42 protein-coding genes, 5 tRNA genes and 1 pseudogene are annotated in these 43,818 nt (G+C 72.0%); 38 read left to right on the forward strand and 10 right to left on the reverse strand.

Translation table 11 applies throughout. The annotated features are described in order from the left end of the window. Together ABT118_RS31855 and ABT118_RS31860 are read right to left on the reverse strand one after the other, a co-directional pair. Positions 1–70: pseudogene (locus ABT118_RS31855) on the reverse strand (roadblock/LC7 domain-containing protein); the annotation flags it as partial. A 10-nt stretch (positions 71–80) separates the two neighbouring features. Then, positions 81–3,782 carry a sensor histidine kinase gene (locus tag ABT118_RS31860; protein WP_350677778.1) on the reverse strand — a complete coding sequence of 1,234 codons (3,702 nt, stop codon included), beginning with the start codon at positions 3,780–3,782 and terminating at the stop codon, positions 81–83. Between the two features lie 559 nt (positions 3,783–4,341). On the opposite strand from ABT118_RS31860, the gene ABT118_RS31865 reads away from it, so the two are divergent. The 8 genes from ABT118_RS31865 to ABT118_RS31900 all read left to right on the forward strand — a co-directional run bounded on the left by ABT118_RS31865 (position 4,342) and on the right by ABT118_RS31900 (position 7,710). Next, a complete protein-coding gene (locus ABT118_RS31865; protein WP_350677782.1) occupies positions 4,342–4,539 on the forward strand; it encodes a hypothetical protein in 198 nt (65 codons plus the stop codon). Between the two features lie 139 nt (positions 4,540–4,678). Beyond that, positions 4,679–5,479: a fumarylacetoacetate hydrolase family protein gene (locus tag ABT118_RS31870; RefSeq protein WP_350677788.1), complete on the forward strand. Its 801-nt coding sequence runs from the start codon at positions 4,679–4,681 to the stop codon at positions 5,477–5,479. Continuing rightward, a complete protein-coding gene (gene gltX, locus ABT118_RS31875; protein ID WP_350677791.1) occupies positions 5,472–6,977 on the forward strand; it encodes a glutamate--tRNA ligase in 1,506 nt (501 codons plus the stop codon). Before ABT118_RS31870 ends, gltX begins: the two co-directional genes overlap by 8 nt. A gap of 206 nt (positions 6,978–7,183) precedes the next feature. Continuing rightward, positions 7,184–7,255: transfer RNA gene (locus ABT118_RS31880), tRNA-Gln, on the forward strand. A gap of 19 nt (positions 7,256–7,274) precedes the next feature. Further along, positions 7,275–7,347, forward strand: a tRNA-Glu gene (locus ABT118_RS31885). Between the two features lie 17 nt (positions 7,348–7,364). Continuing rightward, positions 7,365–7,440, forward strand: a tRNA-Glu gene (locus tag ABT118_RS31890). A gap of 71 nt (positions 7,441–7,511) precedes the next feature. After that, positions 7,512–7,587: transfer RNA gene (locus ABT118_RS31895), tRNA-Glu, on the forward strand. Between the two features lie 48 nt (positions 7,588–7,635). Continuing rightward, positions 7,636–7,710 (forward strand) — tRNA-Gln (locus ABT118_RS31900). A gap of 117 nt (positions 7,711–7,827) precedes the next feature. On the opposite strand, the gene ndgR is transcribed toward ABT118_RS31900, so the two are convergent. Continuing rightward, on the reverse strand, positions 7,828–8,541 hold the full coding sequence (ndgR, locus tag ABT118_RS31905) for an IclR family transcriptional regulator NdgR (protein WP_057232382.1): 714 nt from the start codon (positions 8,539–8,541) through the stop codon (positions 7,828–7,830). A gap of 232 nt (positions 8,542–8,773) precedes the next feature. Between ndgR and leuC the strand changes: the two genes are divergently transcribed. From leuC to ABT118_RS31925, 4 genes are all read left to right on the forward strand, one after another. Next, the gene (gene leuC, locus ABT118_RS31910) at positions 8,774–10,195 is read left to right on the forward strand and encodes a 3-isopropylmalate dehydratase large subunit (RefSeq protein WP_350677799.1); all 1,422 of its coding nucleotides are present in this window, start codon (positions 8,774–8,776) and stop codon (positions 10,193–10,195) included. A gap of 6 nt (positions 10,196–10,201) precedes the next feature. After that, complete coding sequence (gene leuD / locus ABT118_RS31915; RefSeq protein WP_350677803.1) at positions 10,202–10,798, forward strand: 3-isopropylmalate dehydratase small subunit; 597 nt, start codon at positions 10,202–10,204, stop codon at positions 10,796–10,798. Between the two features lie 134 nt (positions 10,799–10,932). Next, positions 10,933–11,214 (forward strand): SCO5555 family protein, encoded by a 282-nt coding sequence (locus ABT118_RS31920; protein ID WP_502884753.1) that lies wholly within the window; start codon positions 10,933–10,935, stop codon positions 11,212–11,214. Between the two features lie 133 nt (positions 11,215–11,347). Further along, the gene (locus ABT118_RS31925; RefSeq protein WP_350677812.1) at positions 11,348–12,082 is read left to right on the forward strand and encodes an HU family DNA-binding protein; all 735 of its coding nucleotides are present in this window, start codon (positions 11,348–11,350) and stop codon (positions 12,080–12,082) included. Positions 12,083–12,184: 102 nt separating this feature from the next. Here ABT118_RS31925 and ABT118_RS31930 read toward each other — a convergent pair whose 3' ends face one another. Next, positions 12,185–12,952, reverse strand: a complete 768-nt coding sequence (locus ABT118_RS31930; protein ID WP_350677818.1) for a GntR family transcriptional regulator — start codon at positions 12,950–12,952, stop codon at positions 12,185–12,187. A gap of 232 nt (positions 12,953–13,184) precedes the next feature. Here ABT118_RS31930 and ABT118_RS31935 point away from each other — a divergent pair, with 232 nt between their 5' ends. After that, positions 13,185–13,337, forward strand: a complete 153-nt coding sequence (locus tag ABT118_RS31935; protein ID WP_350677821.1) for a hypothetical protein — start codon at positions 13,185–13,187, stop codon at positions 13,335–13,337. Further along, positions 13,334–13,591 carry a hypothetical protein gene (locus ABT118_RS31940; RefSeq protein WP_350677825.1) on the forward strand — a complete coding sequence of 86 codons (258 nt, stop codon included), beginning with the start codon at positions 13,334–13,336 and terminating at the stop codon, positions 13,589–13,591. The genes ABT118_RS31935 and ABT118_RS31940 overlap by 4 nt, the downstream gene beginning before the upstream one ends. Before the next feature lie 142 nt (positions 13,592–13,733). Here the strand turns inward: ABT118_RS31940 and ABT118_RS31945 are convergent, their stop codons facing one another. Further along, complete coding sequence (locus ABT118_RS31945) at positions 13,734–13,955, reverse strand: hypothetical protein (protein WP_350677828.1); 222 nt, start codon at positions 13,953–13,955, stop codon at positions 13,734–13,736. Positions 13,956–13,992: 37 nt separating this feature from the next. Then, a complete protein-coding gene (gene cofC / locus ABT118_RS31950) occupies positions 13,993–14,670 on the reverse strand; it encodes a 2-phospho-L-lactate guanylyltransferase (RefSeq protein ID WP_350677832.1) in 678 nt (225 codons plus the stop codon). Positions 14,671–14,865: 195 nt separating this feature from the next. Here cofC and ABT118_RS31955 point away from each other — a divergent pair, with 195 nt between their 5' ends. From ABT118_RS31955 to ABT118_RS31965, 3 genes are all read left to right on the forward strand, one after another. Continuing rightward, positions 14,866–15,684 carry a lysophospholipid acyltransferase family protein gene (locus ABT118_RS31955; protein WP_350677836.1) on the forward strand — a complete coding sequence of 273 codons (819 nt, stop codon included), beginning with the start codon at positions 14,866–14,868 and terminating at the stop codon, positions 15,682–15,684. Then, positions 15,681–16,682, forward strand: a complete 1,002-nt coding sequence (locus ABT118_RS31960; protein WP_350677841.1) for an NAD(P)H-dependent glycerol-3-phosphate dehydrogenase — start codon at positions 15,681–15,683, stop codon at positions 16,680–16,682. Before ABT118_RS31955 ends, ABT118_RS31960 begins: the two co-directional genes overlap by 4 nt. Positions 16,683–16,750: 68 nt before the next feature. Then, positions 16,751–17,890, forward strand: coding sequence for a D-alanine--D-alanine ligase family protein (locus tag ABT118_RS31965; RefSeq protein WP_350677846.1), 1,140 nt, complete (start codon positions 16,751–16,753; stop codon positions 17,888–17,890). Positions 17,891–17,909: 19 nt separating this feature from the next. On the opposite strand, the gene ABT118_RS31970 is transcribed toward ABT118_RS31965, so the two are convergent. Both ABT118_RS31970 and ABT118_RS31975 read right to left on the reverse strand, forming a co-directional pair. After that, on the reverse strand, positions 17,910–18,407 hold the full coding sequence (locus ABT118_RS31970; RefSeq protein ID WP_350677849.1) for a DUF3515 domain-containing protein: 498 nt from the start codon (positions 18,405–18,407) through the stop codon (positions 17,910–17,912). Between the two features lie 20 nt (positions 18,408–18,427). Continuing rightward, positions 18,428–18,661: an Lrp/AsnC family transcriptional regulator gene (locus tag ABT118_RS31975; protein WP_350677854.1), complete on the reverse strand. Its 234-nt coding sequence runs from the start codon at positions 18,659–18,661 to the stop codon at positions 18,428–18,430. 169 nt (positions 18,662–18,830) lie between these two features. Between ABT118_RS31975 and ABT118_RS31980 the strand changes: the two genes are divergently transcribed. The 3 genes from ABT118_RS31980 (at position 18,831) to thiD (ending at position 21,817) form a co-directional block, all read left to right on the forward strand. Further along, positions 18,831–19,799: a thiamine-phosphate kinase gene (locus ABT118_RS31980; protein ID WP_350677859.1), complete on the forward strand. Its 969-nt coding sequence runs from the start codon at positions 18,831–18,833 to the stop codon at positions 19,797–19,799. Positions 19,800–19,975: 176 nt separating this feature from the next. Next, positions 19,976–21,001: a 6-phosphofructokinase gene (locus tag ABT118_RS31985; RefSeq protein ID WP_350677863.1), complete on the forward strand. Its 1,026-nt coding sequence runs from the start codon at positions 19,976–19,978 to the stop codon at positions 20,999–21,001. Between the two features lie 24 nt (positions 21,002–21,025). Next, the gene (thiD, locus tag ABT118_RS31990) at positions 21,026–21,817 is read left to right on the forward strand and encodes a bifunctional hydroxymethylpyrimidine kinase/phosphomethylpyrimidine kinase (protein WP_350677868.1); all 792 of its coding nucleotides are present in this window, start codon (positions 21,026–21,028) and stop codon (positions 21,815–21,817) included. A gap of 145 nt (positions 21,818–21,962) precedes the next feature. On the opposite strand, the gene rpmB is transcribed toward thiD, so the two are convergent. Beyond that, positions 21,963–22,148: a 50S ribosomal protein L28 gene (gene rpmB, locus ABT118_RS31995; protein WP_082598345.1), complete on the reverse strand. Its 186-nt coding sequence runs from the start codon at positions 22,146–22,148 to the stop codon at positions 21,963–21,965. A 306-nt stretch (positions 22,149–22,454) separates the two neighbouring features. Between rpmB and ABT118_RS32000 the strand changes: the two genes are divergently transcribed. The 10 genes from ABT118_RS32000 to mutM all read left to right on the forward strand — a co-directional run bounded on the left by ABT118_RS32000 (position 22,455) and on the right by mutM (position 33,215). After that, positions 22,455–24,080, forward strand: coding sequence for a DAK2 domain-containing protein (locus ABT118_RS32000; RefSeq protein ID WP_350677875.1), 1,626 nt, complete (start codon positions 22,455–22,457; stop codon positions 24,078–24,080). Positions 24,081–24,118: 38 nt separating this feature from the next. Then, entirely contained in the window at positions 24,119–27,346 is a 3,228-nt protein-coding gene (locus ABT118_RS32005) for a helicase-related protein (RefSeq protein ID WP_350677878.1), read from the forward strand. A 118-nt stretch (positions 27,347–27,464) separates the two neighbouring features. After that, positions 27,465–27,968 (forward strand): hypothetical protein, encoded by a 504-nt coding sequence (locus ABT118_RS32010; RefSeq protein WP_350677881.1) that lies wholly within the window; start codon positions 27,465–27,467, stop codon positions 27,966–27,968. Positions 27,969–28,085: 117 nt separating this feature from the next. Beyond that, positions 28,086–28,670: a 16S rRNA (guanine(966)-N(2))-methyltransferase RsmD gene (gene rsmD, locus ABT118_RS32015; RefSeq protein ID WP_350677885.1), complete on the forward strand. Its 585-nt coding sequence runs from the start codon at positions 28,086–28,088 to the stop codon at positions 28,668–28,670. Positions 28,671–28,707: 37 nt separating this feature from the next. Then, on the forward strand, positions 28,708–29,196 hold the full coding sequence (gene coaD / locus ABT118_RS32020; RefSeq protein WP_350677889.1) for a pantetheine-phosphate adenylyltransferase: 489 nt from the start codon (positions 28,708–28,710) through the stop codon (positions 29,194–29,196). A 215-nt stretch (positions 29,197–29,411) separates the two neighbouring features. Continuing rightward, complete coding sequence (locus ABT118_RS32025) at positions 29,412–30,581, forward strand: ATP synthase subunit B family protein (RefSeq protein WP_350677893.1); 1,170 nt, start codon at positions 29,412–29,414, stop codon at positions 30,579–30,581. 103 nt (positions 30,582–30,684) lie between these two features. Then, positions 30,685–31,368 (forward strand): YceD family protein, encoded by a 684-nt coding sequence (locus ABT118_RS32030; RefSeq protein ID WP_502884754.1) that lies wholly within the window; start codon positions 30,685–30,687, stop codon positions 31,366–31,368. A gap of 2 nt (positions 31,369–31,370) precedes the next feature. Further along, on the forward strand, positions 31,371–31,544 hold the full coding sequence (gene rpmF, locus ABT118_RS32035; protein WP_030056747.1) for a 50S ribosomal protein L32: 174 nt from the start codon (positions 31,371–31,373) through the stop codon (positions 31,542–31,544). 17 nt (positions 31,545–31,561) lie between these two features. Then, the gene (gene rnc / locus ABT118_RS32040; protein ID WP_350677904.1) at positions 31,562–32,338 is read left to right on the forward strand and encodes a ribonuclease III; all 777 of its coding nucleotides are present in this window, start codon (positions 31,562–31,564) and stop codon (positions 32,336–32,338) included. Between the two features lie 22 nt (positions 32,339–32,360). Beyond that, positions 32,361–33,215 (forward strand): bifunctional DNA-formamidopyrimidine glycosylase/DNA-(apurinic or apyrimidinic site) lyase, encoded by an 855-nt coding sequence (gene mutM / locus ABT118_RS32045; protein ID WP_350677910.1) that lies wholly within the window; start codon positions 32,361–32,363, stop codon positions 33,213–33,215. A gap of 136 nt (positions 33,216–33,351) precedes the next feature. Here the strand turns inward: mutM and ABT118_RS32050 are convergent, their stop codons facing one another. Continuing rightward, positions 33,352–34,260, reverse strand: a complete 909-nt coding sequence (locus tag ABT118_RS32050) for a DMT family protein (RefSeq protein WP_350677913.1) — start codon at positions 34,258–34,260, stop codon at positions 33,352–33,354. A 169-nt stretch (positions 34,261–34,429) separates the two neighbouring features. Here ABT118_RS32050 and ABT118_RS32055 point away from each other — a divergent pair, with 169 nt between their 5' ends. The 8 genes from ABT118_RS32055 (at position 34,430) to ftsY (ending at position 43,771) form a co-directional block, all read left to right on the forward strand. Continuing rightward, entirely contained in the window at positions 34,430–35,761 is a 1,332-nt protein-coding gene (locus ABT118_RS32055) for a hypothetical protein (protein ID WP_350677916.1), read from the forward strand. 88 nt (positions 35,762–35,849) lie between these two features. After that, positions 35,850–36,164, forward strand: coding sequence for a DUF2563 family protein (locus ABT118_RS32060; RefSeq protein WP_350677924.1), 315 nt, complete (start codon positions 35,850–35,852; stop codon positions 36,162–36,164). Continuing rightward, entirely contained in the window at positions 36,161–37,183 is a 1,023-nt protein-coding gene (locus tag ABT118_RS32065) for a WXG100 family type VII secretion target (protein WP_350677929.1), read from the forward strand. Before ABT118_RS32060 ends, ABT118_RS32065 begins: the two co-directional genes overlap by 4 nt. Beyond that, positions 37,180–37,773 (forward strand): hypothetical protein, encoded by a 594-nt coding sequence (locus ABT118_RS32070; protein ID WP_350677933.1) that lies wholly within the window; start codon positions 37,180–37,182, stop codon positions 37,771–37,773. The genes ABT118_RS32065 and ABT118_RS32070 overlap by 4 nt, the downstream gene beginning before the upstream one ends. 43 nt (positions 37,774–37,816) lie before the next feature. Continuing rightward, positions 37,817–38,101, forward strand: a complete 285-nt coding sequence (locus ABT118_RS32075; protein ID WP_350677939.1) for an acylphosphatase — start codon at positions 37,817–37,819, stop codon at positions 38,099–38,101. Positions 38,102–38,492: 391 nt separating this feature from the next. Further along, on the forward strand, positions 38,493–38,696 hold the full coding sequence (locus ABT118_RS32080) for a hypothetical protein (protein WP_350677942.1): 204 nt from the start codon (positions 38,493–38,495) through the stop codon (positions 38,694–38,696). A gap of 225 nt (positions 38,697–38,921) precedes the next feature. Then, complete coding sequence (gene smc, locus ABT118_RS32085) at positions 38,922–42,521, forward strand: chromosome segregation protein SMC (protein WP_350677947.1); 3,600 nt, start codon at positions 38,922–38,924, stop codon at positions 42,519–42,521. 74 nt (positions 42,522–42,595) lie between these two features. Then, on the forward strand, positions 42,596–43,771 hold the full coding sequence (ftsY, locus tag ABT118_RS32090) for a signal recognition particle-docking protein FtsY (RefSeq protein WP_350677952.1): 1,176 nt from the start codon (positions 42,596–42,598) through the stop codon (positions 43,769–43,771). The last annotated feature ends 47 nt before the right edge of the window (positions 43,772–43,818 follow it).

A 43,818-nucleotide genomic window follows, 5' to 3' on the forward strand; every position in this document is an offset into this window, starting at 1 on the left:
GGGACACCCCGGGGGTGTTGTCCACGAAATTGGTGATCAGCCAGTTCAGGTTCTGTGCGGCCTGGCTCATCTGACTCAACTCAACGCTCCTGGTGATCGGGGCCGAACTCGCCGGAAGCCGGGTTGCCCTGCGCACCGTTGTGCCGGCCACCGCCGTTGCGGTTGCCTCCCCCGAAACCGTCGAAGCCCTGCGGCCCGCGGCTCTGCTGCTGCCCCTGCCCCTGCTGCCCCTGGCCCGGCTGCTGGCCCTGGGACTGCTCCACGCCCGCCTGGCGGCCCTGCTGGATGCCGCGCCGCAGGTTGGTGAGCCGGCCGCGCACCTCCTCGGGTGCCCGGGAGACCTGCGGACCGGTCAGCGGCGCCGCCTCGGCGGTGCCGGAGACCAGGTTGGCCTGCGGGGTCCGCCGGGGCAGACCCGACATGGTCAGACCGTCGGAGGAGGGCTCGCGCACCTGCTCCGCCCGGCGCCAGCGCTCGTCGTTCGCGGACGGGCGCCACGGCGCGTCGCCGAAGCCCGGGGCCCGCTGCTCCTGCTGCGGAGCCTGGGCCGGGCTGCCCTGCTGCTGCGGACGCGGGGCCGCCGGCTCGGTGAAGCCGGGGGCCGAGGTGCCGGGACGCCGCGGCTGGTACGGCCGGGAGTTCTCCTCCGGGGCACCGGGCTGCTGCTGCTGGGGCTGCGGAGCCTGCCGCGCCTCGGTCCTGGCCCGGCCGGGCAGCGGCTGGCCGCCCTGACCCGCCGGACCGGGGCCCTGCGGACGCTGGCCCTGCTGCGGAGCCTGCCGGGGCAGACCCGCCTGGCTGTCCTGCGGCCGGGCCCACTGCTGGGTGTCCTCCGCACCGGGGCCGGTCGGCAGCGCCATCGGCTGCTGCTGGGCCGGCTGGGGGAGGGGCTGCGGCTGCTGGTGCTGCGGTGCGTGCTGCTGCGGTGCCGGGGACGGCACGGTGGGCAGCACCGGCTCGACCAGCCCGAGACCCAGCGGGTCGCGCGGGTCGATCTCGCTGGCCTCGAACCGCGGCCGGGCGAACTGCACGGTGCTGTCCGGCACGGCCTGGTCCAGCGGAGCCGGTACCTGGGCCTGCCGCTGCGGGGCGGGCGCCTGCGGGCGGCCCTGGTCGAACGGGCGGCCCTCCTGCGGACGGCCTTCCTGCGGACGGCGGCGGGCGGGGTCGGGCTGACCGGCCCGGCCGTGCTGCGGGCGCTCGGGCCACGCCTCGGCGCCGTTCCCGGTCGGCTCGCCGGCCGGACGCGGACGCTGCTGCTGACCGGGGCCGGGACGGCCCTGGCCCTGGCCGAAGCCCTGCTCCTGCGGGGCCCGGCGCTGCTGCTGACCGGCACCGGGGCCGGCCGGGCCGCCCTGGACGCCGGGGGCGCCGGAGGCACCGGGGACGCGGCGCGGCGGCAGGCCGCCGCCGTCGGCCGGGTTCTCGCGCAGCGACTGACCGGCCTCGCGGCTGGGCAGTGCACCGGCGGGGGCGCCGAACGGGCCACCGGTGGGAGCACCGGGACCGCCCGGGCGACCGCCCTGGCCGAGCTGCGGACGGTTGCCGGGCGCGGTGGCCGGGCCGGCCTGGCCGAGCGCGGCCGCGCCGCGTCCCGCCAGCGCCTCGGCGACGTTCGGACGGCCCTGCTGACGGGGCGTCGGACCGACGCCGCGCTGCTGCTTGCCCTGGGCGGAGCCGGGACGGCCGGGGCCGCGCCGGTCGCCGGAGGTGGTGACGTCGAGCGGGAGCATGACCAGCGCGGTGGTGCCGCCGGAGTCGCTCGGGCGGAGCTGGATCCGGATGCCGTGTCGCAGGGACAGGCGGCCGACCACGAACAGGCCCATCCGGCGGGAGACCGAGACGTCCACCACGGGCGGGTTGGCCAGGCGCTCGTTGATGTCGGCCAGGTCGTCGGGGGAGAGGCCGATGCCGGTGTCGTGGATCTCGACCAGCACCCGGCCGTCCGGCAGCGCGTGGCCGGTGACCCGGACCCGGGTCTGCGGGCTGGAGAACGAGGTGGCGTTCTCCAGCAGCTCGGCGAGCAGGTGGACGAGGTCGTTGACGACGCGTCCGGCGACCTCGGCCGACGGGACCGAGGCGAGCTCGATCCGCTCGTACTGCTCCACCTCGGAGGCGGCGGCGCGGAGCACGTCGACCAGCGGCACGGGGCGGGTCCAGCGGCGGCCCGGGTCCTCGCCCGCGAGGACGAGGAGGTTTTCGCCGTTGCGGCGCATGCGGGTCGCGAGGTGGTCCAGCTTGAACAGGTTGGCCAGCTGGTCCGGGTCGGCCTCGCGGCTCTCCAGCTCGGAGATCAGCGACAGCTGACGCTGGATCAGGCCCTGGCTGCGGCGCGAGAGGTTGGTGAACATCGCGTTGATGTTGCCTCGGAGCAGTGCCTGCTCGGCGGCCAGCGAGACCGCCTGCTTGTGCACCATGTCGAAGGCGTGCGCCACGTGGCCGATCTCGTCCGCCGAGTCGACACCGACGGGTTCGACGGTGACGTCGACGTCGTGCGGGTCGCTCTCGGAGAGGGTCTTGACCAGCTCGGGCAGCCGCCGCTCGGCGACGTCCTCGGCCGCGACCTGGAGCCGGGTCAGCGAGCGCACCATGCCGCGGGCCACCAGGGCGGCGCCGGCGATGGCGACGATGAGCACCAGGGCGATCAGCGCACCGTTGACCAGGGCCTCGGTGTCGGCGTCCTCCTGGAGCGAGCCGGCCTTGCCGTCGAGCGCCTCCAGCAGCTTGGTCTCGCTCTTCTGCTGGGCGGAGATCTTCACGCTGGCCTGGTCGTACCAGAGCTTGTACGAGAGCGGGTCGGTCTGCTTGATGCCGTTCGCGCTCAGGACCTTCTTGGTGTAGCGGTCCGAGTCGGCGATCTGCTGGTTGCGGGCCATCCCGGCGTTGAGCGCCTGGGCCTCGCTGTCGCCGTAGATCGCGGTGAAGTTGGTGAGCGCGTTGCCCTCGGAGATCTGCAGCCGGATGCCGAAGGTCTCGTCGGAGGAGCTCAGGTCCGGGCCGCTCGGGTTGGCCAGTGCGGCGCTGATCAGCGCGCGCTGCATGGAGGTGTTCTCCTTGGCCAGCGAGAACTGCTGCAGCGCGCGGGTGATCTTGACCAGCTCGGTCGAGTTCGAGGCGATCGCGATGTCCTGCGTGATGGAGAGCAGGTTCTTGATGATCACGTCGTAGTTGGTGATCGTCGCCTGGATGTTCTTGGGGTCCGTGTAGGCGTTGCTACGGGCCTCCGAGAGCTGGTTCAGGTCACGGCGGACCTGGAGCAGCAGTGCCTTGCCACCGGCGAGGTCGAGCTCGTCGAAGTTGTCGGAGCTGGCCGCGAAGGCCTTGCTCAGCGCGTCCGAGTTCTTCCGGGCGGCGACGATGTCGTCGTCCTTGGCCTTCTCGGCACCGCCGCTGGTGAGCGGGCCCGCGCTGATGTCGCGCTCGGCCTGCAGGGCGCTCGCCAGGTCGGTGGCCTTCTTCGCCAGGTCGGCGAGGTTGGCCATCTGGGAGAGCTGCTTGGAGTTCTGCAGCGAGGACTCGACCCGGAGGCCCCCCAGGACCAGCGCGACCACCACGGGGAGCAGCAGCAGCGCGATCAGGCGGGTACGGATGCGCCAGTTGCGCATCGCGAACCGGCGCAGACCGGTGGCCCGGCGCCGGGTCAGCGTGTTGCGCAGCCTTGAGCGGCCGCGCTGGTCGGCCTGATCGCCGCCCTCCGCGCCGTCCTGCTGCTCGGGCTCGCCGCCGCCGACTATCTGCTCACCGGGGCCGGTGAGCGGCGCTGCCTGGTGGGGGCCTGCCACGGGCTCACGCGACTCCGGGTCTCCCGCGGCGCCGCTGCCCCTCTTGAAACGTCCCTGCACTGGCGTCGCAACCTCTGGACCGGGCGCCCCTCCCCGCTTGCGCGGATGGGGCGGTGTCGAGTTTTTCCGTCGCATTCCAGCACAGCGGGAGAAGTCCAACAAGGGGCGTTACCTGTCGGTGTCCTGGGCTACCCAGTGCGCGCACCGTCTCACTGACTGTGCGGCAACGGGCATGGAATACCACCCTTTTCGGACACTCGTCGGATACATGCCAAGTGGACCGTAGATCACCTGGAGTCGCAGACCTTCCTGAATGTCCGAGATATCGGAATTGTCGCACTGCGCGCTCTGCGCAAAATGCCCGGCATGACGGCATTGTCCATGAATTTGTGAGCAAAATCACAGCAGAATTTGTAGCCGTGATCACGGCGCCTATGGAATGAGTCCCCGGTGTTCGACTCCCGGAACGTCTACTCTTGAACGCTGTGCCAGGCGTCAGCCTGCCCGGAATCACCGTCGCCGACTCCTCCGAGCGGCCCCGAACTCAAGGTGTGACGCAATGTCCCAGCCCATGAGCAGCTCGACCGCGAACCCGCGCCGGACGTCGCTGGCCTCGATCGAGGAGTTCAGCCAGCTGCCCGGCGCGCAGGCCGCGCGACAGCCGCGGGAGTACGCCACCGAGCTGCCGGCGAACACCGCCAACCCGCGCCGCACCGTCCTGATGGTGGCCCCGGCCCCGCGCCTGCCGCAGGACTGACCCGGACTCAGCCGGAAGCATTCGCCCGAGGGGCGCCGACCCGCCGTCAGCGGGTCGGCACCCCTCTCGCGATAGCCTGGGGACCGTTCGAGCAGGGCCCGGTAAGGCCGGAGCCCGACAGACCGAGAGGCTCCCCACCGTGCGCATTGCCAGGTTCTCAGTCCGGGAAGGGAGCCCTGCCGCCGGCAGCGTCTCCTTCGGTGTGGTGGAGGGTGACCCCGCCCAGCCCGAGTCCCTGGTGGTGCACGGCCTGGCCGGCCACCCGATCGTGTCGATGCAGCTCAGCGGCGAGAGCTACCGGATGCAGGACATCCGGCTGCTGTCGCCGATCCTGCCGAACAAGGTGGTCGCGGTCGGCCGCAACTACGCGGCGCACGCCAAGGAGCTCGGCAACGAGGTCCCGGACGTCCCGCTGACCTTCTTCAAGCCCTCGACCGCCGTGATCGGCCCGACCGAGGCGATCGCGTACCCGCCGTTCTCCTCGGACGTCCAGCACGAGGCCGAACTCGCCGTGGTGATCGGCCGGATGGGCCGCGAGGTGCCGCTGGAGCGGGTCCCCGAGATCATCTTCGGCTACACCTGCGCGAACGACGTGACCGCCCGCGACGTCCAGCAGCGCGAGGGCCAGTGGGCCCGCGCCAAGGGCTTCGACACCTCCTGCCCGCTCGGTCCCTGGATCGAGACCGAGCTGGACCCGAGCGACCTGGCGATCACCTGCACCGTCAACGGTGAGCTCAAGCAGACCGGCCGGACCTCCCTGATGGTCCGTTCGATCGCCGAGCTGATCGTGCACATCTCGGAGGCCATGACCCTGCTGCCCGGTGACGTCATCCTCACCGGCACCCCGGCCGGGGTCGGCCCGCTCAACGTCGGCGACGAGGTCGCCGTCTCCATCGAAGGCATCGGCACTCTCGCCAATAAGGTGATCAAGCGTGGCTAACACTGAGCTGGACCCGACCGTCCGGGTCCGCTTCTGTCCCTCCCCGACCGGCAACCCGCACGTGGGCCTGGTCCGGACCGCCCTCTTCAACTGGGCCTTCGCCCGCCACCACGGCGGCAAGCTGGTGTTCCGGATCGAGGACACCGACGCGGCCCGGGACTCCGAGGACTCGTACCACCAGCTGCTGGGCGCGATGCGCTGGCTCGGCTTCGACTGGGACGAGGGCCCCGAGGTCGGCGGCCCGCACGCGCCGTACCGGCAGTCGGAGCGGATGGACATCTACGCGGACGTCGCCCGCAAGCTGCAGGAGGGCGGCCACGCCTACCACTGCTACTGCTCCACCGAGGAGCTGGACGCCCGCCGCGACGCCGCCCGCGCGGCCGGCAAGCCCTCCGGCTACGACGGCCACTGCCGCGAGCTGACCGACGGCCAGGTCGAGGCCTACCGCGAGGAGGGGCGGCAGCCGATCCTGCGGTTCAAGATGCCCGACTCGACCATCGTCTTCGACGACCTGGTCCGCGGGAAGCTCAGCTTCGAGCCGGAGAACGTGCCGGACTACGGCATCGTCCGGGCCAACGGCGCGCCGCTCTACACCCTGGTCAACCCGGTGGACGACGCCCTGATGGGTATCACCCACGTGCTCCGCGGCGAGGACCTGCTGTCCTCGACGCCCCGTCAGATCGCCCTCTACGCCGCCCTGGCCGAGATCGGCGTCGGCGACGGCTCCACCCCGCGCTTCGGCCACCTGCCGTACGTGATGGGCGAGGGCAACAAGAAGCTCTCCAAGCGCGACCCGCAGGCCAGCCTCAACCTCTACCGCGAGCGCGGCTTCCTGCCCGAGGGCCTGCTCAACTACCTGGCGCTGCTGGGCTGGTCGCTCTCCGAGGACCAGGACCGCTTCTCCATGGAGGAGTTCGTCGCGGCCTTCGACATCGCCAAGGTGAACGCCAACCCGGCCCGCTTCGACCTGAAGAAGTGCGAGTCGATCAACGGCGACCACCTGCGCCTGCTGGCGCCGGACGAGTTCGTCCGCCGCCTGGTGCCGTACCTGCAGGCCCCCGGCCTGCTGCCGGCCGAGCCGACCGCCGAGCAGCTCGCGCTGCTGGCCGCGGTGGCGCCGCTCACCCAGGAACGGATGGTCGTGCTCAGCGAGATCGTCAACATGGCGGGCTTCCTGTTCGTCGACCCGGCCGACTTCGCGGTCGACCCGGACGACGCCGCCAAGGTGCTCACCGTCGACGCCCGCCCGGTGCTGACCGCCAGCATCACGGCGCTGACCGAGCTGGCCGACTTCACCCCGGAGCCGATCCAGGCGGCCCTGCGCGAGGCCCTGGTGGACGGCCTGGGCATCAAGCCCAAGTTCGCCTTCACGCCGCTGCGGGTGGCCGTCACCGGCCGCCGGGTCTCCCCGCCGCTCTTCGAGTCGATGGAGCTGCTCGGCCGCGCCGAGACGCTGCGCCGGCTGACGGCGGCCCTGGAGCTCACTCCGGAGGCCTGATCCGGCCGCTCCGGGGGGCTGCGTTGACCAGCGACGCAGCCCTCCGGGGCACTGCCTGCGGTTATGGATTTTGGAGCGGGGCCGGGTGTCGGGTAATGTTCTTTCTGCGCCGCCCGGGAGGGACACGGCGAGGGACCAGAAACCTCGTCAGGGACAGACCGGCGGTCGCAACGCCGAGCAAGACCCCGTCAGGGGTTGAACTCTGGTGGGGTATGGTGTAATTGGCAGCACGAGTGATTCTGGTTCATTTAGTCTAGGTTCGAGTCCTGGTACCCCAGCGCAGTACATGTTTGACAAGCCCCCGTTGTGTAGCGGCCTAGCACGCTGCCCTCTCACGGCAGTAGCGCCGGTTCGAATCCGGTCGGGGGTACGCACCACCAGCAACAAGCCCCCGTTGTGTAGCGGCCTAGCACGCTGCCCTCTCACGGCAGTAGCGCCGGTTCGAATCCGGTCGGGGGTACCAGATCCTTTCCACTGTCACCTCCGGACGAGTTCGCAACCCCGGTCCTGACGAAGTATGGGATCACCAAGTTTGCCCCCGTTGTGTAGCGGCCTAGCACGCTGCCCTCTCACGGCAGTAGCGCCGGTTCGAATCCGGTCGGGGGTACCAGAGCAGAACGGCCGGTGGGCTTCGCAGCCCACTGGCCCGATGCTTTGTTGGGGTATGGTGTAATTGGCAGCACGAGTGATTCTGGTTCATTTAGTCTAGGTTCGAGTCCTGGTACCCCAGCCAGTAGTAAGCCCCGATGATTCGGGGCTTTTTTGTTTTCCCGGAACGGACCCGGAGTGGATCCGGACCGGAAAAAGGGGCCCGTACCGGAATTCCGGTACGGGCCCCTGGCGTGCCGGGTCAGCCGCGGCGCAGGGCCTCGGTGAGACGGTTGGCGGACTCGATGATGGCCTGGGCGTGCATGCGGCCGGGGTGGCGGGTCAGGCGCTCGATCGGGCCCGAGACCGAGACGGCGGCCACCACGCGGTTGGAGGGGCCGCGGACGGGCGCGGAGACGGACGCCACGCCCGGCTCGCGCTCGCCGATCGACTGGGCCCAGCCGCGCCGCCGTACGCCGCTCAGGGCGGTCGCGGTGAAGCGGGCGCCCTGGAGGCCGCGGTGGAGCCGCTCGGGCTCCTCCCAGGCCAGCAGGACCTGGGCGGCGGAGCCGGCCTTCATCGGCAGCGTGGAGCCGACCGGTACGGTGTCGCGCAGGCCGGAGAGCCGCTCGGCGGCGGCCACGCAGATCCGCATCTCGCCCTGCCGGCGGTAGAGCTGGGCGCTCTCGCCGGTGACGTCGCGCAGGTGCGTGAGCACCGGCCCGGCGGTGGCGAGGAGCCGGTCCTCGCCCGCGGCGGCGGAGAGCTCGGAGAGTCGGGGGCCGAGGATGAACCGGCCCTGCATGTCCCTGGTGACCAGGCGGTGGTGTTCGAGTGCGACGGCGAGTCGGTGGGCGGTGGGCCGCGCCAAGCCGGTGGCGGCGACCAGCCCCGCCAACGTGGCGGGGCCCGACTCCAGTGCGCTGAGCACCAGAGCGGCCTTGTCGAGAACGCCGACGCCGCTAGAGTTGTCCATGCCCTGATACTGCAGTCTCATTCCGCGAGACGCAAGTTCAATTCCCCGAGAAAAGCGCCACTCTTGGTGGAGCAGCCCGGGAGACACCCAGCCACGGACCATCATCCAACGTCCGCATGCTGGACACGATCCGGAGTGCAGGTCGTCCGGAACAGTGCCTCACCAGGCCTGCGGGACACACGACCTCGATCACACGAGAAGGCCGGCAGAGCGGCCGGCTGGAGGGAAAGCGATGGGACGGACACTCGCAGAGAAGGTCTGGGACGACCACGTCGTCCGGCGCGCCGAGGGCGAGCCCGACCTGCTCTACATCGACCTGCACCTGCTGCACGAGGTGACCAGCCCGCAGGCCTTCGACGGCCTCCGGCTGGCCGGCCGCAAGGTCCGCCGGACCGATCTGACGATCGCGACCGAGGACCACAACACCCCGACCCTGGACATCGACAAGCCGATCGCGGACCCGGTCTCCCGGGTCCAGCTGGAGACGCTGCGGGCCAACGCCGCCGAGTTCGGGGTCCGGATCCACTCGCTGGGCGACGTCGAGCAGGGCGTCGTGCACGTGGTCGGCCCGCAGCTCGGTCTGACCCAGCCCGGCACCACCGTGGTCTGCGGCGACTCGCACACCTCCACCCACGGCGCCTTCGGCGCGCTGGCGTTCGGCATCGGCACCAGCCAGGTCGAGCACGTGCTGGCCACCCAGACGCTGCCGCTGGCCCCGTTCAAGACCATGGCGATCACGGTCGAGGGCGAGCTGCCCGACGGCGTCACCGCCAAGGACCTGATCCTGGCGATCATCACCCGGATCGGCACCGGCGGCGGCCAGGGCTACGTCCTGGAGTACCGCGGTTCGGCGATCCGGGGCCTCTCGATGGAGGCCCGGATGACGATCTGCAACATGTCGATCGAGGCGGGCGCCCGGGCCGGCATGATCGCCCCGGACCGGACCACCTTCGACTACCTGGAGGGGCGTCCGCACGCCCCCAAGGGCGCCGACTGGGACGCCGCGGTGGAGTACTGGTCCACCCTGGCCACCGACGAGGACGCGGTCTTCGACGCCGAGGTGTTCATCGACGCCACCGAGCTGACCCCGTTCGTCACCTGGGGCACCAACCCGGGCCAGGGCGCCCCGCTGGGCGCCAACGTGCCGGACCCGGCCTCGTTCGAGGACCCCTCGGAGCGGGTCGCGGCCGAGAACGCGCTCAAGTACATGGGCCTGGAGGCCGGTACGCCGCTGCGCGAGGTCAAGGTCGACGCGGTCTTCGTCGGCTCCTGCACCAACGGCCGGATCGAGGACCTGCGGGCCGCCGCGGCCATCGTCGAGGGCCGCACCATCGCCGAGGGTGTCCGGATGCTGGTCGTCCCCGGCTCCGTCCGGGTCGCGCTGCAGGCGATCGAGGAGGGCCTGGACAAGGTCTTCACCGCCGCCGGCGCCGAATGGCGGCACGCGGGCTGCTCGATGTGCCTGGGCATGAACCCGGACCAGCTGGCCCCGGGCGAGCGCTGCGCCTCGACCTCCAACCGCAACTTCGAGGGACGCCAGGGCAAGGGCGGCCGCACCCACCTGGTGTCCCCTCAGGTCGCCGCCGCCACCGCCCTGCTGGGCCGGCTGGCCGCGCCCGCCGATCTGTCGTCCGACGTCGCTGTGGAGGTCTGAGCAGCCATGGAGAAGTTCACCACGCACACCGGCCGGGGCGTTCCGCTGCGCCGCAGCAATGTCGACACCGACCAGATCATCCCGGCGCACTGGCTGAAGAAGGTCACCCGGACCGGATTCGAGGACGGGCTGTTCGAGGCCTGGCGCAAGGATTCCGAGTTCATCCTCAACCAGCCCGAGCGGGAGGGTGCCTCGGTTCTGGTGGCCGGCCCCGACTTCGGTACCGGATCCTCCCGCGAACATGCGGTCTGGGCCCTGCAGAACTACGGTTTCCAGGCCGTGATCTCCTCGCGTTTCGCCGACATCTTCCGCGGCAACTCGCTGAAGAACGGTCTGCTCACCGTGCTGCTGCCGCAGGAGACGGTGGATCAGCTCTGGGCCCTGACCGAGGCCGAGCCGACCGCCGAGATCACCGTCGACCTGGAGGCCAGGGAGGTCCGGGCCGAGGGGATCACCGCCGCCTTCGAGTTGGACGACAACGTCCGCTGGCGCCTGCTCAACGGTCTGGACGACATCAGCATCACGCTCCAGAACGAGGGTGACATCGCCGAGTTCGAGGCCACCCGACCGAGCTTCAAGCCGCGTACGCTGCCGGTGCTCTGAGCCTTCGATTCCTGACGGTCCGCCGGATGGCCCACCTCTTCCGAGGGGTGGGCCATCGGTCTGTTCCGGGCCCGAGTTGAGCTCCGGATAAACCCCCGGGCAGCGCAACTCCGTACAGATGGCACAATCGTTGCATGCACCGGCACCATGAACCTCCGTACGGGGACGGCGAACCAGCCTCCTCGGAGGGGATGGACGACCCGGAAGTCACGGCGCTCTTCGCGCTGGTGGCCGAGCGGTTGAAGCAGGCTCATGCCCGCGTTCATGCGCTGAACGTGTCAACCGAGGCAAAGACCGCTCTCACCCGGCAACTGTTGATCGTCACCGAGACCGCCAAGCGCGATCTTCCGGAGGCGGCAAGGCGGTTGGCGCGCTTTGTGCAAGACCTCGACGAGGGGCGCCCGCCACTCGGATGAGGTCCCGGACGCGCAAATCCATTGCGACACTAGGGTGATTCGCGCGTTTGGTAATTGAAACTCCGCAGATACATACCTAACGTGCGAATTGAACGGATGGAATCATCCGGCGCCCGTTTCCGAAGGGGAAGACGTGAACAAGGCTCAGCTTGTCGAAGCGGTGGCCGAGCAGCTGGGCGGTCGCAAGGCTGCCGCAGAGGCCGTCGACGCAGTGCTCGACACCATGGTGCGTGCCGTTGTGGCCGGTGACCGGGTGTCGGTCACCGGCTTCGGCACCTTCGAGAAGGTCGACCGCTCCGCGCGGTTCGCCCGCAACCCGCAGACCGGCGAGAAGGTCAAGGTCAAGAAGACCGCCGTGCCGCGCTTCCGTCCCGGCCAGGGCTTCAAGGACCTGGTCAGCGGCAGCAAGAAGCTGCCGAAGGACGGTCCGTCGGTGAAGAAGGCCCCCAAGGGCTCCCTCACCCCGGGCAAGAGCGGCACCACTGCCGCCGTCAAGCGCGCTGCCACCAAGCGCGCCGCCACGGCCGCCGCCGCTGCTCCGGCGAAGCGCACCGCGGCCAAGAAGGCCACCACTGCGGCCAAGACCACGGCGGCGAAGACCACCGCGGCGAAGACCACGGCGGCGAAGAAGGCCACGGCCACCACCCCCGCCAAGAAGGCGACGGCGGTCAAGAAGGCGGCAGTGGCCACCAAGACCGCGGCCGCGAAGAAGGCCACCCCGGTCAAGAAGACCACCGCGGCCAAGACCACCGCGGCGGCCAAGAAGGCCGCTCCCGCCAAGAAGGCGGCGGCCACGGCCAAGAAGACCGCCCCGGCGAAGAAGACCGCCACGCGCAAGACCACCGCGCGCCGGTCCACCGCCAAGTAGTTCTGGCGATCGGTCGAACGACGGCGGGTCGAACCGCCGTGAGCCGTGGCGGCTCGTATCCGGGTAACCCACCCGGAGGCGGGCCGCCACGGCTCTTTTCGGTTATGGCTGCTGACGCCCGATCGGGAGTTCGTAGGTGATCTCCCAGCGCGAATCCGGGATCACCAGATCGGCCGTCTCCACCGCGCGCCCGTTCACGTCGTAGTACGTCCGCTCGATCACCGTCAGCAGATCGTGGACCGGAATACCGAGCATGTTCGCCTGGCTCTGGGTGGCCCGGTCCGGCCGGGGGTGTTCCACCACCCGGTCCACGGTGACGCCGATCGCGGCCATCCGGGCCACCACGCCCTGGCCGCTGTACGGGCCGAGGTCGGGGAAGACCACCCGGGAGCTGCCGGTGATGGCCATCGGCTCCCAGCTCTCGGCCAGTTGGGTGGGGCGCCCGCCGATCAGGAACTCGTAGGTGGTGTGCACCGTGTCGGCGCCGGGCTCGATGCCGAGCCGGGCGGCCAGCCTCTCGCCGGCCCGGACCCGGCTGCGGGTCTGCGACTCCCAGCCGCTGCCCTCGGTGACCTCGCCGATGTCCAGCCGGAACGGGGCCGGGTTGTGCAGCTCCGGGTGGAGCGAGCGGTACATCCGCCGGCGGACCGGGGGTTCGCGCAGGAAGGTGCCGGACCCCGCGTAGCTCTCCAGCAGGCCCTCGGAGATCAGCAGCTCCTGCGCCTTCTGCAGCTTGGTCGCCTTGACGTTGTACTCCAGGGCGAGTTTGGCGCGGGAGGGCAGCCGCTCGCCGAGCTGCCACTCGCCCGCCCGGATGCGCTGCCGGAGCAGGTCAGCGATGCGGAGGTAGTCGCGCTCGGCAGAAGGCATCTGACGCTCCTGACGGGGCAGGCCCCGAGGTGTGGGCAGGGCGGGTGAATCAGGGTTGACAATCTAATGCATCAGATGGAATCTAAGTGCTTAGATTTACGTTCCGTGACCGACCGCTCGCAGGGAGAGCCGTTGCGTGCGAACCACCAGGGTGTTTGACGTCGCCGTCCGGCTCTCCGCCGCGGCCGGGGCCAGAGCGCGCATCAGTCTCCGGGACGAAGGTGGTTACCGCGTGTACGTGATCCTGCCGGCCGGGATCAGCGCCGAGGCCCAGCTCGCCGTACTCGACGTGCTCGCCACCGCCGACCGGTTCGGTCAGGACCGCACCGGCTCGACCCAGGGCGTCTGGGCCGAGATCGACCACGAGCAGAAGGCAGCGCCGTGAGCAGGTCCTACCGCGTCTCCATCGAGGACATCACCGCCCCCGCGACCTTCAGCCACCTCCCGGACGCCCTGGCGGCGCTCTGGGAGGCGCTGCGGGTCCTTCCACTGGGCTGGACCCAGTACGAGGCCTACCGCTTCTTCTTCGGCCCGGGAGTGGTCGAGCGGGTCACCGAATTCCTCGATCGCGACGGCGAATTGACACTCAGTTTCGCAATGGCCGGCCGGTCCCACCTGGTGCAGGTCCAGCAGGCCTAGCGCCCGGCCCCAGGCGGCGGCGTCAAAGCGGATCATGCCCACCTGGGGAGTGCTGCGAGCATGACGGCTGCCTGGCATCCCGTCAGGAGAAGGCCCGCGAGTCCTGCCGAGCAGTCGTCACCATCGCCTTTGAGGACGGCCCCTAGGACTCGGCCGGGTCGGGGAAGGTCTGCAGGGTGAGGAAGACCACTCGGCGGCCCTCGCCGGCGCCCTCGGTGCGGATCCGCAGCCGCTGGCCCGGGCGGAGCAGCCGCAGGCCGCCCGCGTCGAAGGCCGGGGCGTCGAACGGGACCGGGGTGCCGTCGTCCAGGAGGACCGAACCGGTCCTGGTGGCGGGGTCGAAGGTGAACGAGGTGGCCTGCATGGCAGCAGCATAGCGACGGCGCCGGGCCGGTCCGGGCTCAGACCGGTGCGCAGGCCACCGCGGCGGTGTGCGGTCCGACGCCGAGCGCCAGCGCCTCCCGCAGGTCCGCCCCGGTGTCCACGTCGCGGCGGACCGAGGGCACCTCGCCCGGGCTCAGTTCGGCCGCGCCGGAGGCCGCGTGCCCGGCCCGGGAGCCGGTGCCGAACCGCGGCGCCAGCACGGCGCCGGGCGGGCAGGCCAGCAGGGTGGTGCCGAGCCCGGGGGAGTCGGCCAGGAAGGAGCGCCCCGGCTGCGCCCGGGCCGCCGCCAGCACCAGGGCCAGCTCATCGGCCCGCAGCGCCGGGAGATCGGCCGAGAGGACCGCCAGCGGGGCGTCGGGAGCCAGCCGCCGGGCCAGTCCGGCGCCGTACACCAGCGCCGGATTGAGCCCGCCGCCCGGCTCCTCGGACACCACCAGCGCTCCCAGCCGGGCCAACCTGGCCCCGGCCGCCGGGTCCTGGGTGACCACCAGCACCCGGGCCACCAGCGGACAGGCGAGCGCCGCCGTCACCGCGTCCAGCGCGAAGGCCAGCGCCAGCGCGGGCGTTCTGGCACCCGCGTACGGAGCGAGCCGGCTCTTCGCCAGCGCGAGCGGCTTCACCGGCAACACCAGCGACCACTCGGGGTGGGGCGCGGGCGCACCGGGTACTGCGGGGCGTACGGTGTCCTGGGTCATCGGCGCCATTCTGTCGCCGGTGGCGCACCCCTGACCAGGTGGCCCGGGCGCAGCGGGGTGTGACGCCCCGCCGGCCGGGACGGTCCGGGAAGCCGCTCGACAGCGGCGGGGCCAGCGGTGAGACTGGTCCGCGCCCCGAGGGGCGACGACTGACCTGCGGCACCCCACGTGCCGCAACGATGAAGAGGAGCAGGGGTGGCGCGCCGCTCGTACGCCAGGTTCGGCAACGCCGACTACGGGATCTGGTACCGCTTCGCGGCCGTGCTCGTGAAGCCGGTGACCACCGCCCTGGTGAAGCCGGACTGGCGGGGGTGGGAGCACCTGCCGGAGCGCGGCGGCTTCCTGGCCGTGGTGAACCACAACTCGCTGATCGACCCGGTGGTCTACGCGCACTGGCAGTACAACAGCGGCCGCCCGCCGCGGATGCTCGGCAAGGCCGGGCTGTTCTCGGTGCCGTTCATCGGCTTCATGCTCAAGAAGACCGGCCAGATCCCGGTGTTCCGCGAGTCCACCGACGCCGCGCAGGCCTTCCGGGCCGCGATCGCCGCCGTCGAGCAGGGCCAGTGCGTGCAGTTCTACCCCGAGGGCACGCTCACCCGGGACCCGGACATCTGGCCGATGACCGGCAAGAGCGGTGCGGCCCGGGTCGCGCTGATGACCGGCGCGCCGGTGATCCCGGTCGCGCACTGGGGCGCGCACGAGATCATCCCGCCGTACGGCCGGGGCGGGAAGGGCAAGTTGAACCTCTTCCCCCGGCACAAGGTGACGGTGGCGGCCGGACCGCCGGTCGACCTGAGCAAGTACCAGGGCAAGGAGCTGACCGCCCAGGTGCTCCGCGAGGCCACCGAGGACATCATGGCCGCGATCACCGAGGTGCTCGCGGGGATCCGCGGCGAGCAGGCCCCGGCCGAGCGCTACGACATGCGCAGGGCCGCCCGGGACCGGGCCGACGCCGCAGCCGCGAAGAAGGACCGCGCCGCGGGCCACTCGAACGACGAAGAGAGCACCAAGTGACCCGCTGCGCCGTGTTCGGGACCGGGTCCTGGGGGACCGCCTTCGCGATGATCCTGGCCGACGCCGGCTGCGAGGTGACCCTCTGGGGCCGCCGGGCGGAGCTGGTGGACGCGATCAACGCGACCCACGCCAACCCCGACTACCTGCCGGACACCGTGCTGCCGGCCACCGTGCGGGCCACCACCGACCCGGCCGAGGCGCTGGCCGGGGCGGAGTTCGCGGTGCTCGCGGTGCCGTCCCAGACGCTGCGTCAGAACCTGGCCGCCTGGGCGCCGCTGCTCGGCCCCGACACGGTGCTGGTCTCGCTCATGAAGGGCATCGAACTCGGTACCGCCAAGCGGATGTCCGAGGTGATCCAGGAGATCGCCGGGGTCGGCCCGGAGCGGGTCGCGGTGGTCAGCGGCCCCAACCTGGCCCGGGAGATCGCCGACAAGCAGCCCGCCGCCAGCGTGGTCGCCTGCACCGACGAGCTGGTCGCCAAGCGGCTCCAGGCCGCCTGCCACACCCCCTACTTCCGCCCGTACACCACCACCGACGTGGTCGGCTGCGAGCTCGGCGGCGCGGTGAAGAACGTGATCGGCCTGGCGGTCGGGATGGCCGACGGGATGGGCCTGGGCGACAACACCAAGGCCACCCTGATGACCCGCGGCCTGGCCGAGACCACCCGGCTCGGGCTGACCCTGGGCGCCGACCCGTACACCTTCGCCGGGCTGGCCGGGATGGGCGACCTGGTCGCCACCTGCTCCTCCCCGCTCTCCCGGAACCACACCTTCGGCACCAACCTCGGGCGCGGCATGACGGTCGAGGAGACCATCGCGGCCACCAAGCAGACCGCCGAGGGCGTCAAGTCCTGCGAGTCGGTGCTCGACCTGGCCCGCCGGCACGGGGTCGACATGCCGATCGTGGCGGCCGTGGTGGACGTGGTGCACCACGGCCGGCCGACCCAGGAAGTGCTGGCCGGACTGATGGCCCGGTCCGCGAAGCCCGAACGCCGTTGAACCCGAGGCCCCAAGGACCGTGCGGCTGACTTTCACCGAAACAGTCGCACGGTAGTCTCGAACGCGATATGAGCATCGAAAAGACCTCCCCCAACGCGGCCAAGCCGCGCGTTGCGATCGTCTTCGGCGGCCGCAGCTCCGAGCACGGCATCTCGGTCGTCACGGCCGGCAGTGTGCTCAGGGCGATCGACCGGAGCAAGTACGAGGTGCTGCCGATCGGCATCACCCATGAGGGCCGCTGGGCCCTGGTAGGCGACGAGCCGTCGCGGATGGCCATCACCGACGGCCGGGTGCCGGACGTGGACGCCGTCGCCGAGCCCTCCGAGGGCCAGGTCGTGCTGCCCGGCAACCCGACCAGCCGGGAGGCGGTCTGGAGCGAGCCCGGCGCCGTGCCCAAGGTGCTCGGCGACGTCGACGTGGTGCTGCCGCTGCTGCACGGACCGTGGGGCGAGGACGGCACCATCCAGGGCCTGCTGGAGCTCTCCGGCGTCCCGTACGTCGGCTCCGGCGTGCTGGCCAGTGCGGCCGGCATGGACAAGGAGTTCACCAAGCGGATCCTGGAGTCGCACGGCATCGGGGTCGGCCACTACACCGTGGTGCGCCCGCGCGAGTGGGAGAGCGAGGCCGGGCGGGCCGCCGCCCGGGAGCGGATCGCCGCGCTTGGCCTGCCGGTCTTCGTGAAGCCCTGCCGGGCCGGCTCCAGCATGGGCATCAGCAAGGTCAAGGACCTGGCCGACCTGGACGCCGCGATGGACGAGGCCCGCAGCCACGACCCCAAGGTGATCGTCGAGCGGGGTGTCGAGGGCCGCGAGATCGAGTGCGGCGTGCTGGACTTCGAGGACGGGCCGCGGGCCAGCCTGCCGGCCGAGGTGCTGGTCGGCGGCGACTACGAGTTCTACGACTTCGAGGCGAAGTACATCGACTCGTCCGAGGTGCAGATCCCGGCCCGGCTGACCGAGGCGGAGACCGCCGAGATCCGCCGCCAGGCCGTGCTGGCCTTCGACGCGCTCGGCTGCGAGGGCCTGGCCCGGGTCGACTTCTTCCTGCTGCCGGACGGCAGTTGGATCGTCAACGAGATCAACACCATGCCCGGCTTCACCCCCATCTCGGCCTACCCGAAGATGTGGGAGGCCACCGGCCTGCCGTACCCCGAGCTGGTCGACCGGCTGCTCACCGCCGCGCTGAACCGCTCGACCGGCCTGCGCTGACCACCCGCCCGAGGGGCTCTCAGAGCCCCTCGGGGACGGTCGCCGCGATGGCGTCGGTCAACGAGCTGAGCGGGTCGATGTAGTTGGGGTACGCGCCCTCGGGGACGGACACCTCGACGTAGGCCCGGCGCAGCGTGGTGACGAAACGGTAGCCGCCGTCCGCGTCCCTGGTCATGCCCCACTGGACGCCGTTGACCTCGGGGGCGGAGGCCAGCGGGTCGTCGTTCAGGTAGTCCGGCCGGGGCAGGCCGCAGCGCAGCACCGTCCGGGGCGAGCTGTCCCAGGCGGCGGTGTACGGCGAGGCGGGTGACGGGTCGTCACGCCGGTGGCCGAGCACGGTCGCCGGGAGCGCCCGGTCCAGCGCCGCGCAGAAGCCGGCCTCGGCCGCCCCGGGGGCCGGGGGAGCGACGTCCGGGGGCAGGCTCCAGCTCCAGCCGAGCAGACCGGCACAGGTCAGCAGCGCGGCGGGCGGGACGCCCCAGCGGACGGCGGCGGGAAGGCTGCGGAGACGGCTCACCCAGCGATGGTAGCCAGCGGCTACAACCGGACCACCGGGCAGGTCAGCGTCCGGGTGATGCCCTCGACCTGCTGCACCTGGGCGACCACCAGCCGGCCCAGGTCGTCGATGGTCTCGGCCTCGGCGCGCACGATCACGTCGTACGGCCCGGTGACGTCCTCGGCGGTGAGCACGCCCGCGATCTTGGCGATCGACTGGGCCACGGCGGTGGCCTTGCCCACTTCGGTCTGGATCAGGATGTATGCCTGTACCACGGGGGACCTCCAGCGGGGTGGGCCGATCGGCAGTCTGATCACCACGCTACCGCCCGGTGGGCCCGGTGGGGGAGACCCCGTGCCCCGCCGAGGGCGTACGCTGCGCGCGGGGGCGCGCAGGCGCGGGCTTCGAGTCAGGTCGATGTGTCATCAGTGGAGAGGGCGGCAGATGCAGGGGACAGTGGGCGAGCTCGGCGAGTTCGGACTCATCAGAGAGCTCACCGCCCGGCTGCCGCTCACCCCGGCCGTGGAGCTCGGGCCGGGCGACGACGCGGCCGTGGTGAAGACCCCGGACGGCCGGGTGGTGGCCACCACCGACGTGCTGATCGAGGGCCGGCACTTCCGCCGGGACTGGTCCACCGCGTACGACGTCGGCCGCAAGTGCGCTGCCCAGAACCTGGCCGACATCGCCGCGATGGGCGCGGTGCCGACCGCGATACTGCTCGGCCTGGTCACCCCCGCCGACCTGCCGACCACCTGGGCCACCGAGCTGATGGACGGTCTGCGGGACGAGTGCCAGGTGGCCGGTGCCACCGTGGTCGGCGGCGACGTGGTGCGCGGCGAGACCATCACGCTGGCGATCACCGCCCTCGGTGACCTCCAGGGCCGGGCCCCGGTGAAGCGCTCCGGCGCCCAGGTCGGCGACGTGGTCGCGGTGACCGGCTGGCTGGGCTGGTCGGCGGCCGGGCTGACCGTGCTGTCCCGGGGGTTCCGCTCGCCCCGGGCCTTCGTCGAGGCGCACCGCCGCCCGGAGCCGCCGTACCACGCGGGCCCGGCCGGGGCCGACCTCGGCGCCACCGCGATGATCGACGTCAGCGACGGTCTGGTGGCCGACCTCGGCCACGTCGCCAAGGCCAGCGGAGTGGACATCGACCTGCGCGCGGCCGACTTCGACGTGCCTGCCCAGATGGCGGACATCGGCCAGGCGGTCGGGGTCGATCCGCTTGTATGGGTGCTGTCCGGCGGGGAGGACCACGCGATCGTGGCCACCTTCCCGAGCACCGTCCAGCTTCCCGCCCGATGGCGTGTGGTCGGCGAGGTGGTGCGCACGGCGAGCGCGGCCCGGGGCGGACAGGTCACCGTGGACGGCGCTCCGTGGGACCGGGCCGGCGGCTGGGACCACTTCGCGGCGGAGTAACCACCATTTAGCGGTGGCGTCACTGCTCCGGAGCGCGGGATTTGAGCTGACGACAGGTCGGGCGGGTAGCCTGAGCGCTGTCGGCCATGTCCGGTCTGTCCGGTGTTGTCCGGCTCGTACGAGAGTCCATCAACTCGGGGGCCTGCGCTGCCCCAGGAGCGGGAGAGCACGCCCCCATGAGAATCGGTGTCCTGACCAGCGGCGGCGACTGCCCCGGCCTCAACGCGGTGATCCGCTCGGTGGTGCACCGCGGCACCGATGTCCACGGCGACGAGATCATCGGCATCGAGGACGGCTTCCTCGGACTGATCGAGGGGCGCAGCCGGCCGATCTCGCACGACGACGTGACCGGTCTGCTCACCCTGGGCGGGACCATCCTCGGCTCGGCCCGGGTCCAGCGGGACCGGATCAACTGGGCGGTGGAGAACGCCCAGCAGCTCGCCGCCGACATCGGCATCGACGCGCTGATCGCGATCGGCGGCGAGGGCACGCTGACCGCCGCCAAGAAGTTCAGCGACGCCGGGCTGCCTGTGGTCGGGGTGCCGAAGACCATCGACAACGACATCGACGCCACCGACGTCACCTTCGGCTTCGACACCGCCGTGCACGTGGCCACCGAGGCGATCGACCGGCTGAAGACCACCGCCGAGTCGCACCAGCGGGTGATGGTGGTCGAGCTGATGGGACGTCACACCGGCTGGATCACCCTCACCGCGGGCATGGCCGGCGGTGCGCACGGCATCCTGATCCCGGAGAAGCCGTTCGACATCGAGGGCGTGGCCCGGATGATCGAGGAGCGGTTCCGGCGCGGCAAGAAGTTCGCCATCATCGCGGTCGCCGAGGGCGCCAAGCCCGCACCCGGCACGCTCCGCTTCGACCACGGCGGCGTCGACCAGTACGGCCACCAGACCTTCGGCGGGATCGGCACCCGGCTCGCGCACGAGCTGGAGGACCTGCTCGGCAAGGAGTCCCGGCCGGTCATCCTCGGCCACACCCAGCGCGGCGGCACCCCCACCGCCCGGGACCGGGTGCTGGCCACCCGGTTCGGCTGGCACGCGGTGGAGGCCGTGCACAAGGGCGCCTTCGGGCACTTCACCGCGCTGCGCGGCACCGAGATCGAGCTGGTCCCGGTCGCCGACGCGATCACCCGGCTGAAGACCGTGCCGCAGGAGCAGTGGGCGGAGTCCGAGGCCGTCCTGTGACGGGCGTTCGGTAGGTTGGGCCGCATGGTTGCTCCCCCTCGCGTACTCACCGTTGCCGGCTCGGACTCCGGAGGCGGCGCCGGCATCCAGGCCGACCTCAAGGCGATGCTCGCGCTCGGCGTGCACGGCATGAGCGTGATCACCGCCGTCACCGCGCAGAACTCGGTCGGCGTCCAGGGCTACTGGGAGCTGCCGGCCGAGGCCGTCCGGGCGCAGTTCCGCAGTGTGGTGGACGACATCGGCGTCCAGGCCGTGAAGACCGGCATGCTGGCCTCGGTCGAGCTGGTGGAGACCGTGGCCGAGCTGCTTGCCGGGGTCGGCGCCCCGGTCGTGGTGGACCCGGTCGGGGTCTCCAAGCACGGTGACGCGCTGCTCGCCGCCGAGGCGGTGGCGACCGTACGGGAGCGGCTGCTGCCGGTGGCCACCCTCGCCACGCCCAACCTGCACGAGGTGACCCAGCTGACCGGCATCGAGGTCGAGGGCGAGCGGGACATGGCCGCCGCCGCCGAGGCGCTGCTCGGCTTCGGCCCGGGCTGGGTGCTGATCAAGGGCGGCCACCTCGAAGGCGAGGCGGCCGACCTGCTGGTCGGCGCAGATGGCTCCGAGCACTGGTACCGCGCGCCGCGGCACGACAACCGGCACACCCACGGCACCGGCTGCACGCTGGCCAGTGCCATCGCCGCCGAGCTGGCCAAGGGCGCGGAGATGCCGGCGGCGGTCGCGGGGGCGAAGGAGTACATCACCGGCGCGATCCGGGGCGGCTTCGCGCTGGGCGCGGGCATCGGCCCGGTGGACCACGCCTGGCGCTGGCGCTGACCCGTCCCGGAGACCGCCTCCGGAACGACCGAAGGGCGGACCCTGGGGGTCCGCCCTTCAACCGGTGCAGAAGGCAGTAAGACAGAAAGCCGACCCACCCGAGGGTGAATCGGCGATCTGGAGGACCGGCTAACCGGTCTGCGCGTCAGCGCGAGACCTTACCGGCCTTGATGCACGAGGTGCAGACGTTGAGCCGCTTCGGCGTCCGACCGACCGTCGCACGCACCGTCTGAATGTTGGGGTTCCAACGACGGGGAGTACGGCGGTGCGAGTGGGAGATGCTGTTGCCGAAGCCCGGCCCCTTGCCGCAGACGTCGCAGTTGGCAGCCACAGGAGTCACTCCAAGACTTCAGATCATTTACGTTCGAAAACCCCGGCTGAACCAACTCGGGCCACTCGCGTGGACCGGACTGCTTCAAGGGGTGAGCCCGGACTGTTCCGGGCAACCGGGAGAGCATACAACGACGACTCCCGTTCAACGAAACTACCACGGTCCGGCCCTTGATCATCCCCTGCGGGCCTCCGGCCAGCACCGATGGCGGGCCGGTCCGGATAACCTGCCAGCATCGCCCCTTGCCACCGCGTTCACCCGTGCCCCCGCCCAGGGTTCGGTCCGCGTTCACCGGAGGAGACCCTGGTGCTGGACACGCTCGACGCCGCCACCGTCCGCACCTGGTGCCGCCTCGCCCTGACCGCGCTCGGCCAGGCCCGCGAGGAGATCGACGCGCTCAACGTCTACCCCGTCCCGGACGGCGACACCGGCACCAACCTCTACCTCACCGTGGAGTCCGCCGCCGAGGCCGTCGAGCGCTGCTTCACCGGGCCGGGCGACCCCGGGCTGGGCACCGCGATGACGGCCGGCGCCCGGGGCGCGCTGATCGGCGCCCAGGGGAACTCGGGCGTGATCCTGGCCCAGTGGCTGCGCGGCCTGGCCGAGGTGCTCGCGCTCGGCGGGGAGCCCGCCGATCTGCGCAAGGGCCTGCTGCGGGCGGCCGAATCCGCCTACCAGGCCGTCGCCGAACCGGTCGAGGGCACCCTGCTCACCGTCGCGGCCGCCGCCGCCCGGGCTGCCGCCCAGGGGGCGGGCGGGCTGGCCGAGGCTGCCGACACCGCCTACCGGGCCGCCCGCGAGGCCCTGCTCCGCACCCCGGCCCAGCTCGCCGTCCTGGCCGAGGCCGGCGTGGTGGACGCCGGCGGGCGCGGCCTGGTCGCCATCCTGGGCACCCTCTCGGACGCCGTCACCGGCCAGACCCCGATGGGACCGGTGGCCCAGCGCCGCGAGTTCGACCGCCCGGTCCGCCCGCTCGGCGGCTGCGAGGGCCATGAGCGCCCGCCGGGCCCCGGGCACCCCGCCTTCGAGGTGATCTACCTGCTGGACGCCCCCGACCAGGTGCTGCCGGCCCTGCGGACCGAACTGGCCGCCCTCGGCGACTCACTGGTGGTCGGCGGCGGCGACGGCCTGTGGAACGTGCACGTGCACGTGGACGACGCGGGCGCCGCCGTCGAGGCCGGCGTCCGGGCCGGACGGCCGTACCAGATCCGGATCACCCACTTCGCCGAGGCCGCCGCCCGGGCCGGCGAGAGCGGCCGGGAGACCACGGCCGGCCGGGCCGTGCTCAGCGTGGTCACCGGCGCCGGGCTGGCCGAGCTCTGCGAGCAGGCCGGCGCCCATGTGCTGCTCGCCGACCCCGACCGGCCGCCCGCCAGCGCCGAACTGGTCACCGCCGTCCGCCGCTGCGCCGCGCACGAGGTGGTGCTGCTGCTCAACGACCCCGAGCTGCGGGCCGCCGCCGGGGCCGCCGCCGACCGGCTCCGGCAGGACGGGATCAGGATCGCCGTGCTGCCCACCCGCTCCCCGGTGCAGGGGCTGGCCGCGCTCGCCGTGCACGAGCCGGGCCGCCGCTTCGACGAGGACGTGGTCGCCATGACCTCCGCCGCCGGGGCCACCCGGTACGCCGAACTCGCGGTCGCCGAGGGCGAGTCCTGGACCATGGCCGGGGTCTGCCAGGCCGGGGACGTGCTCGGCCTGATCGACGGCGACGTGGTGGTGATCGGCCCCGAGCTGCTCGCCACCGGTGAGGAGCTGCTCGGCCGGATGCTCGCGGCCGGCGGCGAACTGGTCACCCTGGTGCTCGGCGAGGGCGCCCCCGCCGGGCTGGGCGACCACCTGGTCGCGCACGCCCGCCGCCAGCGCCCCGAGGTCGACACCGTGGTCTACGACGGCCGGCAGCAGTCGGCCACCCTGCTCATCGGGGTGGAGTAGGTCGGACCTGTCGCCGCCGTGGTGTCCAATAGGTCCTGATGGGCGCTCTCGATGAATCTCTGACCAAGCTGGTCGGCGACCGCACCGCCAAGGTGCTGGCCGACAGCCTCAAGCTGCGCACGGTCGGCGACCTGCTGCACCACTACCCCCGCCGGTACGTGGAACGCGGGCAGCTCACCAGCCTGGACGACCTCGAAGTGGACGAGCACGTCACCGTGCTGGCCCGGATCGAGAAGGTCACCCTGATCCCGTTCAAGGCCCGCAAGGGTGACCGCCTCGAAGTGGTGGTCACCGACGGGCGGGGCCGGCTCAGCCTGGTCTTCTTCAACCAGGGCTGGCGGCAGAAGGACCTCCGCACCGGCTCCCAGGGCCTGTTCGCCGGCAAGGTCGGCGTCTTCAACGGCAAGCGCCAACTCGCCTCGCCCGACTACCAGTTGATCGACGCCGAGGACGGTGCCCCGGAGGCGGGCAAGTTCGCGGGCCGGCTCATCCCGGTCTACCCGGCCAGCGCCCAGATGCCCAGCTGGAAGCTCTCGCTCTGCATCGAGGTCGCCCTCGACAAGCACCTCGCCGACGTCGGCGAGCCGCTGCCCGCCGAGCTGCGCGGCAAGCACGAGCTGATCCCGCTGCCCGAGGCGCTGGAGCTGATCCACCGCCCGCGCAACCAGGCCGAGAAGGAGCGCGCCCAGGACCGCCTCCGCTGGGACGAGGCCTTCGTCCTCCAGGTCGCCCTGGCCCAGCGCCGCGCCGCCGACTCCGCCCTCCCCGCCGTCGCCCGCAGGCCCGTCCCCGACGGCCTGCTGGACGCCTTCGACGCCCGCCTCCCGTTCGAGCTGACGGACGGGCAGAAGACCGTCTCCGCCGAGATCTTCACCGACCTCGCCACCGAGCACCCGATGCACCGCCTGCTCCAGGGCGAGGTCGGCTCGGGCAAGGCGCAGCCGTTGGACGCCTTGGTGCTCACCCCGTCCGGCTACCGCAGGATGGGCGATCTGCAGCTCGGTGACCCGGTCGTCACGCCCTCCGGGGAGATCTCCGTGATCGACGGGGTCTTCCCGCAGGGCGAGCGCGAGGTCTGGCGGCTGGTCCTCTCCGACGGCAGTTCGGTGGAGTGCGACGACGAGCACCTGTGGATCGTGGGGACGAGCTGTGGCTGGCACCGGGGGCAGACCCCGAAGGTCATGACCACGGGGGAGATCCGAGCCGATCTCACGAAGCGCAACGGCAGCTCGAAGTGGTACCTGCCGGTCGCCACCCCCGTGGACCTCGGATTCCACGACCCGCTGCCGATCGACCCCTACCTGCTCGGAGTCCTGCTCGGTGACGGTTCGTTCCGCCACAACCTGCGGCTGTCCACCACGGACGCGCAGATCCTGGACGCTGTCCGGGCGTTGCTGCCGCCCGAGTGCGAGGCCGTCCCCGTCGCCGGATCCACCTGCGACTACACGCTGAGGCTGCGCGGCAAACGCCGTGGTGACGTCCGGAGTCCGCTGATCCAGGCACTGCGGGACCTCGGCCTGTGGAGCACCGGATCTCACACCAAGTTCGTGCCGGAGCAGTACCTGAACGCGACCGTGCGCGATCGGCTGGCGCTCCTGCAGGGGCTGATGGACACCGACGGGACGGTCCAGCGGAACGGGATGAGTGCCTCGTACTGCTCGGTCTCGCCCCGACTGGCGGAGGATGTCGCCTGGCTGGTCCGTTCGCTGGGCGGGCGAGCCCGGGTGCTGCCCAAGGGGGCTTCGTACAACGTGTCGGTGGCGGTTCCGGTGGACCGGCAGTTGTTCCGACTGGAGCGCAAGAAGGCGCGGATGGCCGGAGGACGGCCCAAGTACGACACCTTCCGACGGGCCGTCAGGGCAGTGGAGCCGGTGGGGCGGAAGCAGGTCCAGTGCATCAGCGTGGAGCACCCGGACCACGCGTACGTCACGGACAACTTCACCGTCACCCACAACACCATGGTGGCGCTGCGGGCGATGCTGGCGGTGGTCGACGCGGGCGGGCAGGCGGTGCTGCTGGCGCCGACCGAGGTGCTGGCGCAGCAGCACCACCGGTCGATCGTCGAGATGATGGGCGACCTGGCCGAGGGCGGCATGCTCGGCGGCTCGGACCTGGGGACGAAGGTCGCGCTGCTGACCGGGTCGATGGGGACGGCCGCGCGGCGGCAGGCGATGCTCGACATGGCCTGCGGGGACGCCGGGATCGCGATCGGGACGCATGCGCTGATCGAGGACAAGGTGCAGTTCCAGGACCTCGGCCTGGTGGTGGTGGACGAGCAGCACCGGTTCGGGGTCGAGCAGCGGGACGCGCTGCGGGCCAAGGGGGACCAGCCGCCGCACCTGCTGGTGATGACGGCGACGCCGATCCCGCGCACGGTGGCGATGACGGTCTTCGGCGACCTGGAGACCTCGGTGCTGGACCAGCTGCCGGCCGGGCGCTCGCCGATCTCCACCCACGTGGTGCCCGCGGTGGAGAAGCCCAACTTCCTGGCCCGGGCCTGGGAGCGGGTCCGCGAGGAGGTGGAGAAGGGCCACCAGGCGTACGTGGTCTGCCCCCGGATCGGGGACGAGCCGCCGGACGCGCCGGGGAAGAAGAAGCGCAAGCCGCTGGTGGACGACCCCGAGGACGTCGGCGCCGCGAGCGACGAGAAGCGGCCGCCGCTCTCCGTGGTGGAGACCGCCGAGATGCTGGCGAAGGGGCCGCTGGCCGGGCTGCGGGTGGAGATCCTGCACGGGCGGCTGGCGCCGGAGGCCAAGGACGACGTGATGCGGCGGTTCGCGGCCGCCCAGGTGGACGTACTGGTCGCGACCACCGTGATCGAGGTCGGCGTCAACGTCCCCAACTCGACCGCGATGGTGATCATGGATGCCGACCGGTTCGGCGTCTCCCAGCTGCACCAGTTGCGCGGCCGGGTCGGCCGCGGCTCCGCCCCCGGGCTCTGCCTGCTGGTCAGCGACATGCCCGCGGCCAGCCCGGCCCGGGCCCGGCTGGACGCGGTGGCCGGCACCCTGGACGGCTTCGAGCTGTCCCGGATCGACCTGGAGCAGCGCCGGGAGGGCGATGTGCTCGGCCAGGCCCAGTCCGGGGTGAAGTCCTCGCTCAAGGTGCTCTCGGTGCTGGACGACGAGGAGGTGATCGCGACCGCCCGCGAGGAGGCCGCCCGACTGGTCGCCGAGGACCCGTCGCTGGCCGCCCACCCGGAGCTCCGCACGGCGCTGGAGAGCCTGCTCGACGAGGACCGCGCGGAGTACCTGGAGAAGGGGTAATTCCCCTGCTCGGCAAGGCTGTTGGGCCCCCTGAATTGTCAGTGCCGGGGGAGAGAATGTAGTTGTTCGGGACGCACCCCCAAGGTGCGTTCCCGGCACGACACCTGGGGGTTCCGCCTTGGCTTTCCGTCATCTCAACGAGCTTCCGCTGGGCGACAAGGTCTTCCGGATCGAGCTGGCCAGCGACGACGACCGTGAGGTCACCCTCACCCTGACCGGCTGGCGCGAGGGCGCCGCCGCCTCCCCGCTCGCCACCGGCAAGCTGCGCCTGCCGGTGGAGGACGTGGCCAACCTGCGGATCGCGCTGAACCGCGCGCTGCGGGCGATGGCCATCGTCGCCGACGTCTCCGAGCCCATCCCCGACCGCGACGTGCTGCGCGAGCTGTACCCCGGCCACGGCGCCCCCTGGGTGCCGCAGCACGAGGAGGAGCTGACCCGCCGGTTCCACGACGGCGACACGGTGGCCCGGATCGCCGCCCGGTTCGGCCGCACCCCCGACTCCGTCCGCACCAAGCTGCGCGAGCTCGGCCACGACCCGCGCAAGCCCGAGTACTGCCCGCCCGACGGCTGCCTGTCCTGGTCCCGCTACGCCTCGCCGACCATCGTGGGCACGGTCGAGTAAACGTCCGCACGGGGCCGTACCGGGGCGCGGGCAGCTGCACACGCAGCTGCCCGCGCCCCTTGTCACGGCGTCAGCGGATAGCGTGTCAGGTGCATCCAGGAAAGGACCGCATCTCTCATGACCCGCGTGATCGCCGGGGTGGCCGGTGGCCGCCGCCTGTCCGTACTGCCGGGCCGGACCACCCGCCCGACCTCCGACAAGGCCCGGGAGGCGATGTTCTCCACCCTCGCCGCGCTGCGCGGCACCCTGCACGGGGCCCGGATGCTCGACCTGTTCGGCGGATCCGGAGCGGTCGGCCTGGAGGCGCTGTCCCGGGGTGCCGAGCACGTCCTGCTGGTGGAGGCGGACGCCGGTGCCGCGAAGGTGATCCGGGAGAACGTCCGGATCGTCGCGCTGCCGGGCGCCGAGGTCCGGGCCGACCGGGCCGAACGGGTGATCGCCGGGCGGGCCCCGGAGACCCCGTACGACCTGGTCTTCCTGGACCCGCCGTACTCGGTCACCGATGACGAGGTCCGGGAGATGCTGCTCACAATCCTGGCGGGGGGCTGGATCACGGCCGATGCACTCGTCACCGTGGAACGCAGCACCCGGGGCGGCGAGTTCGGCTGGCCCGAGGGCTACGAGGCCGAGCGCTCCCGGCGCTACGGCGAGGGGACGCTCTGGTACGGTCGCGCCGCCTCCGGACCTGCCGAAGACTCGTAGCCGCCCACCCATCAGGCCCCACAAGGGAGTCCATGCCATGCGCCGCGCCGTCTGCCCGGGTTCCTTCGACCCGATCACCAACGGGCACCTCGACATCATCGAGCGTGCCTCCAAGCTGTACGACGTGGTCCACGTCGCGGTGGCGATCAACCGCAGCAAGCAGGGCATGTTCACCGTCGACGAGCGGATCGCGCTGATCGAGGAGACCACCGCCCAGTACGGCAACATCGAGGTCGAGGCCCACCACGGCCTGCTGGTGGACTTCTGCCGGGACCGCGGCATCCCGGCGATCATCAAGGGCCTGCGGGCGGTCAGCGACTTCGACTACGAGCTGCAGATGGCCCAGATGAACCACGGGCTGACCGGTGTGGAGACGCTGTTCGTGCCGACCTCGCCGACCTACAGCTTCCTCTCCTCCAGCCTGGTCAAGGAGGTCGCCTCGTACGGGGGCGACGTCTCGCACCTGCTGCCGGAGGTCGTGAACAGCCGGCTGGTCGAGCGGATCGCCGAGCGCGCCAAGCAGTAGGAGCGGCGGGGGACGAACGGGACGGGAAACCGGACAGAGCTGGCGAAGCGTCACATACCCTCCCCCGCCCGGGGGAGTGGGTGGCCTCGGACGTTGTGAGCTGCGCCCGCTCTGGACGTACAGTCTGTACTCCTGCCCGGACGCGGATGCCACGCCGAGGGGCACTGCCTCCGCCGCAGTTCGGCGGCACACGGAAAGACAGAAGCCCCGTGGACGTGCAGAACAGACTTGACGCGATCGTCACGGCGGTGGAGAACGCCCGCTCGATGCCCATGTCGGCGTCCTGCGTGGTGAACCGGGCCGAGCTGGTCGGCCTGCTCCAGCAGCTCCGCGAGGCGCTGCCCGCCGAACTCGCCCAGGCCCAGTCGGTGATGGCCGACCACGAGCAGGTGGTCGCGGACGCCCAGGCCCAGGCCGACCAGATCATCCAGGGCGCGCACAGCGAGCGCGGCTCGCTGATCTCGGACACCGAGGTCGTGCTGCGCGCCCAGGCCGAGGCGGACCGGATCCTCGGCGACGCCAAGGCCGAGGTGCAGACCAAGCTGGCCGAGGCGGACGACTACGTCGACTCCAAGCTGGCCAACTTCGAGGTGGTGCTCACCAAGACGCTCGGCGCGGTCGGCCGCGGCCGGACCAAGCTGCGCGGCGACGCCAGCGTCTTCGAGCAGCCCTACGACGAGGACGCCGCCGATGGCGAGGAGTTCCGCTCCCGGGTCAGCCCGAGCCCCGAGGTGGACGAGTACGTCGATGTGAAGCTCGCCACCCTGGAGACGGTGCTGAGCAAGACCCTCGAAGCGGTCGGCAAGGGCCGGGACAAGCTGCTCGGCAAGGCCTCCATCGACGAGCTGGGTGCCTACCTGGCCGCCGCCGACGAGGCCCAGCACCTCAAGGACCGGGCCGAGGCGGTCGCGGCCGGCTTCTCCGAGGGCGTCCCGGCCGACGCCGGCTACGCCGAGAACGGCGAGGAGCAGCCCTGGTACCGGGCCGAGGTCCCGCAGCAGCAGAGCTGGCCCGAGCCGACCCCGGCCGCGGCCGGCTGGCAGGCCCCGGAGGCCGACCAGTACGCCGCCGCGCAGTACAACGAGGTCTACAGCGGCGGCTACGACCCGGCCGGCCAGCCGCAGACCGACCCGTACGGCTACCCGCAGCAGGCCCAGCCCAGCTACGGTGGCCAGGGCTTCGACACCTACGGGTACCAGCAGCCGGTCTACCAGGAGCAGCCGCAGGAGCAGCAGCAGCCCGGCTACGGCGGCCAGGGCTTCGACTACGGCTACCAGCAGCAGCCCGCCCAGGTGCCGCAGCAGCAGGTGGCGCTCGACGAGACCAGCTTCTTCGACACCAGCATGATCGACATGACCCGGCTGCGGGAGCTCGGCGGCAGGTGAAGTTGGGCCAGGCCGGAGTGTCCGGTAGTCTGACCACTCCGGCCTGTTCGTTGCTGGGCCGTTCTGCTGCCTCGGAGCAGCCGGATCGAACCAAATCCGCGCCATGCAGGGATGCGTGCCGCCTTCAGGAAGTCAGGACACCTTGAACCGCCTCGACCACCGCGACCCGCTCGTGTTCGACACGCATGAGCTCGGCCGTCGTCCGGGGTCGCTGCGCAAGATCGTCCGGACCGTGGAGGCGCCGGAGGGCCTGGGCATCATCGATGTCATCGCCGTCCCGGTGAAGAGCGAGATCGAGATCGAGCTCCGGCAGGAGTCCGTGGTCGAGGGCGTGCTGGTGACCGGCCGCGCCCGGGCCGGGGTCGAGGGCGAGTGCGTGCGCTGCCTGGAACCGGTCGAGGACCGGCTCCGGGTCGAGTTCCAGGAGCTGTTCTACTACCCCGAGTCCGACGAGCGCACCCGCGCCCGGACCACCGGGGCCGACGACCTCGACGAGGAGTCGGACGACGAGACTTACCGCCTGGAGGGCGATTTCTTCGACCTCCGGCCGGTGCTGCGTGACGCGGTGGTGCTTGCACTGCCGCTGCAGCCGGTGTGCCAGGAAGACTGCCTGGGCCTGTGCTCCGAATGCGGAGCGCGCCTGAGCGACGACCCGGACCACCACCACGAGGCCGCCGACCCCCGGTGGGCGGCTCTGCAGGGACTCTCCGCCGCCCCCGGCGACGAGGGTGACGGAATCAAGAACAGCGACACCCGTGAGGGTGGAGCCGAGAACCAGGAGAAGTAGCCGTGGCTGTTCCGAAGCGGAAGATGTCGCGCAGCAACACGCGCCACCGTCGGTCCAACTGGAAGGCCGTTGTTCCGGCCCTGGTGGCGTGTGACCGCTGCCACGAGCCGAAGCTTGGTCACATTGCGTGCCCGAGCTGCGGCACGTACAACCGTCGCCAGGTCCTCTCGGTCTGATCGGCGGGTACGGATCGATGTCGGACAGCAACTCACCCCGCAAGTCGGCTCCTGCCAACGGGAGCAAGGCCGGCGGGCCGGCTTCGACCGAATACGACGTTCTGGAAGGGCGCCTCGGGTTCGTACTCGAGCGCGCCCTTCTGGTGCGTGCCCTGACGCACCGTAGCTTCGCCTACGAGAACGGCGGGCTGCCCACCAACGAGCGCCTGGAGTTCCTCGGCGACTCGGTGCTGGGCCTGGTCGTGACGGACACCCTCTACCGCCTCCACCCCGAGGTCGCCGAAGGCACACTCGCCAAGCTGCGGGCCGCGGTGGTCAACTCGCGTGCCCTGGCCGAGGTCGGCCGAGGCCTCGAACTGGGCACCTTCATCAGGCTCGGCAAGGGCGAGGAGGGTACCGGCGGCCGCGACAAGTCGTCGATCCTCGCCGACACCGTCGAGGCCGTGATCGGCGCCATCTACCTGGACCAGGGCCTGGACGCCGCGACCGACTTCGTCCACCGCCTGTTCGACCCGCTGATCGAGGAGTCCTCTCAGCTGGGCGCGGGCCTGGACTGGAAGACCAGCCTGCAGGAGCTCACCGCCTCGGTGGGCATCGGCGTGCCCGAGTACGTGGTGGCCGAATCCGGTCCCGACCACGAGAAGACCTTCAACGCCGCCGCCCGGGTGGCTGGCGAGGACTTCGGGCACGGCAGCGGACGGTCGAAGAAGGAAGCCGAGCAGAAGGCCGCCGAGAGCGCCTGGCGGGCCATCCGCGCCAAGTACGCGGACCAGCTCAACCCCACCACCAGCTGACACAGAAGCCGAGGCGGCAGGCGTGCCCGAACTCCCCGAGGTCGAGGTGGTCAGGCGCGGCCTGGCCCGCTGGGCCGCCGGCCGCACCGTGGCCGAGGCCCAGGTGCTGCACCCGCGTTCGGTCCGCCGCCAGCCCGGCGGCGCGGACGAGTTCGCCGCCCGGCTGGCCGGGGCCACGCTGGGGGAGGCGCAGCGCCGCGGCAAGTACCTCTGGGTGCCGCTCGGCGGCGACCAGGCGATGATCGGCCACCTCGGCATGAGCGGCCAACTGCTGGTCCAGGACGCCTCGGTGCCGGACGAGACCCATCTGCGGGTCCGGCTCCGGTTCACCGACGGCGGGCGCGAACTGCGCTTCGTCGACCAGCGCACCTTCGGCGGCCTCGCGGTCGAGGAGTCCGAGCCGGGCGACCCCGAGTCGACCCCGCTCTCGATCGCGCACATCGCCCGCGACCCGCTGGACGACCGCTTCGACGACGGCGCCTTCATCGCCGCGCTGCGGGCCAAGCGCACCACCGTGAAGCGGGCCCTGCTCGACCAGACGCTGATCAGCGGGGTCGGCAACATCTACGCGGACGAGTCGCTCTGGCGGGCGAAGCTGCACTACGACCGGGCGGCCGGCACCCTGACCCGGGTCCAGGCCGCGACGCTGCTCGGCCATGCCCGCGACGTGATGAACGCGGCGCTGGCGGTCGGCGGCACCAGCTTCGACAGCCTCTACGTCAACGTGAACGGCGAGAGCGGCTACTTCTCCCGCGAGCTGGACGCCTACGGGCGGGAGGGCGAGGGCTGCCGCCGCTGCGGCACCGCCATTCGGCGCGACCCCTGGATGAACCGCTCCAGCTACTTCTGCCCCAGCTGCCAGCGCGCTCCGCGCTAGGGGCAGCCACAGGGGCTCGGGGAACTGCGACGCCGACCTCAGGAGCGTTCAACGTACGAGCGTGGTCAGGCACTTTCGCATTTTGACCCGCCAGCCACGTAGCGTCGCCGTTCCCCGAGCCCCTGGCCGTGCATGGTCAGTGCGTGTGGGTGAGTTCCGGTTCGGCGGCCGCCTCTTCGCCCTGGCCGTAGTACGCGACGCCCACCGCGCTGACGACGGCGAGGACGAAGCCGAAGGCGGCCAGCCAGCCGAGGCCGGCCCGGGAGGAGTCGCCGAGCCAGATGACGCCGACCGCGCCGGGGATGACGGTCTCGCCCACCACCAGGGCGGCGGTGGCCCCGTTCACCGAGCCGATCTGCAGCGCGATGGTGTGCAGGTACATCCCGCCGATGCCGCCGATCAGGATCGCGTACAGGGCGGGGTCGGCGATCAGCCGGCCGAGGTCGAAGGGCTCGATCCCGTTCAGGATCCGGACGCCGACGCCGAGCGCGCCGAAGCCGAGCCCGGAGAGCAGACCGGCCACGATCGCCCCGCTCGCACCGAGCAGCCGGACGATCAGCGCGCCACCGCCGATGACCGCGACCGACGCGGCCAGCAGCCACCAGTGCACCGCCATCGCGGCGTGGTGCCCGCCCTCGGGCCCGGCCGCGACGGCGAGCAGGATCAGGGCGGCGCAGAGGATGGCGATCGAGGCCCACTCGGGCCGCTTCAGCCGGATGCCGAGCAGCTTGATGCTGAGCACCGCGGTGACCACCAGGTTGGCACTGATGATGGTCTGGGAGAGGAAGAGCGGGAGCAGCCGGGCGGCCAGCGCGCCGAGGCCGAAGCCGATCAGGTCGAGCACCGTGCCGAGGATGAACTCCCAGGTGACGGCGGCCTTGGCAGTGGAGGAGAGGTTGGGGCCGCCGTGCTCGGTGACGCCGGCGGAGCGGCCGTTGGCGGCCGCCTCCTCGCGGGCGGAGCGGCGTGAGCCGACCGCCTGGAGTACCGAGCCGATGCCGTAGCAGGCGGATGCCGCGACGGCGGTGACGAGGCCCAGGATCACCGGGTGCTCCGATCTGGATGGGGCAGGCGTACTTGATCAGCCACCACTATGCCCGGTCGGGGCGGTGATCGAGTCAGCCGCCAGGACGACCGGGGCCCGTCCCGTCGGCGGGGGAGGGTCCACCCCTCGGTATGGGGCCGTCGGCCCGGGGTACGAGTAGCGTCGAACCATGGCAAACACCGCACTTCGCCGCTCGTTGCCCGCCGCTCTGCTCGGGCTGCTGCTGACCGCTCTGCTGCTGCTCCTGCCCGTGGCGTCCGCGTCGGCGGCGACGAGTGGCATCGAGGAGGCGGCCAAGGCGTTGAAGCAGGGTCAGGTCTACGTCGACCCGGCGATGGCCGGGCGGTTCTCGACCGCCGACGCGGACGCGCTCACCGCGCGGATCAAGGCGGCGGACAAGCCGGTCTTCGTCGCGGTGCTGCCGGCGGACGAGCAGCAGTACCCGGCGCTTTCGACCGCGCGCGACCTGCGCACCAGGGTCGGGGTGACCGGTCTGTACGGGATCTGGCGGGGCGAGGAGTTCAAGGCCTTCTCCGACCCGGCGGCGATCTCCGGCACCGCGGCGGCGAGCATCGCCGGGGCCGCGTCCCGGGCGCACCCGGGCGACATCGGCGGCACCTTGAACGACTTCGTCGGCCAGGCGGTCGGGCAGGTGAAGGGCAAGGGGGTGGCGGCCTCCGGCGGCGGGACCGGGGTGGCCGCGATCGTGGTCCCGGTGGCGCTGCTGGCGCTGGCCGGCGGCGGTGTGTTCCTGCTGTTCCGGCGGTCGAAGCGGCGCAAGGAGGAGCGGGTCAGGGCGGAGCTGGCCCAGCTGCGGGTGGTGGTGGACGAGGACATCACGGCGTTCGGCGAGGAGCTGGACCGGCTGGACTTCGCTCCCGGCGACCCGGCGGCGGACGACGCCCAGCGGGCCGACTACGCGCACGCGCTGGACTGCTACGACGGCGCGAAGCGGGCGATGGACGCGGCGACCGGCCCCGAGCAGGTCCGCCCGGTGACCGAGGCGCTGGCCGACGGCCGGTTCGCACTGGCCACCCTGACGGCCCGTCGGGAGCAGCGGCCGCTGCCGGACCGCCGTCCGCCGTGCTTCTTCGACCCCCGGCACGGCCCGTCCGCGAAGGACGCGGACTGGGCCCCGGCCGGTGCGGCCCGGCGGACCGTCCCGGTCTGCGCGGCGGACGCGGCCCGGCTGGCGGCGGGTCAGGAGCCGGAGATCCGTACGGTGCAGACCGAGCACGGCCGGGAGCCGTACTGGAACGCGGGCCCGGCGTACAGCCCGTGGGCCGGCGGCTACTTCGGCGGCGGCATGCTGCCGGGGCTGCTGGTGGGCACCATGCTCGGCTCGATGATGGCCTCGCCCGGTACGGCGTGGGCCGCCGACGGCGGGGGCTACCAGGGCGGCGACCAGTCCGGTGCGGACTTCAACCCCTCGGACTTCGGCGGCTTCGACGGCGGTGGCGGGGGTGACTTCGGAGGTGGAGGGGACTTCGGGGGCTTCTGAGGCGGGTGGTGTGAAGCCCCTTGCTTCATGATCGTTGGCGGGCTATCAGTACGATGATCAGCCAGAACGTCAGCAAGGGGCAGTTTTCATGGGGGAACAGGGCTTCCGGGTAGAGCCGGGCGCACTCAGGGCGTACGCGGCGCTGATCGAGGCCCAGGCGGAGCGGATCTCCGAGATCCAGTCCCGCCTGGCCTCGGTCACGCTGAACTCCAACGACTTCGGCATGCTGCCGGACGCGCAGAACCTCTACCAGGCCTACGAGGAGCACGCGGAGGTGGAGCAGCAGAACTTCGCCGACCTGCGCGAGCTGCTGACCGACACCGCCGAGGGCCTGCAGCACTCGGCGGACAACTACGAGAGTCACGACACCGCGATCGCCTCGGTCTACCGGGGCGGCCGGTGATCCCCGGGACGGGCGTCACCTTCGGCGAGGCCGGTGCCGCGTACAAGTGGACCCGCGACTTCGTGAGCACGCCGTTCGAGGCGCTGCCCAGCTTCACCAACCCGGTCTCCGAGGGCCTGGACGCCGGGCTGGACGAGTTCGTCAAGGGCGCGCTGGACTTCCTCGGGCTGATGGACATGCTGGAGGAGGTCACCGGCGAGCTGGAGACCCTCAGCAGCGCCGCGCAGGAATGGCAGGCCCAGGCGAAGGCGATGCAGGAGGTCGCCAACGCGCTGCGCGAGGGCGGCACGACGCTGGCCGGCCAGTGGGAGGGCCAGGCGTCCGAGGCCTTCGGCACCCACATGGGCACGGTGGTCGAGGCGATCGAGAGCACCGCCGCCGACATGAACGAGGTGGCCCAGATCATCAGTCAGGCCGCCGCGGCCTGCGAGCTGGCCGAGAACCTGGTCATCGGCCTGATCCGGGAGGCGATCGAGGTCCTGATCGCCACCATGGCCGCGATGATCCTGGTCGACATCATCACGCTGGGCGCCGCCACCGTGGTCAACGCCCTGGTGGTCGAGGCCGAGGTGTCCGTCTACGTCATGCGGATCGCCTCGGTGTCGCGCAAGCTGGCCACGGCGCTGGGCAAGCTGATGGACGCGGTCCGCAAGATCCAGACCGCCGGGAAGTCCTTCAAGAACATCAAGGAGGGCCTCCGGGCGGCCAAGGCGGTCCGCAAGATCGGCGGCGCGGGGAACCGCTTCGGCACCGCGAAGGACCTGCTGACCAACCCGAACCTCGGCACCCTCGGCGAGTTCGCCACCGCACAGGGCGCGAAGACCGTCTTCGGCGCGGTTAAGGGCGGCATCGCGACCGGTGTCGGAGTCGGCATCGGCGCCGGTGACTTCGGCGGCGCCTTCACCGACGCGGCCAAGGACGACGCCGCGGTCGACGCCGCCACCGGCGCGCTGGACGGCGGCCCGCACGCGAAGCCCTACCGGGTGCCGCAGACCCGGGTCGAGGAGGCCTTCGGATGAGCCAGTACGTCGAGCCGCGCCCGCTGGGCGGCGACTCCTACCGCCCGCTGTTCGCCCCGCTGCTGCAGCCGGGCGAGCAGATCCACGCGGTGGCCGAGCTCACCCTCAGCGACCTGATCCGCCGGGTCCCGCGCAAGTACCGCCCGGGGGCCGCGACCAGGGGGGCGATGGCCGCCTTCGGCGCACTGTTCGAGTTGGTCGCCGTCATCGCGGAGCTCCTGTTCGAGGCGGTCTTCGGGTTCTTCCGGATGATCCGCCGGATCACCCGGGGCCGCGGCCTCCAGGGCGGCTGGGACAGCCAGGCCGGACAGTTCGTGGTCGCGGTGCGGCACGGCTACGAGGGCGCGGCGCCGATGGACAACAACCGGGCGGTGCTGGCCTTCACCGACCGCCGCATCCTGCTGGCCGACCACCTGGTCGGCGTCGGCCTCAGGCCGCTCGGCGAGCTGCCGTACGGACGGATCCGCCGGGTCGAGGACCGGACCGGCGGCATGTCGGACCGGGTCGACCTGCACTTCGCGGACGGCTCGCTGGCCGCCCTCTCCCAGGGTGCGGACGAGGCCCGCGCCCTGGCCGCGCTGATCCGCTGACCCGCAGACCGGATCGTTGCTGTGCATCGCCTAGGGTCGAGCCATGCACAGCGACGATCCGGTCCGCTGCACCGCCTGGGTGCGCGGCAAGGTCCAGGAGGTCGGCTTCCGCTGGTGGACCAGGGCCCGGGCGATGGAGATCGGGCTCACCGGGTACACCAGCAACCTCGGCGACGGCCGGGTGCAGGTGGTCGCCGAGGGCAGCCACGCCGACTGCGAGCGCCTGCTCACCCTGCTCCGCGGGCCCGGCACCCCGGGCCGGGTCACCGGCGTCACCGAGATCTGGAGCGCGACCGGCGACGGGTACGAGACCTTCGCGATCCGCTGACATGCCCTCCGCAGACCGGCCGCGTCAACTGCCGGTGTCAGGCGGTTGCCTTCTGGGCAGACTCGTGGTTGACTCCGCAGCGAGCAGTGATCCATCTGAAGTCCGGTGGACCCCCGCCCGGCCGCACGGCGTGTCCTTCCCGCCATGCAGGTGACAGGGTCGCGGTAGCGTGCGGTGATCGTGTTGACCCGTACCGTCTTTGGTGAGACGCTGAAAGCCCGCGCACCAATATGCGTTCTCCCGGCAGGGTCATGTCGTCGTGAGCCCAGCTCACGCGGCTCTCCCGTAGTGCCCAGCCAGCACTTCCGGCCCGCGGACGGGTGCGTGACTCCCCTTCCCCCTAGACCCATACCGCATAGGTTCGGTCACTCAGCGTGGAGGACCATTCATCATGGCAAAGGCGCTTCTCGGGTACGTCGGCGGCCCCGACCCGCGAATGCTTTCCGAGATGCGACGGCTTCAGCAGCGCGTCCAGGACCTGGAATCCGAGCTCATCCGGATGCAGGCCGAGAACGACGCACTCTCCGCTGTCGCTGACGAGCACTCGCTGCTCAGCAGCATTGAAATGGATCACAGGGAGCCGGCACTCACCTGATCCAGACCCGATCTTCACGATCGACGCTGCTGCGCACTGAGCTTCCCGTACGGGTCGCAGCTTTCGAGGGACGCCCGCGTGGCGTCCCTTCGTCGTACCCGGAACCTTTTGCCAGGAGAGTGCCCAGCCCCGGCGTGGCCAAACCGTCGCCTGCCCCGCTGTCGTCCGCACTGCCGGATACAGTCGGCAAACGGAGGAAGAAGCCGAGGTGAGGAGAGCGGGCCCGTGCATCTGAAGAGTCTGACGCTGCGCGGGTTCAAGTCCTTCGCCTCCGCCACCACGCTGCGGTTCGAGCCCGGGATCACCTGTGTGGTCGGGCCGAACGGCTCCGGCAAGTCGAACGTGGTGGACGCGCTCAGCTGGGTGATGGGCGAGCAGGGCGCCAAGTCGCTGCGCGGCGGCAAGATGGAGGACGTCATCTTCGCCGGGACCAGCGGCCGGCAGCCGCTCGGCCGGGCCGAGGTCAGCCTCACCATCGACAACACCGACGGCGCGCTCCCGATCGACTACGCCGAAGTCACCATCACCCGGACGATGTTCCGCAACGGCGGCAGCGAGTACGCGCTGAACGGCGACACCTGTCGGCTGCTCGACATCCAGGAACTGCTCTCCGACTCCGGCATCGGCCGGGAGATGCACGTGATCGTCGGGCAGGGCCAGCTCGACTCCGTGCTGCACGCCGACCCGATGGGCCGGCGGGCCTTCATCGAGGAGGCGGCCGGGGTGCTCAAGCACCGCAAGCGCAAGGAGAAGGCGCTGCGGAAGCTGGACTCGATGGCCGCCAACCTCAACCGGGTGCAGGACCTGGTGGCCGAACTCCGCCGCCAGCTCGGCCCGTTGGGCCGGCAGGCGAAGATCGCCCGGCGCGCCGCCGGCATCCAGGCCGAGCTGCGGGACGCCCGGCTGCGGCTGCTCGCCGACGACCTGCTCTCGCTGCGCAGGGCGGTCGAGGCGGAGATCGCGGACGAGCTGGCGCTGCGGCTGCGGCGCTCCACCGTCGAGCAGGAGCTGGCCCGGGCGCAGCAGCGCGAGGCCGTCCTGGAGGCGCAGGTGCAGCAGCTCGGGCCGCAGCTGGAGCAGACCAGGCAGACCTGGTACCGGCTCTCGGCGCTGGGGGAGCGGACCAGGGGGACGATCGGGCTGGCCGAGGCCCGGGTGCGGCACGCGGTCAGCAGCGCGCAGGGCGAGGAGCGGCGCGGGCGGGACCCGGAGGAGCTGGAGCGGGAGGCCGAGCGGGTCCGCGAGGAGGAGGCCGCGCTCGCCGAGGCGCTGGAGGAGGCGCAGTACGCGCTGGCCGAGGCGGTCGAGCGGCGGAGCGACCTGGAGCGCGAACTGGCGCTGGAGGAAGGCCGGTTGAAGGCGGCCGCGCGGGCGATCGCGGACCGTAGGGAGGGGCTGGCCCGACTGCAGGGGCAGGCTGCGGCGGCGCGTTCGAAGGCGGCCGGGGCGGAGGCCGAGATCGGCCGGCTGGCCGAGTCCAGGGACGAGGCGCTGCTGCGGGCCGAGGCCGCGCAGGGGGAGTACGAGGAGCTCCGGGGCCAGGCGGACGAACTGGCCGCCGGGGACGAGGAACTGGACGCGGCGTACGAACGGGCCCGGGCCGAGGTGGCGGGGGCGGAGTCCGGGGTCGGCGCCGTCCGGGACGCGCTCGGGTCGGCCGAGCGCGAGCGGGCCGGGCTGGTGGCGCGGCACGAGGCGCTCTCGCTCGGGCTGCGGCGCAAGGACGGCAGCGGGGTGCTGCTGGCGGCGGGGGAGCGGCCGGCCGGGGTACTCGGTCCGGCGGCCGAGCTGCTCAAGGTCGAGCCCGGGTACGAGACGGCGGTGGCGGCGGCGCTCGGTGCGGCGGCGGAGGCCGTCGCGGTGGACGGGGTGGACGCGGCGGTGGCGGCGCTGCGGCTGCTGCGCGGCGAGGACGCCGGGCGGGCCGCGCTGCTGATCGCGGGCGCGGCCGGGGACACGGTTGCGGACGCGGTCGGGCGGGTCGGTGCGGCGGGCCTGGTGGACGGGCCGGCCGAACTGCTGCCCGCCGTACGGGCGCTGCTGGCCCGGACCGTGGTAGTGGACGGGCTGGACCAGGCACGCGAACTGGTGCTGGAGCGGCCGGAGTTGACCGCCGTGACCCGGGAGGGCGACCTGCTCGGCGCGGGCTTCGCCCAGGGTGGCGCGGCCGGGGCGCCGAGCCTGTTGGAGACCCAGGCGGCGGTGGCCGAGGCGGCCGGGCGGATCCAGGAGCTGGACCAGCGGTGCGAGCGGCTGGCCGGTGAGCTGGCCGAGGTGACCGCCGTGCGGAGTGAACTCGCGGCCGAGGTCGAGCAGTTGGCCGCCCGGCGGCGGGCGGCGGCGAAGGAGCGGGCCGGTACGGCCGGGGCGCTCGGACGGCTCGGCGGGCAGGCCAAGGCGGCGGCGGGCGAGGCCGAGCGGCTGGCCGCCTCGACCCGGCGGGCCGAGGACGGGCTGGCCCAGGCACTGGCGGCGGCCGAGGAGCTGGCCGAACGGCTGGCGGCGGCGGAGGAGTCGGCGGACTCCGGCGAGGACGAGCCGGACGGCGCCCGCCGGGACGAGCTGGTGGCGGGTGCCGCCGAGGCCAGGCAGGCCGAGCTGGAGGCCAGGCTCGCGGTCCGCACCCACGAGGAGCGGGTGCGGGGCCTGAGCGGCCGGGCCGACCAGCTGGACCGGGCGGCCGGGGCCGAGCGGGAGAGCAGGGCCCGGGCGGCCGAGCGGCGCGAGCGCGCCCGGTACGAGGCACAGGTGGCCGGTGCGGTGGCGGCCGGGGCCCGGCAGCTGCTGGCGCGGCTGGAGGTCTCGCTGGGCCGGGCCGAGGCGGAGCGGACCGGGGCCGAGCAGGCCAGGGCCGAGCGGGAGACCGAGCTGCGGGCGGGCCGCGAACACGGGCGCGAACTCAAGGACGAGCTGGACAAGCTGGTCGACGCGGGCCACCGGGACGAGGTGCTCCGGGCGGAGAAGCGGCTGCGGATCGAGCAGTTGGAGGCCAAGGCGCTGGAGGAGTTCGGCATCGAGGGGGAGGAGCTGCTCGCCTCGTACGGGCCCGCGCAGCCGGTGCCCCCGCCGCTGCCGGAGGAGGGAGAGGAGCCGGGCGAGCCGCGCCCGTACGTCCGGGCCGAGCAGGAGAAGCGGCTGCGGTCCGCCGAGAAGGCGTACCAGCAGCTCGGCAAGGTCAATCCGCTGGCGCTGGAGGAGTTCGCGGCGCTGGAGGAGCGGCACCAGTTCCTGGGCGAGCAGCTGGACGACCTGAAGCGCAGCCGGCGGGACCTGCTGGAGATCGTCAAGGACGTCGACGTCCGGGTCGAGCAGTTGTTCACCTCGGCGTACCACGACACGGCGGCGCAGTTCGAGGGTGTCTTCTCCCGGCTCTTCCCGGGCGGGGAGGGGCGGCTGGTGCTGACCGACCCTTCGAGCATGCTGACCACCGGGGTGGAGGTGGAGGCCAGGCCGCCGGGCAAGAAGGTGAAGCGGCTCTCGCTGCTCTCCGGCGGGGAGCGCTCGCTGACGGCGGTGGCGCTGCTGGTCTCGATCTTCAAGGCCCGCCCCAGTCCGTTCTACGTGATGGACGAGGTGGAGGCGGCGCTCGACGAGACCAACCTGCGCCGGCTGATCGCCATCATGGAGGAGCTGCGGGAGAGTTCGCAGCTGATCGTGATCACCCATCAGAAGCTCACCATGGAGTCGGCCGACGCGCTGTACGGCGTCACCATGAAGGGCGACGGGATCTCCCAGGTGATCAGCCAGCGGCTGCGCGAGGAGCAGCGCGAGCGCCGCCCGCGCGCCGTGCCCCGGCAGTCCGAGGCCGCGGTCGCGGCGGAGTGAATCGGGCGAAGCGGCGGTAAGGGACGAATGTCCTAGTTCTCGGGGGCGGGTCCGTCACGGATACTGGGTCCGATATGGAATACGTGATCCTTGCCGTAATCATCGCCGTGATCGCCGTTGGTGCGGTTGCGGGCCTCGTCGTCAGCGGCAGACGACGCAAGCAACTGCCTCCCAAGGCCGAGGCACCTGTCATCACGCCCCCGCGCGAGCCCGCGGTCGGCGAGGAGTCCGCGACCCCGGTTCCCGAGCCGGTCAGGACCGTCGAGGAGGTGACGCTCCCGCCCGAGGTACCTGTGGTCGAGGCACCCGCCCTGGATGTGCCGGAGCCCACCGCCGGGCGGCTGGTCCGGCTGCGCGGCCGGCTCTCCCGTTCGCAGAACTCGCTCGGCAAGGGCCTGCTCACGCTGCTCTCGCGCGAGCGGCTCGACGAGGACACCTGGGAGGAGATCGAGGAGACGCTGCTCACCGCAGACGTCGGCGTCGCACCCACCCAGGAGCTGGTCGACAACCTGCGCACCCGGGTCAAGGTGCTCGGCACCCGTACCCCGGCCGAGCTGCGGGGCCTGCTGTACGAGGAACTGGTCGGTCTGATCGGCACCGAGGCGGACCGTTCGCTGAAGACCGCCAAGCACGAGGACGGCCGTCCGGCCGTGGTGCTGGTGGTCGGCGTGAACGGCGTGGGCAAGACCACCACCTCGGGCAAGCTCGGCCGGGTGCTGGTCGCCGACGGACGCAAGGTGGTGCTCGGCGCGGCCGACACCTTCCGGGCCGCCGCCGCCGACCAGTTGCAGACCTGGGGCGAGCGGGTCGGTGCTGCCACCGTCCGCGGGCCCGAGGGCGGCGACCCCGCCTCGGTCGCGTTCGACGCGGTCAAGGAGGGCATCGCCGAGGGCGCGGACACCGTGCTGATCGACACCGCCGGCCGACTGCACACCAAGACCGGCCTGATGGACGAGCTCGGCAAGGTCAAGCGGGTGGTCGAGAAGCACGGCCCGGTCGACGAGGTGCTGCTGGTGCTGGACGCCACCACCGGTCAGAACGGGCTGGTCCAGGCCCGGGTGTTCGCCGAGGTGGTGGACATCACCGGCATCGTGCTGACCAAGCTGGACGGGACCGCGAAGGGCGGGATCGTGATCGCGGTGCAGCGGGAGCTGGGCGTGCCGGTCAAGCTGATCGGGCTGGGCGAGGGCGCGGACGACCTGGCGCCGTTCGAGCCGGGTGCGTTCGTGGACGCGCTGATCGGGGACTGACGTACGGCCGTAAAGAGTCGAGCCCTCCGGGACCAGGTCCCGGAGGG

This window comes from Kitasatospora sp. NPDC002040, from assembly GCF_040296785.1.
In the GTDB taxonomy this organism is placed as follows: domain Bacteria; phylum Actinomycetota; class Actinomycetes; order Streptomycetales; family Streptomycetaceae; genus Kitasatospora.

Bases quoted from the DNA above. Each gene is read 5' to 3' on its own strand.
- leuD (WP_350677803.1), top strand. From the start codon at position 10,202: ATGGAGAAGTTCACCACGCACACCGGCCGGGGCGTTCCGCTGCGCCGC.
- ABT118_RS32070 (WP_350677933.1), top strand. From the start codon at position 37,180: ATGAGCCAGTACGTCGAGCCGCGCCCGCTGGGCGGCGACTCCTACCGC.
- ABT118_RS31920 (WP_502884753.1), top strand. From the start codon at position 10,933: ATGCACCGGCACCATGAACCTCCGTACGGGGACGGCGAACCAGCCTCC.
- ABT118_RS31985 (WP_350677863.1), top strand. From the start codon at position 19,976: ATGAGAATCGGTGTCCTGACCAGCGGCGGCGACTGCCCCGGCCTCAAC.
- coaD (WP_350677889.1), top strand. From the start codon at position 28,708: ATGCGCCGCGCCGTCTGCCCGGGTTCCTTCGACCCGATCACCAACGGG.
- ABT118_RS31965 (WP_350677846.1), top strand. From the start codon at position 16,751: ATGAGCATCGAAAAGACCTCCCCCAACGCGGCCAAGCCGCGCGTTGCG.
- cofC (WP_350677832.1), bottom strand. From the start codon at position 14,670: ATGACCCAGGACACCGTACGCCCCGCAGTACCCGGTGCGCCCGCGCCC.
- rsmD (WP_350677885.1), top strand. From the start codon at position 28,086: ATGACCCGCGTGATCGCCGGGGTGGCCGGTGGCCGCCGCCTGTCCGTA.
- ABT118_RS32060 (WP_350677924.1), top strand. From the start codon at position 35,850: ATGGGGGAACAGGGCTTCCGGGTAGAGCCGGGCGCACTCAGGGCGTAC.
- ndgR (WP_057232382.1), bottom strand. From the start codon at position 8,541: ATGGACAACTCTAGCGGCGTCGGCGTTCTCGACAAGGCCGCTCTGGTG.
- ABT118_RS32005 (WP_350677878.1), top strand. From the start codon at position 24,119: ATGGGCGCTCTCGATGAATCTCTGACCAAGCTGGTCGGCGACCGCACC.
- ABT118_RS32030 (WP_502884754.1), top strand. From the start codon at position 30,685: ATGCAGGGATGCGTGCCGCCTTCAGGAAGTCAGGACACCTTGAACCGC.
- ABT118_RS31865 (WP_350677782.1), top strand. From the start codon at position 4,342: ATGTCCCAGCCCATGAGCAGCTCGACCGCGAACCCGCGCCGGACGTCG.
- ftsY (WP_350677952.1), top strand. From the start codon at position 42,596: ATGGAATACGTGATCCTTGCCGTAATCATCGCCGTGATCGCCGTTGGT.
- ABT118_RS32055 (WP_350677916.1), top strand. From the start codon at position 34,430: ATGGCAAACACCGCACTTCGCCGCTCGTTGCCCGCCGCTCTGCTCGGG.
- rnc (WP_350677904.1), top strand. From the start codon at position 31,562: ATGTCGGACAGCAACTCACCCCGCAAGTCGGCTCCTGCCAACGGGAGC.
- ABT118_RS31980 (WP_350677859.1), top strand. From the start codon at position 18,831: ATGCAGGGGACAGTGGGCGAGCTCGGCGAGTTCGGACTCATCAGAGAG.
- leuC (WP_350677799.1), top strand. From the start codon at position 8,774: ATGGGACGGACACTCGCAGAGAAGGTCTGGGACGACCACGTCGTCCGG.
- ABT118_RS32075 (WP_350677939.1), top strand. From the start codon at position 37,817: ATGCACAGCGACGATCCGGTCCGCTGCACCGCCTGGGTGCGCGGCAAG.
- ABT118_RS31930 (WP_350677818.1), bottom strand. From the start codon at position 12,952: ATGCCTTCTGCCGAGCGCGACTACCTCCGCATCGCTGACCTGCTCCGG.
- ABT118_RS32080 (WP_350677942.1), top strand. From the start codon at position 38,493: ATGGCAAAGGCGCTTCTCGGGTACGTCGGCGGCCCCGACCCGCGAATG.
- ABT118_RS31945 (WP_350677828.1), bottom strand. From the start codon at position 13,955: ATGCAGGCCACCTCGTTCACCTTCGACCCCGCCACCAGGACCGGTTCG.
- thiD (WP_350677868.1), top strand. From the start codon at position 21,026: ATGGTTGCTCCCCCTCGCGTACTCACCGTTGCCGGCTCGGACTCCGGA.